This window comes from Streptomyces sp. NPDC057486 (genome assembly GCF_042802415.1).
In the GTDB taxonomy this organism is placed as follows: Bacteria; Actinomycetota; Actinomycetes; order Streptomycetales; family Streptomycetaceae; genus Streptomyces; species Streptomyces yanii.
Genome location: NZ_JBHVEE010000013.1, coordinates 42,399 through 100,069 on the forward strand (window position 1 = coordinate 42,399; position 57,671 = coordinate 100,069).

Sequence of the window (57,671 nt, forward strand, 5' to 3'; positions counted from 1 at the left end):
CGGACTGGTCCTGGCCTCCGGATCATCGACCGCGCAATGACCGGCCGCCGCCGTTGCGACCGCTGCGGCACCTCGCCGCGCTGTCCCCACGTCCGAATGCGCCCAGTATGAGGCCCCTCCGCCTTGCGATGCACCGCGTCTGACGGTTGTCGACGGCTGATCCGCCTTCCCACACCCCCCACCCAACTTCCGTTTCCCGCATTCGACTTTCGGCGCCCTACTGTCTTCCGCCACCCGTGCGGCACCCGTACGGTAGGGCGCGCGAGACGCTCGGCCGTACATCGGACAACGCATTCCGGTCAGCGGACCAGAGGGGGTCACGGGTGTCGGGGGAATCGGGTTCGGTGCTGTTGCGCGACGCCGTAGGGCTGCGCGAAGTTCTTTTCCAGAGCATTACGGCGATGGCGCCCGCCGCGGCCATCGCCGCATCCATCCCGTCGGGAGCCGCGTTCGCCGGCGGCAGTCTGCCGCTGTCCGTGCTGGTGGCGCTGGTTGCCTGTCTGTTCACCGCGTCGTGCGTCGCGGAGCTGGCCCGCCATCTGCCCGCGGCCGGTTCGGTCGCCACATACTCCGCGCAGGGCCTGCATCCGGCCGTCGGCTTCCTCGTCGGCTGGGGCTATGTCTTCGTCGAGGCGCTGGTGCCCGCGCTGCTGTTGCTGCAGCTCGGCTTCACGACGGCGGGCACGCTGCACCAGGAGTGGTCGTCCTACCCGGCGGACCTGTGGTGGCCGTGGTCGCTGCTGGGCGCAGTGATCATCGCACTCGCCGGCTACTTCGGGGTACGGGCGTCCGCCCGATTCGGCACCGTCCTCGGCATCTTCGAAGTGCTGGTGTTCGTCGCATTCGCGGTGCTGCTGATCGGGCAGGCCGGCTCGGACAACACGCTGTCGGTGTTCGGTACGTCGCACACCGCGGACGGCTTCGACGGAATCAGCGGCATCTTTGCCGGATCGGTCTACACCGTGCTGGCGTTCGCGGGCTTCGAGGCGGCGGCGCCGCTCGCCGAGGAGACGAAGAACCCGCGGCGCACCATGCGACGGGCGGTGCTCGGCGCCGCGCTGTCGATCGGGCTGGTGTACGTCCTCACCACGTACGCCATGTCCGTGTACTTCGGGCCCGACCGGTTCGCCGGGTTCGGCGCCTCGGGGGTGGCGTCATGGGAAGGCGTGGCGCGGGCCTCGTTCGGGCTGTTCTGGGTCCTTCTCTTCCTCGCCGTCGTCAACTCGACCGTGGCCAATGCCAATGCGTGCGCGAACGTGTCGACGCGCACCGCCTTCGCCCTCGGCCGAATCGGCGTGTTCCCGCACGCGTTCGCGCGGCTTCATCCGCGCCGTCGCTCGCCGGTCACCGGTGTGGCCGTGCAGTTCGTGATCGCGGTCGGCGCGGCGCTGGGGCTCGGCTTCGGCTATGACCCGGTGACCGCGTTCGTCCTCCTGGCGACCGTCATCGTCACCGTGATCACCGGCGTGTACATCGTCGTCAACCTGGCCTGCGCCGGGTACTTCCTGCGCCGGCGTCGCGAGGCGTTCAATCCCGTACTTCATCTTCTCTTCCCGGTACTGGGCATCGCGGCGTTCGTACCGGCGCTGCTGACGGCCGCCGGAATCCCGGCCTTCGACTTCGTCTCGGAGCTCAGCGCCCCCGTTTCGTACGCGGGGCCGGTCGTCGGTATCTGGATGCTCATCGGCGTCGTTGTACTGGTGGTGCTGGTGCGCAGACACCCGGAGCGGGTGGCCCAGACCGGACGGATCCACCTGGACGAGGCCCCGGAGGCCGTCGTCGACATCGGGACAGGAGCAGAACAGCGATGAGCGACCCGCGGATCCTGACCGTGCGCCCCAGGGAGGGCGAGTACGCATGGACCTTCGGCGGTGCGGCGCCGGTGGCCCGGATCGAGCCCGGCACCTTCCTCGACGTGTACACGGAGGACTGCTTCGTGGGCCGGGTGCGCTCCGAGAAGGACCTGGTCTCCGCGGTCTGCGAGTTCCCGTTCCTCAACCCGCAGACCGGTCCCTTCCATGTGGTCGGGGCGGAGCAGGGCGACACCGTCGCGGTGCACTTCGTGTCGATCGAACCGGCCAGGGACTGGGCGGCGTCCACGACCGTGCCGCTGTTCGGGGCCCTGACCTCCACCCATACGACAGCGTCGTTGCAGGCCCCGCTGCCGGAGGTGGTGTGGATGTGGCAGTTGGACCGGGCCCGCCGCACCTGCCTGTTCAACGCCCGGGACAGCGACATCCAGGTGGAGCTGCCGATGGATCCGATGCACGGCACCGTGGGGGTGGCTCCCGCCAATCTGGAGGTGCGATCCGCGCTGGTTCCCGACGCGCACGGCGGGAACATGGACACGCCCGAGATGCGGGCCGGGGTCACCTGCTATCTGGGCGTCAATGTCGAGGGCGCGCTGCTGAGTCTGGGCGACGGACACGCCCGCCAGGGCGAGGGCGAGACCTGCGGGGTCGCGGTGGAGTGCGCGATGAACACCGTGGTCCTGGTCGAGTTGCTCAAGGGAGTGGCGACGCCGTGGCCGCGAATCGAGTCGGACACCCATATCGTCTCGACCGGTTCCGCCCGCCCTCTCGAAGATGCCTTCCGCATCTCGCAGTTGGACCTGGTGCAGTGGCTGGCACGCGACTACGGGCTTTCCGAGCTCGACGCGTACCAACTGGTCAGCCAGGCCGGTGAAGCGCCGCTGGCGAACGTCTGCGACACCAACTACACCTGCGTGGCGAAGATTCGCAAGGACTGGCTACCCGCGGGCGATCCTCATCGTGGACTGCATCGGCACCTCCGCGAGACCGCCGCCCTGCTCCCCACCCCCTGACCCCGCACCCCGTACACCGTATCCCCCCTTCCCCCCCACAGGAGCGTTGATGCACCGCAGATGGATTCTCCAGGGCGCCGCGGCGACCGCCGCGGCGGCACTGCTGCCCGCTTCCACCCGCGCCGCGGCTTCAGCTGCAGCGGGCAGCACCGACTACCCGCTCGCGCACTGGACGCCCGCGTCCACGTCGAACTACACGGCATCCAACCGCCCTTCGGCCTATCCGGTGCAGTACGTGATCATCCATGTCACGCAGGAGACGTTCTCGGACACGGTCGGCATCTTCCAGAATCCGGCTAAGCAGGTCTCCGCGCACTATGTGGTGCGTTCGGGGGACGGGTACGTCGCGCAGTGCGTACGGGAGCAGAACATCGCCTGGCATGCGGGCAACTGGGACTACAACACCCGCAGCGTCGGCATCGAGCACGAGGGCTGGGTCGACCAGCCGTCGTACTTCACCAACGCCCTGTACGAGCAGTCGGCTCTGCTGACCGCATCGGTGTGCGACCGCTACGGCATCCCCAAGGACCGCGCACACATCCTCGGCCACGCCCAGGTCCCGGGCACCGATCACACCGACCCCGGCCCCAACTGGGACTGGGTGCGCTACATCCGCCTCGTCAACCTCTACAGCACCGGCTGACCCGCTGCGGGTCCGATGACTCCCGCACCGAGGTTGTCGCAGAGCCCGGCTGCGACGACGATGGGGATGCACGGAGTCCCCCGGACGGGAGAGTGAGTTGACGGACCCCTGGGTGGCGCTGACAGCCGACACCGACCCCGGCGAACGGCTCGGCGAAATGCGCCACGCACACGAGGTGTTCACCACCGCCGGACGGCTGGAACGACCGGTACGTTCCGTGGTCGGCGAGTCGTGGCGGCGCTCCGCGAGGGCCCGGGTCAGCCCGGACGGCGCGGCCCTGGTCGAGCTGGGCCCGGACGAACTCGGACCGTACCGGGAGGGACACCCCCTCGCCCGCGCCATGCCGGTGATCCGTGAGCTGATGGGTGCGTACGCGACGGACGGCGAACACCTTCTTGCGGTGTGCGACGCGCACGGCCGACTGCTCTGGGTCGAGGGGCACGCGACGACCCGCCGACGCGCCGACCGGATGAACTTCGTGGAGGGTGCCCGCTGGTCCGAGTCCGTGGCCGGGACGAATGCTCCGGGGACGGCGATCGCCGTGGACCGTCCGGTCCAGGTGTTCGCCGCCGAGCACTTCCTGCGTCCGGTCCAGCAGTGGACGTGCGCCGCGGCGCCGCTGCACGACCCGCACACGGGACGGGTGCTCGGCGCCGTCGACATCACCGGCGGCAATCGGCTCGCCCATCCGCACAGCCTGGCATTCGTCCAGGCAGTGGCACGCGCCGCCGAGTCCCAGCTCGCCCTGCTCGCGCCTGAACCAGCCGGGGAGTCCCTACAGTTGAGCGCGCTCGGCCGGGACGAAGCGCTGCTCGTCGCGGGCGGCCGCAAGATCCGGCTCAGCAGGCGGCACAGCGAGATCCTGGTGGCACTCGCACGTCACCCGGAGGGCCTCGGAGGCGACGAACTGCTGGTCGAGCTGTACGAGGACGAGACGGTGACCCCGGTGACGCTGCGGGCCGAACTCTCCCGGCTGCGCCGGCTGCTCGGCCCCGAACTGCTGCTTTCCCGCCCCTACCGGTTCGCCGCTCCGGTCGACGCCGACTTCGACGGCGTGGCGCGCAGACTGGCGTCCGGTGCGTTGGCGGCGGCGCTCAGCGCGTACGCGGGCCCGCTGCTGCCGGGCTCGCAGGCACCGTCCGTCGTCCGGCTGCGACGCCGTCTCGACGATCAGCTGCGGGCCTCGCTGATCGCGCGCGGCGACCCGGGGCTGCTGGCGGACTGGGCGTACAGTCCCTGGGGCGAGGACGACCTGCCCGTGTGGCAGGCGCTCGCCGCGGCGGCACCTCCCGGGCAGCGACCGGCGCTGCTGGCACGGGCCCGGACGCTCGACGCCGAACAGCGCTGACGCCTCTTCCGTCCGGCGCAACGAGGTTGCAACGTTCCCGTCCCTAGCCTCGCGCCGAGGGCCGCCCAACGGCGGGCGGCACCGGATCCGGGAGGCCACAGAGATGACCCGTTACGCTGCGCCGGGCACCGAGGACGCCATCGTCTCGTACGAGTCCCGCTACGACCACTGGATCGGCGGCGCGTACGTCCCGCCGGCCCTCGGCCAGTACTTCGAGAACCCGAGCCCCGTCAACGGGCGCCCGTTCACCGAGGTCGCCCGCGGCACCGCCCAGGACGTCGAACGCGCCCTGGACGCGGCCCACGCCGCCGCCCCCGCCTGGGGCGCCACCGCGGCCGGTGAGCGCGCCTCCGTCCTCAACCGGATCGCGGACCGGATGGAGGCGCACCTCGAGGAGCTGGCGGTCGCCGAGAGCTGGGACAACGGCAAGCCGGTACGGGAGACCCTGGCCGCCGACATCCCGCTCGCGATCGACCACTTCCGTTACTTCGCGGGCGCGTTGCGCGCCCAGGAGGGCTCGCTCAGCGAGATCGACGACGACACCGTCGCGTATCACTTCCACGAGCCGCTCGGCGTGGTCGCCCAGATCATCCCGTGGAACTTCCCGATCCTGATGGCGACGTGGAAACTCGCCCCGGCGCTCGCCGCGGGCAACGCGGTGGTCCTCAAGCCCGCGGAGCAGACACCGGCCTCGATCCATGTGTGGCTGAGCCTGGTCGCCGATCTGCTGCCGCCGGGTGTCGTCAACATCGTCAACGGCTTCGGCGCGGAGGCGGGCAAGCCCCTCGCCTCCAGCCCGCGCGTCGCGAAGATCGCCTTCACCGGCGAGACCACGACGGGGCGGCTGATCATGCAGTACGCCTCCGAGAACATCAAGCCGGTGACGCTGGAACTGGGCGGCAAGTCCCCGAACATCTTCTTCGACGACGTCTGGTCGGCCGACGACGACTTCCGTGACAAGGCTCTCGAAGGGTTCACCATGTTCGCCCTGAACCAGGGCGAGGTCTGCACCTGTCCGTCGCGGGCGCTGATCCAGCGGGGGCACTACAGCGAGTTCCTGGAGGCGGGCATCGCCCGCACCGAGAAGATCGTGACCGGCCACCCGCTGGACACGGACACGATGATCGGCGCTCAGGCCTCCAACGACCAGCTGCAGAAGATCCTTTCGTATCTGGACATCGGCCAGCAGGAGGGTGCGAAGGTTCTGTCGGGCGGACAGCGGATCGAGTACGACGGAGAACTGGCGGGCGGCTACTACGTCCAGCCGACGATCTTCGAGGGCGACAACCGGATGCGGGTCTTCCAGGAGGAGATCTTCGGCCCGGTCGTCGCCGTGACCTCCTTCTCGGACTTCGACGATGCCATCAGGACGGCGAACGACACGCTGTACGGGCTCGGGGCGGGCGTCTGGACTCGGGACATGAACACCGCGTACCGCGCGGGCCGGTCGATCCAGGCGGGCCGGGTCTGGACGAACTGCTACCACGCGTACCCTGCCCACGCCGCCTTCGGCGGCTACAAGCAGTCCGGTATCGGCAGGGAGAACCACAAGATGATGCTGGAGCACTACCAGCAGACCAAGAACCTCTTGGTGTCCTATTCGCCGAAGAAGTTGGGCTTCTTCTAGGGCGTGAGCCTGAAGTCCCGCCGTCCGCCCGAAGGGTGGGCCCGGCGGCGTCCGGTGCGTGCGATCGCAGGGCGGAGGGGCGTCCTCGTACCGGACGTACTCGGGCGGGCCCGACAACGCAGCGAGATGCCGTAGCTGTCGTCGTGCGCCCGCCAGGGATTACGGGACAGCCCTTAGACCCAGAAGAAGGGCGCCTGACCGGGCAAGATGCCCGTCAGGCGCCCTCCGCAGCGCACGGCCGAGTGGTAGGGCGAAAGCACGCGGTCGGGATCGACTTCGTCAGCGACTTCCGGTCCCGTCCAGCGAAGGCCGTTCAGCGGGTTCCGAGCGAAGCACCCGCGTTCGACAGCTACTCCGAGTACCTCGTTGCCCGCAGCCTTCTTTCGGTTCACGGTCTTCGCGGCAGCGGCCGTCCCGTCGACCCGCCGGCACACGCGTCGAGCCCTCGCCGCCGGCCCGTGGTGCCGCCCGGCTCACCCCCCGCGAGTTGCGCGGACAACGCGACGGGACACTGCTCGCGCGGCTCACCTCCGACGTGGAGGCCGTCGCGGGTCTGCCCGCGAACGTCGGCGCACCGCTCGCGGCGGCGGTCACCATCACGTGCCTGATCCAGATCCTGCTGCTGTGGGCGATGCCGCTCCCGGGCGTGGCCGAGCTGGTCGTCCGGGCGGCCGGGCTGGTCCGCGCCCGGCGGGCCCACTGCCGCGCGCGAGCCCATCTGCGCACCGCCGCCGAGGCCAGGGCCGCGCTCCGCACCGTACTGCTCGGCAGCCGGGCCGCCGGGTTGGCGTCCGCACCCAACGTGATGGACATTGATTTCATGGACATATGGGGCAAATGCGACGACATGCTTGTGCATCAGGACGAGCCCTACAATGCCGAAACGCCTCCTGGCGCTCTCGCTGCCCAGATCACCTCCCTGGACGCCTTCTACGGCCGCAACCACGCGCCGATCCCCCGCATCGACTCCGCGAGCTGGCGGCTACGGGTGGAAGGACTGGTCGATCGCCCCCTGGAGTTGTCGATGGACGATCTGCGCCACTTCACCGAGCGGACAGTGGTGGCGACGCTGCAGTGCGCAGGAAACCGCCGCGCCGATCTCATCGAGGTCCGAGACATACCCGGCCAGGTCCCCTGGGGTCCAGGAGCCATCTCCACTGCGAAATGGACCGGGGCGAGCCTGGCAGATGTACTGGCCGAGGCCGGAGCGCAGCCGGAAGCGGCCCACATCGCCTTCACCGGCGCCGATATGTCACAACAGGCCGCCCCACCCCAACCCTTCGGCGGCTCCATACCGGTGGCCAAGGCGACCTCCAGCGAGGTGCTTCTGGCCTGGGCCATGAACGATCAGGAACTACCCGCCGCGCACGGCGCTCCCCTGCGCGTGATCGTTCCGGGCTGGATCGGCGCCCGCAGCGTCAAATGGCTCCAACGCATCAGCGCGGAGGCCGAACCGACCGACAACTACTTCCAAGCCGAGTACAGCGTCCTGCCCCCCGAAGCCGACCCCGAGGCCGTTGGACCGGGCGACGGCATCACCCTCGGCCCGGTCGCGATCCACTGCGCCATCCTACGGCCCGGCAAGAACGACCACCTGCCCTCTGGACCGACCGAGGTCAGCGGGTTCGCCTTCGCCGGGGACGACCGAACCGTGGCACGCGTGGATGTCTCCGTCGACCACGGCAGCACCTGGACCCGCACGGATCTCGACCCCCCGGAGAATCCCTGGACCTGGCAGCACTGGCGCGCCGTGGTCACCCTGCCCCCCGGCGAGGCCGAGCTCATCGCACGCGCCTGGGACTCCACCGCGGCCGTGCAGGCCGAATCCCCGGCGACCGTCTGGAATCCCAGGGGATACGCCAACAACGCCGCGGCGCACCTGCACATCACATGCCGTCCCTGACCGAACGCTTTGGCAGAACCGCAGGGCCCCGTCGCCACTGCCTCATGTCAGAGTGCTACTGCTATCGATCTCCACGAACGCATCGCGCACTCGGCCGGATGAGCACTGGTCCCTCGCCGAGGAAAGCGAACGCAGCCAGACCTTCGCCGGCCCCGGCCGCCGCAAGCCGAGCGGTAACCGGCCGGGCTACCGCAAGGTCCGGGAAAGAATCCAGCGTTCGGCGCCGACGCTGACATCACCGCGTGGCGACACAGCCTCGGCCTACGAGAGAGAGCGCTCAGCGGGTGTGCATGTCCAAGGCGTCGATGATCTCGCGCCAGAGTTCGCGGGGGCGGTCGTGCCCCATTCCTGGAAGCAGCAAGAGCCTCGCTCCGGGGATCAGGTCGGCGGTGCGCTTCCCGCCACTGGGGTCGATCAGCGTGTCATCCAGACCGTGAATCACCAAGGTCGGTACTCGAAGCCTGCGGAGTGCGTCAGCGCGTGAGCCACCGAGGATCATTGCTCCGAGTTGCCGCCCGACTCCGGCCGGGTAGTAAGCGCGGTCGTAACTTTCGGCAGCCAGCTCACGAAGGAGTGCGGCGTTGCCGTAACGCTTGGAAGACCACACCAATTCGTTTTCCGCCGCTGCGATGTACCCCTCGCGATCGGACGGCTTCGGGCTGAAGAGCACTGCTTGGGCCTCGGCGCTCGGCCGGCCGTAGTCGGGCTCACCGGTCGAGGACATCATCGACGTCAGGGTCAGCACTCGCGCCGGCCGGCTGATAGCCATCGTCTGGGCGATCATGCCGCCCATCGAGGACCCGACCACGTGAGCTCGTTCAATTCCGAGCGCGGTGAGCAAACCGAGGCCGTCGTCGGCCATGTCCTGCAGTGTGTAGGGCACCATCGCGAGGGCGGACGAGATATCGCCCGAGCTCACAGCGTTGATGAACCGGCCCATGTCGACGGGGTGATCGTCGAACTTGGTGGACAGCCCGCAGTCGCGGTTGTCGTAGCGGATCACGTAGCGTCCACGTTCTGCGAGTGCGCGACAGAAGTTCTTGTGCCACGCGATCATCTGGGCATTGAAGCCCATCACGAGCAGGACGGCCGGATCGGAGGGATCACCGAAAGTCTCGTACTCGATGGACACTGCGGGCGAGGCTTCAACATTCGGCATGCTGGGAGTGTCCCAGCATCGCCCGTTTGAGCGCACCCGGATTAGCAGCGCTCGGCCTGCCCGTTCCGCAGCGGCCGGTGCAACGCGAGAGGCGCTCCGGTTGGAAACGCTGCCGTCACGAATAGCCGCCGCGCCCCCGGAGGATCCGGGCCACCGACTCCTCGGGATCCACCGTGGTCGCCCGCCTCGGATGGATCTCCAGCGTCTCGTACCGCACCCGGGCCACATGCGCGGCGTGCAGCGCCCGCAGCCCGCCGCTGACGGCGCGTCGGAAGCCGCGACACCCAGTCGCTCCGGAAAGCAGCCGACATCCACCTTCGACACACCCTGGGCGACGCTCCTCACGGGGCAGGCCTCGCCGGTCACAGTACTGGTCAGCACCGGTGACTTCCAGTCAACTTCGTTTGGTTCACCTGCCAATCGGTGCGCTCGGCACCCGCGCACGGGTGGCGCCGGCGCGGAAGATTCCTGTCAACCCATTACCAAGCGTTTACTGAGCAGATACCTTTCTCCTTGCCGGTGCCAGGGGGCGGAGCGATCCGGCCGTCCCTGCGTGCCCCGGAGTACCGCCGTATGTCGTTCGGCCAGTTTCGGCCATTAGGCCTACGTCTCATGGACCGCCGGAAGGAAGCGCTTTGAACGCTCGGAACCGCCGCACCACGGTAGCCGCCGTATCCGTCGCAGGGCTCATAGCGCCGCTGCTGCTGATCGGATCGGGCACCGCCTCCGCCCACAGCGACCCTGCCAAGGAGGCTGCCAAGCTCGCAAAGAAGCTCGTCAAGAAGAGCAACGCCGAGGATGCCTACGAGCATCTGAAGCAGTTCCAGCGGATCGCCGACAAGAACGGGAACACCCGGGTGGCCGGGTCGGAGGGGCACCGGAAGTCGGCCGAGTACGTCGAAGGCCTGTTGAGGAAGGCCGGGTACTCGGTGACCCGGAACGAGTTCGACTACCCGTTCACCGAGACACTGGCGCAGAGTCTGCGGGTGGTGTCGCCGCAGCAGCAGGACGTCCCGGTGATCGCCATGACATACTCCGCCAGCAGCCCGGTCGGCGGCATCACCGCCCCGGTCGCGGTGGTGCCGGTCAACGCCAGCACCGGGTGCGAGCCGGAGGACTACGCCCCCGGGACGTTCACCGGCAAGATCGCGCTGATCAAGCGCGGCGGCTGCACCTTTGCGCAGAAGCAGGAGACCGCCGCCGGTGCGGGCGCCGCCGGCGCGATCATCTACAACAACACCGAGGGCGCGCTCAACGGCACGCTGGGTGACCCGTCCGTCGCCAAGATACCGGCCGGCGGCGTCACGCAGGCGGACGGCGAGGCGCTCGCGGCCAAGGCCGCCGCCGGCGCAGTGACCGTCAACCTGGAGATCCGCACCTTCGCGGAGACCCGACACACCTACAACGTGATCGCCGAGACCAAGGGCGGCGACGCCGACAACGTGGTGATGTTCGGCGCCCACCTGGACTCGGTGGCGGCCGGCCCGGGCATCAATGACAACGGCTCCGGCTCCGCCGGCATTCTCGACGTGGCCCTGAACCTTGCCCACCAGAACGTCAAGAACAAGGTGCGCTTCGCCTGGTGGTCGGCTGAGGAGTTCGGCCTGCTGGGCTCGGAGGCGTACGTCAACAGCCTCTCGGCGGCGGACCGTGCGAAGGTCAAGCTGTACCTGAACTTCGACATGATCGCCTCGCCGAACTACGCCCAGTTCGTCTACGACGGCGACGACTCCGACCAGGTCGGTGCCGGCCCCGGCCCGGAGGGCTCGGCGCAACTGGAGAGGCAGATCACCGACTACCTGGACAGCCGGGGCACCCCGCACGAGGGCACCGACTTCACCGGCCGGTCGGACTACGGGCCGTTCATCGAGGTCGGCATCCCCTCGGGCGGCACCTTCACCGGCGCCGAGGGCATCAAGACGGCCGAGCAGGCAAAGGTGTACGGCGGTAAGGCCGGTGTCGCGTACGACGACTGCTACCACGCCGCTTGCGACACCCTGAAGAACATCAACATGAAGGCGTTCGACGTCAACGTCGACGTCATCGCCAACGCGGTGGGCCAGTACGCCTGGGACACCAGCCTTCTGAGCAAGCCGGTGGCGCCGCAGAACACCAAGGGTTCGGCGGGCAGCGGCGGTGGCCTGCACGAGGGCCACGACCACGAGGTCACCGAGTAACTCCCGTTACACACAGGAGGGGAGGGCCGGACTGTCCGGCCCTCCCCTTCGATGCTGCGGCGGAATGCGCGGTCGCTACGTGTTTCCTAAGGGCTGTCCCGTGATCCCTGGTGGATCACGGGACAGCCCTTAGGCCTGCGTCGCCTGTGTGTTCTCGACTCCCTTGAGGCAACCCTGGCTGACACCGGTCCCGTTCTGGCCCTCGAACAAGGTCAGCGTCCACCTCAACCGGGGCGGCAACCGGACAATCAACCACGCCGAGCAGATCACGACCGGCAAGACCGTCAAGAAGGCGCTTCGCCTGCTCAATCGCCGGATCTCGGACCGCGTCTTGCGCGCCTGCTCGCCGACGGGTCCGCACAGCGCTTTCAGGCCCAACCCGTCACAGAAGTCGTCGAGTTGGCTGCTTCGCATAGAAGCATCAAGGAGACCCGGTGACGGTGCACCCGTTCATTCACCACTGGCCGGCACATGTCGACCGTGTCGCGGTTCAGGCTGTGCCCAGTCCGTTTCTCCGCCAGGGAATGGACGGGATTCCTGTAGCGCCGGACAAGCTCCGAGGCCAGCTTGGCGTCGCGCTCATCCACTTGTTCCGATGCGCAAGGTCCACAAGGTCTTTCAACCCCATGCCCCGCAACGGCTTCGGCATTCATGTGCCGCTGGCGCGGGCCTCTACGGCATGCACGAGGGCGGCGAAACGCCGTGCCAGTTCGGGGGGCCTCGGACAGTCGGTCCAGGAGTTTGCGGGCCTCCCAGCGACCGGCCTCATTGGTGGAACGCCTCGGTCAGTGAGTCAGTCGGGACGTGTACGCCCGCGGATCACAGACGGTGACAGCCCGGTACGCCTCCGCCAGTTCGGGCACGCCGTGGACATCGGGCCCCGGCAATTGCTCGGCGATGGGCCGCAGCTCCCCCTCCACCTCACGGGCACGGAGCAGCCGATGGATGCCGTCCCCGGCGAGTGCAGCGAGAAGGACATATCACCCCACTTTTGGCATAATGGTGCCTGTACCACGAGGGATTCGCCACTTGGCGCCTGAAGGCCCACGGCATGGTCGACAACCCGGTCGAGCTGGGCCTGGACGAGCTGCGCGCACTCCCCCACCGCCAGCAGATCACCCAGCACCATTGCATCCAGGGCTGGTCCGGCATGACCAAGCGGGGCGGCGTGTCCATGGCCACGAACATGGACCTGGTCAAACCCAAGTCCAAGGCCCGCTGGGTGGGCTTCTACTCCCTACTGGGCGGCGGCCCCGACGGAGGCCTGTACATACGACGCCCACCCCACCGAGCAAATGCGCGACCACTTGACGATGCAGGCATGCGACATGAACGACGCCCCGTTGTCGTCCAGGCATGGCGCCCCACTACGACTGTGCAATGAGGTCCGGATCGGCTTCAAACAGGTCAAATGGCCGGCTGGCATCGAATGCGTAGCCCGTTTCTCCGAGGTCGGTGGGGCCACGAATTGCAGATGAAAGGCACCAGCGGACAGGACCAGGAGGAGCGATCACGGCCAGAAGCCATGTGCATGGCCGTTCGGACGCCCTGGCATTCTTCGGGGCAACGGGAGACCTGGCGTACAAGCAGGTTTTCCCGGCACTGGCAGCGCTGGTGGCTAAGCATCGGCTGGATGTGCCGCTGATCGGGGTGGCCAAGTCCGGATGGGACCGAGACCGACTCATCGAGCGGGCACGGGACAGTCTCGCCCACCACGGAGGTATCGACGCGGAGGCCGCGGAGCGGCTGTACGGGCTGCTGCGCTACGTGGACGGCGACTACAACGACCCTGGGACATTCAAGGCACTCCGTGCCGAACTAGGTGACGCCAGAGCTCCGCTGCATTATCTGGCGATTCCGCCGGCGCTGTTCGGCACAGTGATCAAGGCCCTGCACGAGTCCGGATGCGCCGACGGAGCCCGCGTGGTGGTGGAGAAGCCGTTCGGCCACGACTTGGCGTCGGCCCAGGAACTGAACACCACCTTGCACCGAGTGTTCCCCGAGTCCTCGATCTTCCGCATCGACCACTACCTGGGCAAGGAGGCGGTACTCGGCCTTCTGTACTTCCGGTTCGCCAACTCCTTCCTCGAGCCGATCTGGAACCGCGCCTGCGTGGACTCGGTGCAGATCACCATGGCCGAGGACTTCGGCGTGGCCGGCCGGGGCGCCTTCTACGACCAGACCGGGGCGATCCGAGACGTGGTGCAGAACCACATGCTCCAGGTGCTGTCCCTGGTGGCCATGGAGCCCCCTGCCGGATACGGACACGAGGACATCAGGGACGAGAAGGCAAAGGTGCTGCGCGCCATGCCCCCGCTGCGGCCGGACGATGTCATCCGCGGCCAGTTCGCCGGTTACTCCGATGAGCCCGGGGTGGCTGAGGACTCCGCCGTGGAGACGTTCGTGGCACTGCGGGCGCACGTCGACACCTGGCGGTGGGCCGGGGTGCCCTTCTTCATCCGGGCCGGCAAGCAGCTGCCGGTCACCGCGACCGAGGTCCTCACCCGGTTGCGCCGGCCTCCGAAGGCCATCGCGGGTCACGGCGAGGACGCCGGCGAAGCGAACTACGTGCGGTTCCGCTTGAGTCCGGACATCGCGATCTCGCTCGGCGCCAGGATCAAGGCGGCAGGGGAGACGATGACCGGCACGGACATCGAACTGGCCCTGCACGAGCAGCCTGGGCCGGCCGGGCTGGCACCCTACGAACGATTGCTCGGCGGCGCAATGGACGGCGATGCCTCGCTGTTTGCCCGCGAGGACGAGGTGGAGGCCGCGTGGGCGGTGGTCGACGCGGTGCTCGGCGACGTCACCCCGCTGCACGGCTACCAGCCCGTCACGTGGGGCCCGGAGCAGGCCGCGAACCTGACAGTCCACCATGCCGGCTGGCACGATCCCCCCTCCGGGCAGGCTGGGAAATGAACAGCGCCGGGAACTGGGACCTGGCCGCGCGTCAGCCGGAGCAGGACGCGGAAAAGCGGGCCGGGGCGCAGCATCGGCAGCGTGGCCGCCCTTGCGCGACACCGCTCGGACAGCCACCTTCCGCGTGACCACAGCCGGAGGAGCGTGAACCACCGATGACCGACCAAGCAAACCAGCTCGCCACGGACGATGCGGACCGGCGCAGCGTCGACACGATCCGCACCCTGTCCATGGATGCGGTGCAGGCAGCGGAGTCCGGGCATCCCGGCACCCCGATGGCGCTGGCCCCGGTGGCGTACTGCCTGTGGCAGCGGCACCTGCGGTTCGATCCAGCCGACCCCATCTGGCCGGGCCGGGACCGGTTCATCCTGTCCAACGGCCACGCCTCGATGCTGCTGTACTCACTGCTGCACCTGACCGGGGTGCAGGCGGTGAACCCGAAGTACGAGGCCACCGGCAAGCCCTCGGTGACGTTGGAGGACATCAAGGCGTTCCGACAGATCGACAGCCGCTGCCCGGGGCACCCGGAGTACCGGTGGACCTCGGGTGTCGAGACCACCACCGGGCCCCTGGGCCAGGGGGTGGCCACCAGCGTGGGCATGGCGTCCGCGGGCCACTGGCTGGCCGAGCGCTACAACAAGCCGGGCTTCGGGCTGTTCGACTACGACGTGTACGCGCTGATGGGCGACGGTTGCATGATGGAGGGAATCAGCAGCGAGGCGGCATCGCTGGCCGGGCACCTGCGCCTGGACAACCTGTGCTGGATCTACGACAACAACCACATCACGATCGAGGGATCCACCTCGCTGGCCTTCTCCGACGACGTCGCCGCCCGCTTCCAGAGCTACGGTTGGAACGTCACCCGGGTCGGCGACGCCAACGACCTGGACCTACTGTCCAAGGCCTTCGACGTGTTCAAGGCGACGTCGGGGCGGCCCACGCTGATCATCGTGGACACCCACATCGGCTACGGTGCCCCGCACAAGCACGACACCGCCGCGGCACACGGCGCGCCACTCGGCGAGGACGAGGTCCGGGCCGCGAAACGGTTCTACGGCTGGCCCGAAGATGCTCACTTCCTGGTGCCGGACGGGGTGTACGAGCACTTCCAGGAGGGCATCGGCCGCCGCGGCGCGGAACTGCGGGCGGAATGGTTCGCGATGTTCGAGCGCTACCGTGAGGCTCACCCGGATCTGGCCGACGAGGTATACCGGATGAGCCACCGTCAGCTGCCCGACGGCTGGGACTCCGGTCTGCCCACCTTCCCGCCCGACCCGAAGGGACTGGCCAGCCGGCAGTCTTCCGGCCAGGTGCTCAACGTCCTGGCCCGCAACGTCCCCTGGCTGCTCGGCGGAGCCGCCGACCTCTACCCCTCGACCAAGACCCGGCTCACCTTCGACGGCGCCGGGGACTTCGAGGCGGACAGCTACACCGGGCGGAATTTCCACTTCGGCATCCGCGAGCACGCCATGTGCGCCATCGCCAACGGCATGGCGCTGACCAAGGTGCGGCCGTTCGCCTCCGGGTTCCTCATCTTCACCGACTACGCCCGCGGCGCGATGCGGCTCACGGCACTGATGGAGGTCCCGGTCGTCTACATCTGGACCCATGACTCGATCAGCCTGGGCGAGGACGGTCCCACCCACCAGCCGATCGAGCAGATCGCCTCGCTACGGGCCATGCCCGGCATCCTGGTCATCCGCCCAGCCGACGCCAACGAGGTGGTTGAGGCGTGGCGGGTGATCATGCCGCTGCGTCACGATCCCGCCGTTCTCGTGCTGTCCCGCCAGCCGCTGCCGACCCTGGACCGCTCGCGCTACGCCGCCGCCTCCGGCCTGGCCCGCGGCGGCTACATACTGGCCGACCCCCCTGAGGCGGAACCCGAGGTGATCCTGATCGGCACCGGCTCGGAGGTCGCGCTGTGCGTCGCTGCCCATAAGGCGCTCACCGCGGAAGGCATTCCAGCTCGTGTGGTGTCGATGCCCTGCTGGGAGCTTTTCGAGAAACAGGACCAGGCCTACCGCGACGAGGTGCTGCCGCCGCGGATCCGCGCCCGGGTCGCGGTCGAGGAGGGCGCCGACTTCGGCTGGTCCCGGTATGTCGGCATCGACGGAGCCGTCCTCGGCATGGAGACCTTCGGCGCGTCGGCGCCGATCCAGAAGGTCCAGGCGAAGTTCGGCTTCGAGCCCGCCCATGTCGTCCAGGCAGCCCGGGATCAGCTGGCCCGCCGGCCGTGACCGGCACCGCCCCGGTCGTCCCGTGGAGAAAGGAAGATCCATGAAACAGACTCAGGCCCTGAACGAGGTGGGCCAGAGCCTCTGGCTGGACAACATCACCCGGGCGCTGCTCGACGAGGGCATCCTGGACCACTACATAGCCGAGTACTCGGTGACCGGGCTCACCTCGAATCCGACGATCTTCGACAGGGCGATCGAGGGCGGCCACGACCACGACACAGACATCGCCGACCGCAAGGCTGCCGGAGCCTCCGACGAGCAGGTGTTCTTCGAACTGGCCATGGCCGATCTGCGCCGGGCCGCCGACCTGTTCGCGCCTGTCCACGGCCGGACCGACGGGGTGGACGGCTGGGTGTCGCTGGAGGTGTCCCCACTGCTGGCGCACAACACCGGCAGCACGATCGACGAGGCCAGGGCTCTGCACCGCAAGGCTGCGCGGGACAACCTGTTCATCAAGATCCCGGGCACCGCCGAGGGCCTGCCGGCGATCGAGGAGTGCGTCTACTCCGGGGTGCCGGTCAACGTGACCCTGCTGTTCTCGGCGGAGCAGTACCAGGCAGCGGCCGGAGCCTACCTGCGCGGCGTGGAGCGCCGGATCGCCGACGGTCTGGACCCGGCCGTTGCCTCGGTCGCCTCGCTGTTCGTGTCCCGGTGGGACAAAGCGGTGGCTGAGCATGCCCCTGAGGAGCTGCGCGACCAACTGGGCATCGCTGTGGCCAGGCAGGCCTACCGCGCCTACCGGGAGCTGCTGGACTCCCCGCGCTGGCAACGCCTGGCCAACGAAGGGGCCAGGCCGCAGCGGCTGCTGTGGGCCTCCACCTCGGTCAAGGACCCCGAGGCCCCAGACGTGCTGTACGTGGGCGCGCTGGCCGCTCCGTTCACCATCAACACCATGCCGGACCGGACCCTGGAGGCCTTCGCCGATCACGGGAAGGTCGGCGAGCTGCTGCCTGCCGACGGCGGCGACTCCGAAGAGGTCATCGCGGCCTTCGCCGCGGCCGGAATCGATGCCGACTCGCTGGCAAGGGAGCTGCAGCGCGAGGGCGCGGACACCTTCGTTACCTCCTGGAGAGGCCTGCTGGACCGGATCGGGTCCAGGCACGAGCAGCTTTCCGGGGCGGGCTGACCAGGTCGCTGGCCGGTCCTGTCGAACTGGGTGTCCGGCTGCCTGTTCCGTAAGCGCCCCGTGCGGCTGATCAGCGACCCGCGCTGAGCGGACCAAGGAAAGCTCCAAGACCAGGCATGACACAAGAAACAAGAAGGTGACTCGAGATGCAGATCGGAATGGTCGGGCTGGGCCGGATGGGCGCCAACCTTGTCCGGCGGCTGAGGAACGGGGGTCACGACTGCGTGGTGTTCGACATCAACCCGGCAGCGATGAAGGAACTGCAAGGCGAGGGGGCCACCGGGGCATCGTCCCTGGAAGACCTGACTGCCAAGCTGACCAAGCCCCGGGCTGTCTGGGTCATGGTCCCGGCCGGCGAGATCACCGGCAAGACAGTCCGCGACCTGGCGGACCACATGGAACCCGACGACGTGGTCATCGACGGTGGCAACTCGTACTACCGGGACGACATCGCCAGGTCCGGGACGCTTTCGAAGTCAGGCATCCACTACGTCGACGTGGGCACCAGCGGCGGGGTGTGGGGACTGGAGCGCGGCTACTGCCTGATGATCGGCGGCCCGGACCAGATCGTGGACCGGCTCCGGCCGATCTTCGAGGCGATCGCCTCCGGCGTGGACGCGGCGCCGCGCACCCCCGGCCGGGAAGGCGCCCCTGCGCCGTCAGAACACGGCTACCTGCACTGCGGGCCGGCCGGCGCCGGACACTTCGTGAAGATGGTGCACAACGGGATCGAGTACGGGGTCATGGCCGCCTACGCCGAGGGCCTGAACATCCTGAAGAACGCCAACGCCGGCACCGCGAGCCGCCAGGCCGACGCAGAGACCGCCCCGCTCGAGCAGCCCGAGTACTACCGCTACGACATCGACCTCGCCGAAGTAGCGGAGGTGTGGCGCCGCGGCAGCGTCATCGGGTCCTGGCTGCTCGACCTCACCGCCGCTGCCCTGCTGCAGTCCCCGATCCTCGACGAGTTCTCCGGCCGGGTCTCGGACTCCGGCGAAGGCCGCTGGACCGCGGTCGCCGCAGTGGAGGAAGGGGTGCCCGCGCCCACCCTGGCCACCGCGCTGTTCTCCCGGTTCGGCTCCAGGGATCTGGACCACTTCGCCAACCAGGTTCTGTCGGCCATGCGCAAGGGCTTCGGGGGGCACGCGGAACGGCCGGCCGGATGAGCGGCCGCGATCGCCAGCACCTGGCCCTGCTGTTCGACATCGACGGCACTCTGATCATCACCGGCGGGGCAGGAGCTCGTTCCTGGCGCCTGGCCTTCGACGAGTTGTACGGCATCCCCGCCGACATCGGACAGTTCACCGACATCGGCATGACCGACCCCGACGTGGGCCGTAAGACCTTCGAGGCGGTACTGGGCCGCAAGCCCGAACGGCACGAGTTCGCCAGGCTCCTGGAACGTCGCCTGCACTACCTGCACCGGACCGTGACCGAGTCCGAGCACTACCGGGTGCTGCCCGGCGTCGAAGACCTGCTGCTCGGATTGGTTGACGAGGGCTACCTGCTCGGCCTGATCACGGGCAACCTCGAGGCTGCCGCGCACATCAAGCTGCACCGCGCCCGCCTGAACCGGTTCTTCTCCTTCGGCGGCTACGGTTCGGACTCCAACGACCGCGCCGAGATCACTCGCATCGCGCTGCACCGGGGCTCCCTGGTCTACGGCGAGCACCTGGGTCTGGACCGCTGCCTGGTCATCGGCGACACCCCGCACGACGTAGCGGGCGCGCATGCCGCAGGGGTCGCCTGCGTCGGAGTGGCCACCCACAAGTACAACTCCGCCCAGCTCGCCGAGGCCAAGGCCGATTGGGTCATCGAGTCCTTTGAGGACGGCCTGCCCCACGAGGCACTGGAATGAGCGTCCTGACAAGGAAGCACAGGTACTGCTGTCCCTCGGCCACTGCTCAGGCGGACCTGCTCGGCCGGCCGCGTCGGCAAGGAGAACGCCAGGCGCCTCCTGGACGGCCGACAACGGTGAGCCCAACCTTGCAACGACACCTGCAAAAAATGCCCGATTCAAGCATTTTGGGTATTTTATTTTGGAGTGGCTGGTGGCAGCGGGCCAGGAGCCCGGCCGCCGGGAGAGGAACAGCGCATGCACGGCAGCCGCCCGGAGGCGCACGATTTTCCCGCAGTGACGGCTCCCCGGGCCCATACGGTGCGGGATCTGGATACGGCGGTGGCGACCTGCCGGGCTTGCCCGCGGCTGGTGGACTGGCGGGAGGAGGTCGCCAGGGTCAAGCGCAGGGCTTTCATGGACTGGGACTATTGGGCGCGTCCGGTACCCGGCTTCGGACCGCCGGACGCACCGCTGGTGATCATTGGGCTGGCGCCGGCCGCGCACGGCGGCAACCGCACCGGGCGCATCTTCACCGGTGACCCCTCCGGCGACGCCCTCTATGCCGCCTTGTACGACCTCGGGCTGTCCTCCCAGCCGACCGCCACCCACCACGAAGACGGAATGGAACTGTACGGGGTACGGATCACCGTTCCGGTGCACTGCGCACCTCCCGCCAACCGTCCCACCACCACCGAACGCGATACCTGCCGGCCGTGGCTCGCCCACGAACTGGAACTACTGCGCCCGACCTTGCGGACGTTCGTAACCCTCGGCGCTTTTGCCTGGCAGGCGCTGCTGCCCGTACTGGCCGGCGCCGGATGGCGGCTGCCCCGGCCGCGCCCGGTCTTCGGGCACGGCGCCGAAGCGCTGGTCATCGATCCACTGGGCGAGCGGGAGGTGTGTCTGATCGGCGCCTACCACCCCAGCCAGCGCAACATGTCCACCCGCACCCTCACCCCCGCCATGCTCCGGGACGTACTGCGCCGGGGCGCCGAGGCCGCCGGGCTGTCGACCCGTATCTGAGCGCGGCACGCGGGACGATCCCGCACCGGTGCGCAGCCACTCGACACGCCTGCTCCACAGGGAAGCCGCACGTCGAGGCCGCTGCCACGCCAGCCGTACGGACGACTGGATGCGGCGCCGAGGCGTCCTTGGTGCGAGGGTGGAAGTGCGGTGTAAACCCGCGATCTGCTGGAGGTGTACCGCTGTGACAAGTGTGGATCGTCGCGACATCGGTCTGCTGCTTCTTCGTCTTGGGGTGAGCGGGCCGATGTTCGCCCATGGAACACAGAAGCTCTTCGGCTGGTTCGGGGGTTCCGGCATCAAGGGCGCCGCGAAGTTCATGGAGGAGCACGGCTACAAGCCTGGCAAGTTGAGCGCTCTCGCCGCCGGAATCGCCGAAGCGGGCGGGGGGACCCTGCTCGGCCTCGGTCTCGCCACGCCCGCAGGTGGTGCGGCAGCAGCGGCCGGCATGGCGGGTGCCGCCGCGGTGCATACGTCCCATGGTTTCTTCGGTTACGCCGGCGGCTACGAACTGAACACCATCTATGGCGTTGCCGCCGCCGGTGTCGCTTTGATCGGGCCGGGACGTCTCTCCCTGGACCACGCGTGCGAATATCGTCTGGACCGTCCGTGGATGGCCCCCGCGGCGCTCGCTGCCGCCGCTGTCCTTACGGCAGTCGTGGTGGGGGCGCGGCAGGCAGAGCTGCGCGAATCCCGGAACGCATCCGAGCAGAAGGCCTGAGAGGGTCCAACACCCACGCTCGGGCTGCCGGGACATCGCCGGCAGCGAACAGGCGGAACCTGCACCCTGCGGCTTTCGTGCTCTTGGCACGGGAGGCCGACATGAGCCGCGGCATGCGCGTGCGCAGTAATCGGGATCACACCCACAGCCCAGCTCCCGTGTGTCACGGACACGCGGGAGCCAGTGTCCTGGCGAAACTGCCTTCATGAATCGCGTAACCGACGAGGATCTGGTCCTCATCCCCGGCAACTCCCTGATCACCAAGACCCCGGCGGAAGGCCGCGCTCTGGCGCTCACCCTGGCCCGGCACACCATTCACAACATCCAGCCCGACCTGGATGTCCTCAAGAGCGGGCGGCTCAACTACTCCACCGCTCCGGACAGTCTCCTCCACGCGGCGCAGGTTGTGGCTCTCGAATTCCGGACCATCGCCGCAGCCAACAACTACTGGCGCGATTGACTCCCCCGACGCCCGGCACACCCGGTGCCGGGCGTCGAACCGGGTGCAGCAGGCGCTCAACCTGCCGGCAGATCGATGCGCGTCGACTGAACGAGCCGAGTCGGCCTGCCGCCCCACTGCTGTTCGCGCTCATTGCACGCCCGGAAGGCCGAAATGGTCGGGGTGCGACCAGCCAGTCCCGGCCAGGGCGTGGACGGTGCGTCAGCGCATCAATCGGAACTCCGGTCCTGCTCGGAGACAGCAGCGACGAGCGGTGGACGGTAGCACTGGCTCCGCATCGCCGGTTGAAAATACGGCTCTCCCGTGGCCTGTTGAAGACTGGGGAGATGAACTGTCGGAGATCGCCGGGGAGACGGGGGCCGGACCGCAGGACGGTCCACAACTACCCGCCGGCGCCGAGCCCGACGACCTCGCCGCACCGGCCTGCAAACACGCCAGGATGACGGACCACGGGCCATGTCGACTCCGTCCGACGCCTTCAGAAGGTAGTCCTGGAGCCCGCACGAGCAGCTTCTCAGAGGCGCTCGCTCCGGTCATGGCTGACACCGAGCTCCGGCCACTGGAGGGCGAGTCCGCCGAGCGGCCTCTCATCGTCCGAGCCTGCGCGTTGTCACCTCGCCTGAGCCTGCTCAGACAGCCGACGTCGGCTCGCTGTTTACGGATTGGAGGGATAAAAGGCAACAAAGCGGGCATACGGAGGTCATGCGGAAAGTTGGTCTTCCGGATGCCATACGCGCCTGTCTGTTCGATATGGATGGCGTGCTCACCAAGACTGCCATGGTGCACGACGCGGCCTGGAAGGAAACCTTCGACGACTTCCTGCGGCGCCGGGAGGGCCCCGGTTTCCGGCCTTTCGACGCGGTCGCCGACTACGACGAGTACGTCGACGGCCGCCCGCGCGCCGACGGCGTAAGGGCCTTCCTGGACTCGCGCAGGATCAAGCTGCTGGAAGGCTCGGACGACGACCCTCCGGAGCTGGACACGGTGCACGGTCTCGGCAACCGCAAGAATGCACTGCTGCTGGAAAAGATCCGCACCGAGGGGGTTGAGGCGTACCCGGGTTCCGTCCGCTACGTCGAAGCAGTGCGGGCGGCCGGGCTGTCCACCGCTGTAGTCTCCTCCAGCGCCAACGCCCATGATGTCCTGGCGTCGGCCGGGATCCAGGCGCTCCTCGACGTACGGATCGACGGCGTCATCGCCGCCGAGCGCAAGCTGCCCGGCAAACCGCACCCGGACACCTTCCTCGAAGCAGCACACGACCTCGGTGTCGAGCCCGGCGCGGCCGCGGTCTTCGAGGACGCCCTGGCCGGAATGGATGCCGGGCGGTCCGGCCACTTCGGATACGTCGTCGGAGTCGACCGGGCCGGTCAGGCCGACGCACTGCGCGAGCACGGCGCCGACATCGTCGTGGGGGACCTCGCCGAACTGCTGGAGGACCGAGTGTGATTACTCATTCCGCTTACGTGGTCGAACCCTGGTGTGTGCGAGAGACCGGGCTCGACTGGGATGTTCTGGCACAGAGCGAATCGGTCTTCACCTTGTCCAACGGGCACATCGGTTGGCGCGGCAACCTGGAGGAGGGCGAGCCGCATGGCCTGCCCGGCAGCTACCTCAACGGCGTCTACGAGCGGCATCCGCTGCCGTACGCGGAGGCGGGCTACGGCTATCCGGAGTCCGGCCAGACAGTCATCAATGTCACCAACGGCAAGTTGATCCGTCTGCTCGTCGACGACGAGCCGTTCGACCTGCGCTACGGAGCGCTGCGTTCTCACGAACGGGTGCTGGATCTGCGCAGCGGGCTGCTGCACCGGACCTGCGAATGGACCTCGCCGGCCGGCAAGACCGTACGGGTGCGCTCCACCCGCCTGGTTTCTTTCACCCAGCGGGCCATCGCTGCGATCGCCTACGAGGTGGAACCGCTGGACGACGAGGTAGAGCTCGTTATCCAGTCCGAACTCGTCGCCAACGAGCAACTGCCCACCCTGACCGGTGATCCGCGAGTTGCCGCCGCCCTGGAGTCCCCGCTGCAGTCAGAGGAGCACAGCGCCCATGACCTGCGGCTGCGCCTGGTGCACTGCACCGCCGACAGCGGCCTGCGGGTCGCCGCAGCCGCCGACCACATCGTGCGGGGCCCGGCGTCCACCCAGACCTCCGCCGAGAGTGTGGGCGACGTGGCCCGGCTCACCGTGATCACCGATCTCCAGCCCGGCGAGACGCTCTGTCTGGAGAAGTTCGTCTCCTACGGCTGGTCGGGCGCGCGCTCGCTGCCGGCCCTGCGGGACCAGGTGGAGGCGGCACTTGCGGGCGCTCGCAGCAGCGGGTGGCAGGGGCTGGTCCACCAGCAGCAGGCGTTCCTGGACGACTTCTGGGGACACGCCGATGTTGAGGTCGACGGTGACGCGGAGATCCAGCAGGCCGTCCGGTTCGCCCTCTACCACGTGCTACAGGCTGCTGCCAGAGCCGAGCAGCGGGCGATCCCGGCCAAGGGCCTGACCGGCTCCGGATACGACGGGCATGTCTTCTGGGACTCCGAGATCTTCGTCCTGCCGCTGCTCAGCTTTGTCTACCCGGGCTGCGTCGCCGATGCCCTGCGCTGGCGCCAGGACACCCTGCCGGCGGCTCGGGCCCGCGCCCGAGAGCTTGGTCTGAACGGCGCGGCCTTCCCTTGGCGGACCATCGACGGGGCTGAGTGTTCCGGATACTGGCCCGCCGGCGCCGCGGCCTTCCATATCAACGGTGACATCGCCCATGCCGTGCTGCGCTACGTCTCCCTCACCGATGATGTGGAGTTCGAGCGCGAGACCGGCGTGGAGTTGCTGGTGGAGACCGCCCGGTTGTGGCACTCGCTCGGCCATCACGACTCGAACGGCCGCTTCCATATCGACGGGGTCACCGGGCCCGACGAGTACAGTGCGGTCGCCGACGACAACGCCTACACCAACCTGATGGCCCAGGAGAACCTACGGGCCGCCGCCGATGCCGCCGAGCGCCACACCGAGCAGGCGGCGGCCCTCGGGGTCGATGAGGCGGAGACCGCCGCCTGGCGGGACGCGGCCAAGGCGATGACGGTGCCCTACAACGGCGCGTTGGGCATCCATGAGCAGTCAGCGGGGTTCACCAGCCGCCAGGTATGGGACTTCGCCGCCACTGGACCGGACGACTATCCGCTGATGCTGCACTCCGCGTACTTCGACCTGTACCGCAAGCAGGTGGTCAAGCAGGCGGACCTGGTGATGGCGATGTACCTGCACGGCGACGCCTTCACCCCGGAACACAAGGCTCGCAATTTCGCCTACTACGAGCCGCTCACCGTCCGTGACTCGTCCCTGTCCGCCTGCGTCCAGGCGGTGATCGCCGCCGAAGTAGGACATCTGCGTCTGGCCTACGACTACCTCGGGGAGGCGGCGCTGATGGATCTGGACGATCTGGAGAAGAACACCCGCGACGGCCTGCATATCGCTTCCCTGGCGGGCTCCTGGATCGCACTGGTCGCCGGCTTCGGCGGGCTGCGTTACCACGAGGAAACCGTACGTTTCGCTCCCCGGCTCCCCGAGAAGCTCAGTCGGCTGGCCTTCTCCGTCCATGTGCGGCAGCGGTGTATGCGCGTCGAGATCACCAATTCTCGGGCCACGTACACCCTGGTGGAGGGAGAACCGCTCCAGATCAGACACTGCGGGGAGCTGCTGACCATATCCCGCGGCACCCCGCAGTCACGGCCCGTCGAACCGCCGGCCGCCCTGCCGGAGCCCTCTCAACCGCCCGGACGCCGCCCCGGGCGTCCCTCACCTGCCCGACCCGACGTTGACCGCGGCGCTCTCGGCTCGTGAAGCCATGAGTACCTCGGCAAAAGTCGCGACAGCGCCCGCTTTGGCTACGTTGGCGGCTAAGAGGAGTTCGGGGCTGTCCCGCAATTTCCGGCGGCCGCGCGGCGTCGGCTACGGCGCCTCGCCGTGTTGTGGGAACGCCCGAATACTTCCGGTATGCAGGCGCCCCTCCGCCTTGCGATGCAGCGCATCCGACGCCTCGCGCCGATCCACCGGAGATCACGGAAGCCCTTGGCACGACAGGTCCGCAGGCCCCGGCCGGCTGCGGCCGTTCCCATGGAGTGATGCGTAGTCAAGGGCTGGAACAGAGGGTGAAGCGCATGACAGAACACTACGATGTCATCATCGTCGGCACCGGTGCCGGCGGCGGCACGCTCGCGCACACACTCGCTCCCTCAAACAAGCAAATTCTGCTGCTCGAACGCGGCGATTTCCTCCCCCGCGAGCTGGCCAACTGGGATCCCGGCTCGGTGTTCGTGGACGGGCGGTACATCTCCCCGGACACCTGGTACGACAGCGATTGCAGGCCGTTCCAGCCGCAGGTGCACTACTTCGTCGGCGGTGCCACCAAGCTGTACGGCGCGGCGCTGTACCGGCTTCGGCCAGAAGACTTCGGGGAGATTCAGCACGCGGACGGCGTGTCCCCGGCCTGGCCGGTCAGCTATCAGGAGTTCGAGCCCTGGTATACGAAGGCCGAGTGGCTGTACCAGGTCCACGGCGTGCACGGCGAGGACCCGGCCGAGGGCAACTGGTCGAAGCAGTACCCACGCCCCCCGGTCAGCCACGAGCCCCGGATCCAGGAGATCTCCAACACGCTGGCGGCGGCCGGCTATCACCCGTTCCATGCGCCCTGCGGCATCCTGCTTGACGAGGCCAACCGCCCTATGAGCACCTGCATCCGGTGCGCGACCTGCGACGGTTACCCGTGCCTTGTGCCGCCTTGGACGCCGTGTACGCGCTCAGTTCCGGCGGTGACAGCCGCACCACGTGCGACGAGATGTTGACGATGGAACCGCCCCCACGCACCCGCCGCCCGGCCTGCTGGTTGACCGCGAACGTACCCCGGACATTGACCCGGTGAACCGCGTCGAAGTCCGCCAGGTCAAGGTCCGCCAGCGCGGCGGACCGGTTGATCCCGGCCGTATGCACGACTACGTCGAGATACTCGAAGCGATCCTCGACGGCGTCGAAAAGAGCAGCTACCGCCTCCTCGTCGGCGACGTCCGCCGCGAATCCCTCACCTTGCCGCCCATGCGCCACGATCTCCCGCACAGTCGCGTCAGCCAGGTCCTTGCTGCCGAAGTACGCTACGGCGACGTCGAACCCTTCCGCTGCCAGCTTCGAGGCGATAACCCGGCCCATGCCGCCGGTCCCTCCAGTCACCAGGGCAGTCCGCGTGCGGCCACCTGCTGCATCTCCTGGAGTCATGAGTCCTCATCTCCCTGCCACCGCTTCGTTGCCCCGGGCCTGACCCCGGTCGACGATCACGGCGTTGTCACCGTCAGGGACGATGCAACGGCTGAGCCCCCCTGTCCTGCCGTCGGCTGCCATTTTTGCGGCACTTGAAGTTCGCGGTCATTTCGCGCGCTCTTTATGCTAGTTGGGTGAGGTTCGGTGTCGCCACCTGGCGTGGGGCACACCGTCAGATCGCGTAGTTGCAAGCACTCCCGACTCGGTGAGTTATGCACAGTGCGAGCCAGAGGGGCGCCCGGCAGTTGTGCTTGCGGGCGACCCTGCGGCACTACGAATCCGATGCCCGGGTGGCGCGCAGGTATGCATCCAAGCAGGGCTTGAAGACTCTGCGCCGGGTGCTGATCGAGGCGACCCAGCGGGCGCCGCCCAGGTGCCCTGACGAGGATCGCTCCATGCCGACGGCCGACCAGGCCAGGAGCACAACCGAAGGAATGACGACAGCCGGCGGGCCGGTCACACCGCACAGCCGACACGCGAGCACCTCATAACGCCGGAGCCACGCCGAGCCTGTCGCTCCTGTCCTCAGGCCCGCCAATGTCGGCTCGCCGGCCCGCAGGTCAGGACATCTACCGCACCGCGGTATCGGGCCCCGCCGGACGCAAGGCCGGGCACGTGTGACTGGGTCACGTATGGGAGGCAACATATGGCGGCTGTTGACCCCGACCGTGCGCCTCCGCAACGGGGCAGGTCCGGGCGGATCACGCCGAGCCTGTTCAGCATTGCGTTCGGGCTGGCCGGACTGGGCCAGGCCTGGCATGCGGCTGGGCCGATCCTCGGGACACCTGGGGCGGTACCGGACGCGCTGTACCTTCTGGCCGCCGGAGTGTGGCTGGTACTTGTTGTCGCATACGCGGTCCAGGGGCCCCGCAGGATGTTGGCTGACCTGCGCGACCCGGTGCAGTCATCGTTTCCGTCCCTGGCTGCGATCACCCCGATGATGCTGGGTGCCGCGCTGGCCACGGCCGCCTACACCGCCGGGCGCATCGTGGTGATGATCTTCCTCGCGATGACGATGGCGCTCGGCGGGTGGCTGACCGGCCAGTGGATCGCCGGTGACCTGGACACCGATGCGCTGCACCCGGGCTATTACCTGCCCGCCACAGCGGGCGGCTTCGTCGGTGCCGCCGCCGCCGCGCACGTCCACCTGCGCACCCTGGCCGAAGCGTCCTTCGGCATCGGGATCCTCAGTTGGCTGTTGGTCGGTTCCCTCCTGATGAACCGCCTGTTCGTCCGCCCCATGCTGCCGCAGTCGCTGGTGCCGACGCTGGCGATCGAGTCCACCCCGCCTGCCATAGCAGGGGTGGCGTACTTCGCGCTCACCGGCGTGACCATCGACTTCGCCGCCGCCGCACTCGGCGGGTTCGCGGCCCTCATGGCGCTCGCCCAACTCCGCCTCGTCCCGCTGTATGCCAGGCTCCGGTTCTCAACGGGCTTCTGGTCCTTCACCTTCGCCTACGCCGCCGGCGCCACCGACGCGCTGTTGTGGCTCACCGCCACCGAACCCCCCGGTGCCACCGTGTACGCCGTCGTGGTGATTGTCCTGATCACCGCCCTGATCGCCGGCATCGCGGCCCGGACCGTGGTCGCCGCCGTCCGCGGGCAGTTGCTTGCTCCGCCGCCCCCGGCTTGGGGGCCGCAGGCAACCGCTCGCGGGGGCGATAGGCGTTGCGGTGATTGACTCGCGACTCGCTCGTCGCCGACCTGCCCATATTCCGCGTTGCAGAGGGCGTACTCCGACAGCATCTCGACAGTCCGGCCACGCCAGTGCGGGCCCAGGGACCCGGCACCTGGTTTCCGGCGTGCTCGGCCGCTGGCCGCGGTCCGCGTGTCCTACTCCGAACGCATCAGCTGCACGAGAACTTCTGCCTCGCTGTGCTCGAGGTCCTTCGTCGCGGTCAGCAACGTCACAGGCCCGGTCCGGGCCTCGTCACGCAGGTGATGCAACGCCTCGGCCCGGTCCGGTTCTGTCAACTCGGTCTCGTAGCGGCGCTTGAACTCGGCGAACTTGGCGGGCTGATGGCCGTACCAACGGCGCAGCTCATTGGACGGAGCCACCGCCTTGAGCCACTCGTCCAGGTGGGCCTTTTCTTTGGACAGGCCGCGAGGCCATAGTCGGTCCACCAATACGCGTGTGCCGTCGGACGGTCCGGCCTGCTCATAGACGCGGCGCGCGTGTACATCTTGCATGGCACCGTCACCCCTTCTCGAGTCACGGACGTCCGCACCGCCCGCCGACTCGGCCTGCCGTGTCGTACGGTTCTCATACATTATTTCCTTAAGTCAATTGGATCGCTTCTCCAGTCGGCACGTCGGGCGCCACTATCGATCAGCATGCTGCTTCAACCAGGTCACCCCCATCAAGGCACTGGAGGGCGAAAGTGGAGGGCGGCGACGGCCGCGCCTTCGTGCGGGTCGCGACTTCCTTGGACAGGCGCCTGGCCAGCCGTAATCTTGAAACGAACGGGAATGGTGAAGCAATTCACTGTCGGCGACCACGTCAGATGGAGCTCCGAAGCCGGATACGTTGAAGCCGTTATCATCAAAAGACACACGTACGACATGGAGTGCAATGGCTACGTGCATCACCGCACTGAAAGCGATCCACAACATGGAATCAAGAGCGAAAAAAGCTAGCAACATCGCCATGCACGATGAAGATGCACTGACGAAACCCTAGCGAGAAATCCGGAGAGCAGCGTTGCCGGTGCACTCCCGACCCGCATTCGGGATGCCACACGGCCGGTTCGACAACCCGGGATGAGCGATTCAACAACTTGAGCGGGGCGACAGGATGACGAACCGTATCTGCACGGTGGGGCATTCGACACGTGAATTCGATGAAATTCTGACGATGTTGCAGAACAACAAGATCACCCACTTGGTCGACGTTCGCTCGTTCCCATCGTCGAGGAAATTTCCGCAATGGAACCGGACTGCGATAATCGACGCACTCCCTCCCGATATCGAGTATCGATGGATCTCACAATTGGGTGGCAGACGACACACCCCTAAGGGCGTGTCGAGCGTGAACGGCGCGTGGCGGGTGAAAGCATTCCGCGATTACGCCGACTACATGGACAGCGATGAATTCAAGGAGGGCCTGAACGAGTTGCTTGAGCTGGCTGAACACGGCCGGCCGGCGATCATGTGCAGTGAAGCGGTGCGATGGCGCTGCCATCGTCGATTGATCACTGACGCGTTGATCGTCGCGGGAGCGGAGGTTGTGGACGTCATGTCGACCACGACGGTGAAGCAGGCAACCCTGCACGAGTACGCGCATGTTCAGGACGGACGCCTCATCTACCCGCCTCGGGCCTGATGCCGACATGAACATCATCGAGGATGTCCGTGAAGCGGTCATCGCCATCCCAGCTGGTGCCGTCGCCTCCTACGACGACATCGGCAAGAGAATCGGTGCGGGCCCACGACAGGTGGGTCGGGCGATGAGCCTGCTCAACGACAGCGTGCCATGGTGGCGTGTCGTCTACGCCGACGGAAGACCCGCCTCGTGCCACGACGGACGGGCACCGGGGCTACTCAACGATGAGGGGACACCGATGTTGGGTGCGCGGGTGGACATGAAGCGTGCGCGGCACCGATGGGCGCGTTGACGATGCTTGCATCAAATCGACGTTTCCCTGGGCAGGCCGGTTCGGTGCTGTTGGTCGAATACGGTCCACAAGATCGGCCTTGACCGGGCCATATCCTCATGGTCCGGTCGCTCACGCCGACGTGCGACGGCAAGCCGTGGATCCGTCGTGGCCCGTCACCACAGGATGCGTCGGAGCAGCGGGCGCTCGGGGTTCCTGCTCACTCCATCGGTCACGGCTGGGTTCACACACTCGACGACGGCCCGCCCGGCATCATGCCGATCACCCCGGTTTGAGTACCGGCCGGTACGGGGACGCGTCGAGTGCCCATCCGCAGAAATGCGCACCGCACCCGCTTGCGCATCGGGCGATCGTCGACGGAACGTCAAGACAGCGGCGCGGCACGGGTCGATGGTGTCGGCCACGATCGGGAACGGAATGGCACGAGGCGGACCGGCGACCAGGAAGCCGAGACGGGGATGAAGGCGTGGCTGCGCTGTCCGCAAACCCGCGGCCGAGCACCGTAGTGAGGCGGCCTACCTCGGCGCGGAGCTGACCGATGACCTACGCAATGTGCCCAGACCCCCGCGCACCGTCTCCGCCCACCTGCACCAGCTCTTCCCAAGCTGGTTGTGACTCCCCTGCCGCACTGCGTGACGTACCTCTCGATTAGTTCCATTGCCACTTCGTGATCGCGCCTGTGGCGTCAGTCGTACGGCTGCCGTATCAGGAGGAGCCGTCCCGCCCGCCGCGCAGGCCTTCGCTGGTGGCGAAGTAGAAGACCGGGAGGAGAACGAACACCGCAATCGCCAGCAATGGTGCGATGAACACTCCAAGAAGCCCGGCGACGGTGTAGGCGAGGGCTCCAGCCCACGAGCGAAGCTGTCCGTGCCGTACGTACGTGTCCTCTACGTCAGGGTCCATCAGCTCGGGTCGCCGGGCGAGCTGGCCGTAGAAGGCCACCCAGCTCAGGCACATCGCTGCGGCAAGGCCGGCGTAGAGAGCAACGGCCACCCGCGCGTCGGAGTCCGCAAGGTCGGTCTGCAGTGCGTCCGCGACCACCCCTGTGGGGAAGGACAGCGCCGCCGTGGTGAGCAGGAGAAACAGGTTGGCAGCATGTAGTCCGCGGTCCATGGCCCTGATGCGGACGAAGGCCTGGTGGTGATTGAGCCAGATCACCGCAACATAGCCGAATGACGCCAGGTAGCCGAGGTAGGCAGGCCACTGAGCCAGCAAAGCCCGGCCAAGGCCGCCCGGTTCGTGCGGCGGACCAGCGAGGTTGAGGACCAGAAGCGTGACGGCAATGGCAAACACACCGTCACTGAAGGCTTCGGCCCGTGTGGTCTCGGAACGAGAGAACTTGCGAGGGTAGGTACGGGACAAGGTGGCTCCTGAAGTTCTTGACTCGTGTCCGATACGGGCGATTTCCGCGCCGCACCAGCTGCCGCTTGCAGCAGTGACAAATCACAAGTATCGGTGCCTTCTCCTTCACCACGTCCGCCGAGAGGCGTGCTGTGCGCTCCCGGACAAGAAGAGGGCGCTGGCGGAGAAGTCAGGCTCTCCGCCCGCTCGTGCCCCTCTCAGAGCGGGTCTGGTGCACGCCGCTCGCTCCTACTGCTGAAGCTCCGTGACGTCGGCAACCACACACCTGACGTTGTCGGGGCCGCCGGAGCCGTTGGCAAGGGCGATGAGTTCGCGGACCGCCTGCTCAGGCTCACCGATCTCTGAGAGCACCCGGCGGATCTCCCTGGTCGACACGACGGTGGACAGGCCGTCGGAGCAGAGCAGTTACCGGTCTCCCTGCTGTGCGTCGTGGAGGCGCATGTCGGGGATGGCGTCGGCTCCCTGGCCCAGAGCCCGTATCAGCAGCGACCGCTGGGGGTGTGTGCTCGGCTGGAATACCCCCATGAACTGCGCGTGCTGCGCCAACTGGTCGTCGATCAGGCGCCTCGGACCGCGGTCACGGATACCGACGCACCCGACCCGCCAACTCTGCGCACCGGCTCGGATAGCCGCTCACCGGGCAGGCACGCGGTCCTCGACGTCCTGCCACACCTCTCCCGCACCGGTCGGCAACGGGCCACTGGGGTGGTACGCGGTGACAACGGCACCCCTGAGCGGCGCGGGTCCGGTGGGCCGGCCCCGGTTCCGCGTTTAATGCGCCGGACGATCGAGACGCCGGGCTCGGAGGACGCTGACGGCTCGGGTCTCCGAGCCATGCTCGACATCGCTCGAAGGGAGATTGCAATGAGCAGCGCAACAACCTTGCCGACACCGTCCGGTCCCTATCTGGACGCAGGGCTGCTGCCCGCCGACTTCTACTCGCACGAGGAACTGCTGTCGGACGGGGAGCGGGAGAAGATCGAGTCCGTCCGCGAGTTTCTCCGCACGCAGGCCGGCCCGATCGTCGACGACTACTGGGCCCGGGCCGAATTCCCCTTCCAGTTGGTCGAGGGCTTCGGGAGGCTCGGTCTGGTGGGCTGGGCCGACCCCGCCTCCCCGGAGTCCAGGCCGAGCAACCTCTTCGCGGGCTTCATCGCGCTGGAGTTCGGGCACGCCGACGCGTCCTTGGCAACGTTCTTCGGTGTGCACACGGGTCTGGCCATCGGCTCCATCCTCACCTGCGGCTCCGAAGGCCATCTCGCGCTGGGGCTCACCCGTTGCGTAGGCGGCGGTATGCACCTTCTTGGCCGCCTCGATCGCGTCGTCGAGGCCCGCGTCGTCCAGTTCGCGGAGCCGGCCCTTGGTGAGGGCGACCGCGCCGGGCGGGAGTGCGGCGAGCCGGGCCGCCTCGGCCAGCGCTTCCGCCTTGACCTCGTCCTGTGCGACGAGTCGGGTGAGGAGACCGAGCCGCTCGGCCTCGGTGCCGTCGACGAGGCGGCCGCCGAGCGCGAACTCTGCGGTCTTCGCCCGGCCGAGGATGCCCCGCATGGCCCAGATCCCGGTGATACTGGGGATGCCCGACAGCACCTCCGGCTGCCCCATCCGGACGGCGGCGTGGCCGATGCGGAAGTCGGCGAGCAGGGCGAACTGGAAACCCGAGCCCGCTGCCACACCGTTGACGGCGGCGACGACCGGTTTGTCCAGGCCGCGTACGGCGCGGAAGAGGCGGCCGAAGTCGTCGATCCATGCCTCGGCGGCCGCGTGGTCGTCGGGATCGATCGCGGCGGTCTCGGCCAGGTCCTGACCGGCGCAGAACGCGCGCCCGGCGCCGGTGAGAACGACCGCGCGACAGCGCTCGTCGTCCCCCAGCGCGTCGAGCGCCGCGACCAGTCGGCTCCGCATCCCGCCGGTCCAGGCGTTGAGCTTGTCGGGACGGTTGAGAGTGACCTCGGCAACGTAGGCATCGGCGGCTGTGTCCGTCACCGGGTGGTGGGTGACGACGACGGTGCTGTTCTCGGTCATGACGGCATGCCTTTCTCGCGAGGGGCAGGGGAAGAAGGCGGTGGGGCCACCGGGGAGCCGGAGTTACGGGCGGATGTCCGCGAGCGGGCTTCCCGTGAGCAGTCATGCAAACAGGGAGGGATGTGATCCGGCCAACACCAATTGGGACTGGCGGTGATATCGGAGCGATATGGTCCGCTCATGGAGCTCCGTCACATGCGCTACTTCGCCGTCCTTGCCGAGGAACTGCATTTCGGCCGGGCGGCGGAACGTCTGCACATGGCCCAGCCGCCGCTGTCGCAGCGCATCCGCGACCTGGAGCGCGAACTCGGGGTGCGGCTGTTCGACCGGACGCGGCACCGCGTCCAGCTGACCGAGGCCGGGGCGCTGCTCCTGGAGCATGTGCGGCCGGTACTCGCGGGGGTGGACACCGCGCGGGAGGCGATGCGCAGAATTCGTCCCGGCGAGGCAGGTGTGCTGCGCGTCGGCGTACCGCCCGACACCGGTCCGACAGTGCTGCGGACCCTCACCGCCGGTTTCGCCGACCGGGTGCCCGATGTACTGATCGACCTCCATGAACTCACCACCGACGAACAACTGGCCCGGCTGCGCGAGGGTGAGCTGGATGCCGGGGTGGTACGGCACCCGTCGGACACGGTGGGCCTGGAATCGGGACCTGTGGCGCGGCGCGAACTGGGCGTCGTGCTGCGGGCGGACCATGCCGCGGCGGCCGGCGGCGGCACAGTCCGGCTGAGGGACCTCGACGGGGCACCACTGGTCATCTTCCCGCGCGCGATGGCGCCGCGCCTCTACGACCACATGCTCACCATCTGCCGGGACGAGGGTTTCCTGCCCGGATCGATCAGGCACGCGCGCAATCCCAACTTCGTGCACGGGCTGGTGCTCGCGGGGCGCGGCATCCACCTCAACGAGGCCCCGGCGACACCGCTCATCGACGGGCTTGTGTGGCGGCCGCTGGAGAGGGACACACTCGCGTGGCTGACCTCGGTGGTGTGGGTGCCGAGCCGGCACAACGAGGCGATCGCCTCGTTCGCCGAAGCAGTCTCGGAGAGCCTCGCCGAGGCCGGCCACCACATCGCGGACACGGCCTCGGGCGGATGACACACCGCGACGGCTGCCCGGCCGGCGTGGGCTGGGTGCGCCACCGCACACGTGGCGGCAGACCGGGCAGCGGGCGCCCCGTCGGCAGACACCCGATCGCGTCTCCCGCCGGATGCCGTCGCCGTCGCTTCTCTCTCGGGGGAGGAGCCGGGGTACGAGCGCGTCCGCCGCCCACCGCTCCCGGTGCCGAGCAGCGGGGCGCGTCGGCCGATTGAGGGGGCACGCGACGCCCCGTTCCCGTTCGGGTCCTCATCCGCAGGGGTTCGGGGACCCGTACGGATTTCGATGGTCAGGCATGAATAGCTTCATCATCTTCCATTCACCCGGGCGCGACTGCCAGCATCGGCGCACCGCCACCCCGTGAGGGAGAAATCCGATGAATCGTCCCCGTTCTCTGCGCTGTCTGGCAGCCCTGGCCGTGGTGGCTCTCGCGGCCACCGCATGTGGACGCTCCGACCAGGGCGACGCCCCGTCCGGCAGTTCCTCGCAGGCCGCCACCGGGCGGACCGCAGCCGAACTGCTCCCCGCGCAGTACCGGCAGAAGGGTGTGCTGCGGGTGGCCACCGCGGTGGGATATCCGCCGATGGAGATGTACGAGCCCGGGACCACCCGGCTGACAGGTGTCGACCCCGACCTGGCCAAGGCCATCGCCGAGCGGCTGAAGCTGAAGCTCGAACTCACCAACGCCGCCTTCGACGGGCTCATCCCCGGTCTGGGGTCCGGACGCTTCGACCTGGTCATGTCGTCCATGACAGACAGTGCCCAGCGGCGCCAGGCGGTCGATTTCGTCGACTACTTCCGTACCGGCGGCGTCATCATGACGAAGAACGGCAACCCGCAGGGCATCAAGTCCCTCACGGACCTGTGCGGAAAGACCGTCGTTCTCGCCAAGGGCAGCTCGAACCTCCAGATCGGCGAGGAGCAGAACGCCAAGTGCAAGCAGAAGATGCGGATCTCGCAGAGCGAGGACGCGCCGACCGGGCTGCTGCAACTGGACAGCGGCCGCGCGGTCGCGACCATCGTCGACTATCCCGTTGCCAGGACGTTCACAAAGAAGAGCAGCGCGTACGAGGTTCTGCCGACGCAGTACGGCACCGCCCCCTGGGGCATCGCGTCCGCGAAGAGCCAGGGCGGACTGCGTGACGCCGTCCGAAAGGCCCTGCAGGAGCTGATCGACAACGGCGGCTACCGGAAGATCCTCGACACCTGGGGAGTCGGCGACAGCGCGGTGCCCGAGGCCACCGTCAACGACGGGCAGTGAGTGCGGACATGACCGACCGGAAGATGCCGGGCGCCGCCCTCGGTGCGGCGCCGGCAGCCCCCACCACCGTTGTGGCACCGGAGGACGACCTCTCCCTCCAGGTGACCCGGCGCCCCCGTCCCGGACGCTGGCTGGCGGTCCTCGCCGCCGCGCTGTTCGCGGTGTGGCTCGCCTACACCGTCATCGTCAATCCCAACCTGCACTGGGACATCGTCGCCAAGTACCAGTTCGACGGCGTGATCCTCAAGGGACTCGGGGTGACCATTCAGCTCACGCTCGTCTCGATGGCTCTCGGCATCGTCATCGGGGTACTCCTCGCGGTGATGCAGCTCTCCGACAGTCCGGTTCTGCGTCTCACCGCCGGTGCCTACACCTGGTTCTTCCGGGGCACCCCGCTCCTGGTACAGCTCATCTTCTGGTTCAACCTGGCCCTGTTGTTCCCGGTGATCAGCATCGGTGTCCCGTTCGACGGCCCGAAACTCGTCAGCTGGCAGTCCAACCAGGTCATCACCGGCTTCGTGGCGGCCCTGCTCGGACTCTCCATCAACGAGGGGGCCTATATGGCCGAGATCGTTCGGGCGGGCATTCAGAGCGTGGACCCCGGCCAGCGCGAGGCGGGTGCGTCCATCGGCATGTCGAATCGTCAGATCCTGTCCCGCATCATCCTTCCGCAGGCCATGAGGGTCATCATCCCGCCGTTCGGCAACCAGTTCATCTCCATGCTCAAAACGACCTCGCTGGTCTCCGTCATCGCGGGCGCCGATCTGATGACCGTCTCCCAGCACCTCTACCTCGCCAATTTCGAGGTGGTGGCGCTGCTGCTGGTGGCTTCCCTCTGGTACCTGGTGCTCACCACGCTCGCCAGCATCGGCCAGCATGCCGTCGAACGCCGCTACAGCCCGGGCGCTCCCCCGCCGCTGCGGCGCAGGGTCCTGACGAATCTCGTACCCGGGCGTGACAGGAAGGAGGCGGCGGCATGAACGAGGTGATCCTCAGGGCCCGTGGGGTCCGTAAGCGATTCGGTGACACCGAGGTGTTGAGAGGCATCGACCTCGATGTCCGCAGCGGTGAGGTGCTGTGCGTCATAGGCCCGTCCGGGTCCGGGAAGTCGACGCTGCTGCGCTGCTTCAATCACCTTGAGCAGATCGACGCGGGGCGGGTGTGGATGGACGGTGAGCTGATCGGCTACGAGCAGCACGGCCCGTCCGGGCGCGTCCTGCGCGAGCGGCGCCCCCGTGACATCCGACGCCAGCGCGAGCGGATCGGCATGGTGTTCCAGCGGTTCCACCTGTTCCCGCACCGCACAGCGACGCAGAACGTGATGGAGGGGCCCCTCGCCGTCAAGGGTCTCTCCCGTGCGCAGGCCGAGAAGCAGGCCCGGGAGCTGCTGGACCAAGTCGGTCTTGCGGACCGGGCGGGCCACTACCCGGGGCAGCTGTCCGGTGGGCAGCAGCAGCGTGTGGCGATCGCCCGTGCACTGGCCATGGAGCCGGCACTCATGCTCTTCGACGAACCCACCTCCGCTCTCGATCCCGAACTCGTCGGTGAGGTGCTGGGCGTCATGCGCGACCTGGCCCGCAGCGGTATGACGATGGTCGTGGTCACCCACGAGATGGGCTTCGCCCGCGAGGTCGCCGACCGTGTCCTGTTCATGGATCAGGGTGCCGTCGTCGAAGCCGGGAGCCCGAAGCTTCTGTTCACCGACCCGCGGCACGAGCGCACGCGTGCCTTCCTGTCGACGGTGCTGTGATGAGCCGCCGTGTGGATCTGTTGCTGCGCGGCGGCACACTGGTCGACGGAACCGGCGCGCCCGCCAGGAACGCGGACATCGCGGTGGTGGACGGACGGGTCGCCGTGCTTCCCGCGGGCACCCCGGCCGCGGCGACCGAGACGCTGCATGTGACCGGCCAGGTCATCGCGCCCGGCTTCATCGATGTGCACACGCACTCCGACGCCCTCGCGGCGCCGTTCGGCGCCGACGGCACCGCGGAGCCGGTCGACGACCTTCGCCTCGCACCACTGCTCCAGGGCGTCACCACGGAGATCTGCGGAAACTGCGGGACGAGCCTGTTCCCCTCGCTGCCGGAACGGCTGCCTTCACTCACCGACCATCTCAGGGTGACGTTCGGGCTCGGAGGTGTCCGGCCCGCAGTGGACTTCGACTCATTCGCCGCCGGACAGGATCCTGCCCTGCGCCGCACCCACATCGCCTCGCTCGTCGGCCACGGCACGCTGCGCGCCGGGGTAATGGGATTCGAGGCCCGCCCGCCCCGGCCCGACGAGCTGGACACCATGTGTGCGCTGCTCGACCGGGCGCTCAGCCGGGGTGCGGCCGGCCTGTCCACCGGGCTGATCTACCCGCCCGGCATCTACGCCGACACCGAGGAGATCGTCGCGCTGGCCACAGTCGCCGCGCGTCACGGCAAGCCGTACGTCACCCATCTGCGCGACGAGATGTCACAGGTGGAGACCGCCCTGGAAGAAGCCCTGGAGATCGCGGTGCGCTCCGGCGCCCCGCTGCAGATCTCCCACCACAAAACCGCGGGCCGGTACGCCTGGGGCGCCACGCTGCGCACCCTGCCCCGGCTGGAACAGGCCCGATCCGAAGGGGTTGACGTGCTGTGCGACGTCTACCCGTACACCGCGGGCAGCACCGTCCTGCATGCCATGCTGCCACCATGGACGAGCGAGGGCGGTGTCGGCGCCCTGTTGGAACGACTGCGCCGAACCGATGCGCGCGACCGGATCCGGACGGACATCGCTCAGGGCGTCGAGGGGTGGGAGAACACCGTGGGCAACGGTGGCTGGGACCTCATCACCGTGGCCGCCGCGCAGGCGCACCCTGAGGCCGAGGGCCGCACCATCGCCGACCTCGCCGCCGGGAGCGGCGTCCACCCGGTCGACTACGCGTGCGACCTGCTGCTGGCCGAGCAGGGTGAGGTGACCATCATCAGTCACTCCATGCGCGAGGACGACGTGCGGCGGGTGCTCGCCAGCCCGCTGTCGATGATCGGCTCGGACGGCGTCCCCAAACCCGGTCGCCCGCACCCTCGTTGGGCGGGAAGTTTCGCCCGCGTACTCGGCCACTACGGTCGCGACCAGCAGCTGATCCCGCTGGAGGACGCAGTGCACAAGATGACCGGTCTGCCGGCCCGGCGGTTCGGGCTCACCGGCCGCGGTGTGGTCCGCGACGGCGCCCTCGCCGATCTGGTCGTCCTCGACCCGGCGTCGGTGCGTGACACCGCCACCTTCGACCGACCGCTGCTGGCGCCCGAAGGCATCGATACCGTCGTGGTGGCGGGACAGGTCGCGGTGAGGGGCGGTTGCCCGACCGCGGCGCGGGCGGGGGAAGTGGTGAGGATCCGATGAGTCTGGCCCAAGTGGCCGCGGCGGTGCGGCGTTCGGCCGCGCTACCGCTCACCCTGGCCGTCGCCGCCGTCGACATCGACGGCGGCGAGACGGCGGGGGCCGACGAGTGCACCGTGCTGCCGGTCGCGTCCGCCTCGAAGCTGCTGCTGCTCGCCGAGGTCTCGCGCCGGCTGGACACGGGGGAACTGGTCGCCGACCGGCCCGTCGAGGTCCTCGACGAGGACATGGCGGCCGGGAGCGGGGTGCTGCGCCGGATGAGCAGGCGCGGCTGGACCGTCGAGGATCTGGCCTGGCTGACCGCTTCGGTCAGCGACAACACCGCCACCAACGCGCTGCTCCGCCTGGTGGGGCGCGAGTCCACGGCCCGGCTGGCGGAGGAACTCGGGCTCGACCGCCTCACGCTGCACGACAAGGTCCGTGACATCCGGGGCCCTGATGTGCCGCCCGTCTTCGCCACGGGCACCGCACGGGGCCTGGCACGGCTGGTGACTCATGCGATGCGCGGCACGATGATCTCCCCGGCAGCCTCCGCACGGCTCCTGCAATGGATGCGCGCCAACACCGACCACGGCCTGGTCCCCGCCCTGGTGGACCACGACCCGTACGCCCCCGGCTTCCCGAATCCCCTGCCCGACGGGCTTCTGGTGGCGAACAAGACCGGCACCGACACCGGGGTCCGCGCCGATGCCGGAGTCATCGTCGGTGCGCGCCGGTTGGCGTACGCGGTGGTGGCACACTGGGACCCGGTGCTGGGCCCCGGCACGGAGCGGGCCGCAGTGCATGCCGTCCGGGACGTCGGCCGCACCCTCGCGGCGTGTGCCCGACGCCGCGCGGGCGAATGAGCGCGGTACGCCCCACCGGTCAGGCCCACTGCATATCCAGCAGCGACCGGATCTCCTCGGCGGCCGACCGCAGCTCCGCGAGGAAGATCCGCAGCAGCGGGTTGCGGTTGGTGGGCCGGGTAGCGACCCCGATCCGCCGGTGCAGTCGGGGATGGTCCAGGCGGCAGACGTGCACACCCGTGGTGTCGCCGAGCCCGAGGGCCGGGACCAGCGCTATACCCATGCCCGCGCGGGCCAGGTTGATCGTGACCTGGTAGTGATCGCTGCGGCAGCGGACCCGCGGCCGGAACCCCTCGGCCGCACACGCGCGTTCCAGGACCGGTTCGCCGGTGTGGCCGCCGCGCGTACCGATCCAGCTCTCCCCCTCCAGAGCGGCGAGCCGGACCGCGGTGCGCCGACCGAGGCGGTGCCGCAAAGGGAGGACCACCAGCTGCGGCTCGTCGAAGAACATCTCCACGTCGACGGCCGCCTGCCGGCACCACGGGTCCAGCGGATGTTCGAAGACGACCGCCGCATCCAGCAGGCCCGCCTCCAGATCGGGCACCAGCTCGTGCGGCTGCCCCAGGATCAGCTCCAACTCGATCTGGGGCCGCTCGGCGGCGAAGACCGACAGCGCCCGAGGAAGCAGCTCCAGGCCCGATGAGGCGAAGAAGCCCAGCCGCAGTACCCCGGCGTCGCCTTCGGAGTGCGCCCGCAGATCGTCCTGTGCGATGGCCATCAGGTCGGCGACGGCCTGTGCGTGCTCGGCCAGTCGCACACCGGCCGCCGTCAGCCGCAGGCTCTGCGGCTGACGTTCCACCAACGCCACCGCGAGCTCCTGCTCCAGCCGGGCGAGTTGATGAGAGACGGCGGACGGGCTCAGATGCAGCGCCTGGGCCGCGGCCACGATCGTGCCCGTGCGGGCTATTTCCAGCAGGACGAGCAGTCGAGCACTGTTCAGCATCGGGTCAGGTTAGGCCGTGCCGACGCACCGCGCCGCCCCGGCACCCGACCCCACCGTTGCCGGCGGCGCAACGGGCTCGGCGGGTTCGTCCACGTCCAGGCGCAGCAGGTCCTCCTCGGTCTCCCGGCGCACCACGGTGCGGGCGCGGCCATCGGACACGAAGACGACAGCGGAACGCGGCAACTTGTTGTAGTTGGACGCCATGGCATATCCGTATGCGCCCGTGACCGGCGTGGCCAGGAGATCACCCACCGCGAGCTCGGCCGGCAGGGCGGCGTCCTCCACGATCACATCGCCGCTCTCGCAGTGTTTGCCGACCAGCCGTGCCCGCAGCGGTCGCGGTGCGCGGGGGCGGCGCGGCAGGAACACCTCGTAGCGGCTGCCGTACAGGGCGGGGCGCAGGTTGTCGCTCATGCCGCCGTCGACGCTGACGTATGTCCGCACGCCTTCGATGCGCTTGATGGTGCCCACCCGGTAGAGGGTCAGCCCCGCGCGGGCGGCGATGGACCGGCCGGGCTCCACTGTCACGTCGCCGCCCCAGCCCGCATCGAGCACCGCGGTGCGCACCCCGGCCGCCCAGTCGGCGAACGAGGGGACCGTCTGCCCCGCCTCGTAGGCGGCACCGAGGCCGCCACCGACGGTGAGCCGGTGTACCCGTGCCTCCGCGGCGAACCGAGCAACGGCCGCGGCTCCTGCCGCGAGCTCCGACGTGTCCAGCACCTGGGAGCCCACATGCGCGTGGACGCCCTCCAGGATCATCGCCGGGGAACCGGCGGCCCGCCGCACTGCGGCTGCGGCGGTTCCGCCGACGAGACCGAAGCCGAACTTCGAGTCGTTGCCACCGGTACGGATCGCCTCGTGTGCGCCTGCGGCGACACCGGGCGCCACCCGCAACTGGACCCGAGTGGGCGGCAGTTGTTCCTCGGCGTGCAGACGCTCGATGCGGTCCATCTCGTCGAAGCTGTCGACCACCACGTGCCGCACCCCGGCCGACATCGCCGTGCGCAGCTCCGCCTCGTCCTTGTTGTTGCCATGCAGCACGATCCGCCCGGCCGGAACATCCGCGTGCAGCGCCACCCGCAGCTCGCCGCCGGAGGCCACATCGAGCAACAGCCCCTCCTCGTGGACCAGTCGGGCCATGGCCGTGCACAGGAATGCCTTGGAGGCGTAGGCGACGTTGCCCTGGCCGAAGGCAGCGACCGCCTCCCGGCAGCGTCGGCGCAGGTGCTCCTCGTCGTACACGAAGAGCGGTGTTCCGAACCGCTGCGCCAGTTCGGTGAGCAGGACGCCTCCGACGGCGAGCCCTTCAGGGCGGATCTCGGAAGTGACGGGCAGCAGACCCGTTTCGATGGCTGACGACATGGTTCCTCCCCCGCAGGCCGGTTCTCCGCCATCCTGGGGCCTGCAGGAGGGGTCACAAAAGCGCATTCTTCTGTGGCTGAGCCTCATGAATTTCGACGGTCGGGTCGCGTCGAGGGCCGTGGGAAGGGCCTCGTACCGGGCCGGCGAACTTCCGTCACAGGGGTGTGATCAGTCCTCCGTCGATGACGAAGTCCGATCCGGTGACCTTGCCCGAACGGCCGCTCGCCGGATCCCGGACTGGCGGACGACCGGAGGGAAGTTCGGACGACGTGGCCGGACCGGCCGGCGTGGCCGAGACGTCCGCACCCGTGCCGTCCACCGCCGGTCCGGCCGCTGCTCCCACCGGGGGCGGACCGGTGTCCGGAGTCGTACCCCCGCACCGGAGTGGATGATTCAAGGGGCACGGAAGCGAGCAGGCGAGACCCATGGACTCCACTTTGCGAACCATCACGCCGTTGTCCCCACGATCCTTCCGCCCGCGCGGGCGCGGACCGGCCGGGAGGGGGCGCGGGCTCCGCCGGTACGCCCTCGTCCCGGTGGCGGTCGCCTCCCTCGCCGTGGGCGCCACCGGCTGCGACAACGGCGCCTCCCCCTCGGCCGAACCCGCGGGATCGAGCAGGTCCGCCGCCGGCAGCACCGCCCCGGATGCGCCCATCGCCCCCGGCGAGCCCGCTCCCACCAGGGCCGCCACCCCGATCGCCTCGGCTGCCACGTCCGCCCCGGCCACCGGCAGCGGTCCGGGGCGGTGCACGGCCGAGGAGCTGACCATGAGCCTGAGGCAGGGCGACGCGGGCGCGGGCCAGATCCACTACCGGCTCACGCTGGTGAACAAGTCCTCGGACTCCTGCACCCTGACCGGCTTTCCCGGCGTCTCCCTGATCAGGCGCGACGGCAGCATGATCGGCACACCCGCCGGCCGCGAGGGCGCCGCCGGCCGGGCCACCGTCATCGCGGCCGGCGGCTCAGCCGAAGTCACCCTGCACACGCTCAACCGCGGGATCAACGGCTCGGAGTGCTGGGACCGGCCCGACCTTCTCCGGGTCTACCCTCCCGGTTCCCGAGAGGCCCTGACCCTGCGCACCACCCAACCCCTCATCTGTGGCGGCCTCTTCAGGACGACAGCGGTGAGCGGCTGACGGAATGGCGACCGGCCGGGGTGGCCCTCATGGGGACGGGCCCCGCTCTTCCCGCATGCCCCGGCGGCCGAGGCCCACCCCGCCCCACAGGTACGTCGGCGCGGGGTGGGCCTAGGCTGCCGACCGAACCCCGTTCCTGCCTGCGATGGAGACGGCTGCGATCGAGCAGGCCTGTACCCCCCGCGACGCGGACTTGCGCTCCACGGACTTGGACGGGGTCGATCTCGACGGCCGAGTTCCGGAGGACGTTCCCAGGTCCGCGATCCAGCCGTCGAATCGCCCTCGCTCACCTTCGCAGCAGACTTCTCCCACCCCACGAGGGAATACGGCCGATGGCGGCGGGGAGAGCGAAGGCGTGTACCTCTCCCGCGTCGACGAGGTCACGCCGATGACGGGGAATCGCTCGCCGATGGCACTTCGGTCTCGGGACGACGAAGAACACTGGTGATGTAGTCCGCAACGGCCGCCTCCAGACCGATGTCCAGCTGCGCGCGCTCGGACAGGTACCACCGGTGTTCCAACAGTTCGTGGTAGAGCTCGGCCGGGTCCATCGAGCTCCGGAGTTCCTGCGGAACAGCACGCACAGTAGGTCTGAACACCTCGCGGACCCAGCGATGGGCGAGCACCTCCGCACGGGCGCCGAGCGGGTCGCCCGGCGCGTAGTCCTCCTGTGTCGCCATCCAGCTCTCAAGATCGTTGAGGAGTCGTCGGGCCTGGTTCTCCTCGGCGTCGAGCCCGGTGAGGCGCAGCAGTTGGCGTTGATGATGGCCTGCGTCGACGACCTTGGGGACGAACGTGATCGTGTCGCCGTTCGGGGAGTTGGCGATCTGCATCTCGGCGACGTCGAAGCCGAGGTCGTTGAGCCGACGCATGCGGCGTTCGATGTAGTGATACTTGCCGGCGGGATAGACCGAAGTACGAGTCAGCTCACTCCACAGCTCCTCGTACCGCTGGCAGATCTCGGCGCCGAAAGCGATCGGATCCACCGAGGGATGCAGCGCACCCGCGGCCTCCAGGTCCAGCATCTCTCCGCTGATGTTCACCCGGGCCAGATCGATGTCGTATTCACGCTGCCCTGTGCTGAGTCGGCTGTGCACCTCGCCGGTCTCCGCATCCACAAGGTAGGCGGCATAGGCGCCGGCGTCCCGGCGGAAGAGCGTGTTGGACAGAGAGCAGTCGCCCCAGGCGAAGCCCGCCAGGTGCAGCCGGACCAGCAGTACGGCGAGTGCGTCCATGAGCCGGTGCACCGTGGTCGGGCGCATGGTCGTCTCGAACATCGAGCGGTAGGGCAGGGACCCGTTGAGATGACGAGTAATCAGCACCGGCTCCAGCGGCCCCCCGTCGGTGCCGGTGCGCCCGGTGACCACCGCGAGTGGGTCCACCGCGGGTATCCCGAGTTTGGCCAGGGTGCGCAACAGCTCGTACTCGCGTACCGCCGGCCGTTCGGCCAGCTCCTTGACGGCCACCACGTCGGCCCCCGCCCGTGCGTAGCGCACGACGTGGCGGGAGATGCCCCGCGGCAGCGTCACCAGATGCTTCTCCGCCCACTCTTCGAGCGGTAGGTGCCAGGGCAGTTCGAGAAGGAACGCGGGGTGTTCGGGGTTGGTGGCGTTGAACTGCAAAGCCATCGGTCGCCTCGCTGGTTCGGTGACGGGACCACCAGTGTGACGTAGCCAGTGCTGCGACCGGACAGGTTCACCGGCTCGCACTGGTCGCGCGCCCCGTGGCCAAGGGGAGGGAAGCGCACGCACACTGGTCGTGAGCGGTCACTGCACCCCGTGCGGCCGGAACTGGATGCTGATGCGCCCTCCCACGGCCCGGGCGGTCTTGGGGATGGCGTGCTCCCAGGTCCGCTGACAGGAACCGCCCATCACGATCAGGTCGCCGTGTCCGAGCGACCGCCGGACGACATCGCCGCCGCGGCACGGGCGCAGCAGCAGGTCGCGGGGTGCTCCCACGGACAGGATGGCGACCATCGTGTCCTCACGTGCGCCCCTGCCGATGCGGTCGCCGTGCCAGGCCACGCTGTCGCGCCCGTCGCGGTAGTGGCACAGGCCGGCCGTTGTGAAGGGTTCGCCGAGCTCGGCGGCGTAGTGCGTGGAGAGCGCCCGCCGCGCCTCGTCGAGGATGAGGTGCGGCAGCGGTTCGCCGGCACGGTAGAAGGCGAGCAGACGCGGGACGTCCACGACCCGCTCGTACATCTGCCGTCGCTCGGCCTTCCAGGGAACGTCCGCGGCCAGCTGTTCGAACAGGGCGTCGGCGCCACTCAGCCAGCCCGGCAGGAGGTCGATCCAGGCGCCGTCGTCGAGCTCGGTTCTGCGGAGCCCGTCCAGTGGGCGCAGAGACGCGTCGTCGCCCTGATCGAACAGGGAGCCCTGGAGCTGGTGCGGTGCCATACCTGCAGCCTACTCGCATTCGAACATGTGCACTATTAGGAAAGGGTCCGCACCTCCGCCTTCCATGGGCGCCCGGGCGTCCACAGGCGGGCGCTGCGGTACGGGCCGGACGCCCTGCGGGATCGCCGCGGCAGGCACCGGGCATCCCACACACCGGGAACAGTGGATGAATGCGCAGCGCACGCCCCTTGACCCCCCTGCCCCTTGACACCGATTACCGACACGTAGCGCATAAATCGTCTAAATTGGGGCACATGGGGTTGCGGCTTTCTGCGGTCGTGCCGGATGTACGGGGCCGCGTCGACACGGCTGCACGTGCACTGAGACAGCGTGACCCGGTCCGGCCGGGCCACGGGGACGGATACCCATGACCGACGGCCATCAGGGTCCCGAGGACCACGGTCCGGACCCCCTCGGAGACTTCCTCTCGCACTTTCTCGGCACCGGACAGGGTGGGGAGCCGCCCGACCCTCGGCGCATCGACTTGAGCCGTCTGTTGAGCGGTCCCGCACGGCAGCTCGTCACCGTTGCAGCGTCCTATGCCGCCCAGCACGGGAGTACCGACCTCGACACGGAGCACCTCTTGCGGGCCGCGCTCACCACCGAGCCGACTCGCCGCATGGTCACGCGAGCGGGCGCCGATCCCGACGCGCTCGCCGCCGAGATCGACCGGCAGGCCGGGGAAGGGCCGCGAAGCGAATTCATCGCCGTCACGCCGGCGGTCAAGCGCGCTCTGCTCGACGCCCATGAGATCGCGCGCTCCACCGGCGCCTCCTACATCGGCCCGGAACACGTGCTGGTGGCACTCGCAGCCAACCGCGACTCCGCAGCGGGGCAGATGCTCAACGCCGCGCACTTCTCGCTGCCCGCCGGTGCCCGGGACGGCCTGGGGCCCGTGCCCGGAAGCGCCGGCCAGCGCACCGGCCCCGGCGAGCGGAGCACCCCCAACCTGGACAAGTTCGGCCGCGACCTCACCGACCTGGCCCGGGAGGGCCGTATTGACCCGGTCATCGGCCGTGACGTGGAAATCGAGCAGACCGTTGAGGTCCTCGCCCGCCGAGGCAAGAACAATCCCGTCATGATCGGCGAAGCCGGAGTGGGCAAGACCGCCGTCGTCGAGGGACTGGCCCAGCGCATCGCGGACGGCGACGTGCCGGACATCCTGCTCGATCGGCGTGTCGTCCAGCTCGACCTCTCCGGAGTCGTCGCCGGTACCCGCTTCCGTGGGGACTTCGAGGAACGCCTCACCGGCCTCATCGACGAAATCCGCGCCCATTCGGGCGAGCTGATCGTCTTCATCGACGAACTGCACACCGTCGTCGGGGCGGGCGGCGGCTCCGAGGGCGGCTCGATGGACGCGAGCAATATGCTCAAGCCCGCGCTCGCCCGCGGCGAACTCCATGTCGTGGGAGCCAGCACGCTCGAGGAGTACCGTCGCTACATCGAGAAGGACGCAGCGCTTGCCCGCCGGTTCCAGCCGGTTCTGGTGCCCGAGCCCAGCCCGACGGACGCCGTCGAGATCCTGCGTGGTCTCCAGGACCGCTACGAAGCCCATCACCAGGTCCGCTACACCGACGAGGCACTGCTCGCCGCCGTCGAGCTGTCCGACCGCTACCTCACCGACCGCTATCTCCCCGACAAGGCGATCGACCTCATGGACCAGGCCGGCGCCCGGGTCCGGCTGCGCGCCTCCACCCGCGGCACCGACATCCGCGCCCTGGAACGCGAGGTCGAGCAACTCACACGGGACAAGGACCAGGCCGTCGCCGCCGAGCAGTACGAGCGGGCGACCGAGCTGCGCGACCGGCTCGCCGACCTCGAACAGCGGATCGGCAAGGCAGACCACGCGCCGCAGCCGCGCAGCCATGTCGCGGAGGTCACCGTCGAAGACATCGCCGACATCGTGTCCCGCCAGACCGGAATTCCCGTCAGCAGCCTCACCCAGGAGGAGCGGGACCGGCTGCTGAACCTGGAGCAACATCTGCACCAGCGCGTCATCGGCCAGGACGAAGCGGTGACCGCCGTCGCCGACGCCGTCCTGCGCTCGCGGGCCGGCCTGTCCGACCCCGGCCGCCCGATCGGGAGCTTCCTCTTCCTCGGCCCCACCGGCGTCGGCAAGACCGAACTCGCCCGCGCGCTCGCGGAGGCACTCTTCGGGAGCGAGGACCGGATGATCCGCCTCGACATGAGCGAGTACCAGGAACGGCACACCGTCAGCCGCCTGGTCGGCGCTCCCCCCGGCTACGTCGGCCACGAGGAGGCCGGGCAATTCACCGAAGCGGTACGCAGGAACCCCTACTCGCTGCTGCTCCTGGACGAGGTCGAGAAGGCGCACCCCGACGTCTTCAACATCCTGCTGCAGGTGCTCGACGACGGGCGGCTCACCGACTCCCAGGGCCGCACCATCGACTTCAAGAACACCGTCATCGTCATGACCAGCAACCTCGGTTCGCAGGCCATCACCGGTCGCGGCAGCGCGATGGGCTTCGGCGCCGGCTCCACGGACGCCGACGAGCAGGCCCGCCGCGAGCGGGTGATGCGCCCACTGCGCGAACACTTCCGGCCGGAGTTCCTCAACCGCATCGACGAGATCGTGATCTTCCGCCAACTCGCCGACCAGCAGCTACGGCAGATCACCAACATGCTGCTGGACGACTCCAGGCGTCGGCTCCGCGCCCAGGACGTCACCGTCGAGGTCACCCTGGACGCCGTCGAATGGCTCGCCCAACGCGGCTACCAGCCCGAGTACGGCGCCCGCCCGTTGCGCCGCACGATCCAGCGCGAGGTCGACAACCGACTCTCCCGCATGCTGCTCGACGGCAGCCTGCAGCCCCACAGCCGCCTCCGGATCGATGTGGCCGACGGCGAGCTGACCATCCGCAAGGAGGAAGAACCACAGCGCCCCGCGAGCTGACCCCGAGCGGTGTCCCGTTCAGCTCATCCTGACCCGCCACCTCACGACACGTGCGCCGTCGGTACAGCGCTGCCCCACGCGCAACGGCCGCAGTCGCCTGCGTAGATGGCGAGTTGGCCGTGTCGGACTCACCGATGAGGCGGGACGGCGGAGAAGATCGCGAGTGTGCTGAGGAGATCGGCCGAGGTGAACCGGCGTGCCGGGGAGTGGCCGGGCATCCGGCCCTGTTCCGCACCGGCTCGTCCTGATCGATGATGACGTACCGGGCTGCCGTCCTCGGTACGCCACCGGCTGTCCCAGGAAGGGGTTTCCTATGCGGGAAACAACGCCAGCGCAGTCCCCGCTGGACGACCGCTCCGTCCACGGCTCGGACGAAGAGGCCGATGTGATCGTGGTGGGGGCGGGGCCTGCGGGCTCGTCCGCGGCCTTCCACCTCGCCAAGGCAGGCGTCGACGTCCTGCTTCTGGAGAAGGCCCACTTTCCCCGGGAAAAGGTGTGCGGAGACGGCTTGACCCCGCGAGCGGTGCACCAACTCATCCGGATGGGCATCGACATCAAGGCTCCGGGGTGGACGCGTTCACGCGGTATGCGATGGGTGGCCGGTGAGCATCAGGTGCACATCGACTGGCCTGCCCTGGGGCGCTACCCGGACTTCGGCCTCTCGCGCAGCCGGCATGACTTCGACGACATCCTGGCCCGCCATGCCGTTGCTGCCGGAGCACGGTTGCGCAACGGAGTGAAGGTGACCCAGCCCGTGACCGACCGCGCCGGCCGCATCACCGGCGTCACCGCCACGGCCGGAGCGAAGGAGCCGGTGGTCTTCCACGCACCGATCGTCATCGCCGCCGACGGCGCCTCCGCCCGCCTCGCCCTCGCCATGGGCCTGCAGCGGGACAGGAGCAGGCAGATCGCGACAGCCGCCCGCCGCTACTACCGCAGCCCAGAACGGTCTCAGGAGGAGTACCTGGAGTTGTGGGCAGATCTCCGCTTCCCGGGGAGCGATCACTACCTGCCGGGATACGGTTGGATCTTTCCCATGGGAGACGGCCGCGTCAACGTCGGGCTCGGTGCGCTGCCCCACCGGCGGCACGGAAGCGCGGACCTGCGGACCGCGTTGGACCAATGGCTGGCCCGTACTCCTCACGCCTGGGGGCTGCATGAGGAGAACGCCGAGGGCCCCGTCCGTAGCGCGGCGCTGCCCCTGGGGTTCAACCGTCACCCCCTCTACACCCGGGGGCTCCTCCTGGTCGGCGACTCCGGAGGCATGATCAGCCCCTGGAACGGGGAAGGCATCGGCCAGGCCATGGAGGCCGGCGAAGTCGCAGCCGAGAGCGCCGCGCTCGCCCTCGCCCTTCCCCAGGGCCCCCGGCGGGAGCGAGTGCTGCGCAGCTACCCTGTCGAGATGAACCGCCGCTGGGGGCGCTACTACCGTCTCGGCAACGCGGCCGCCGACATCGTCTTCAGCCGTTCGGGCTTCCAACCGATCCTCAATCGGTACGTCATGGGATCGCCGTTTCTGCTCAACACCCTGGCCCGGATGCTCACCAACCTCACGGACAAGCCCTCGCACGACGTGATCGACCATGTACTCAACACCGTTGTCCGCCTGGTCCCGGCACCGCCTGTGCGCGGGCGCTGAACGGCCCGCCGACGGTGCCTCTCCCGGCGTGGTCGTCCCGGCCCCACGCCGCCACGCCGGAGGAAGCCCGGTTCATGGAGCCGACCGCGGGCCCGACGGCCACCGGTCGAAGTCCGCCCGACGACGTGCGAGGTGCGAGCTGTCCGACGGTTGCCGCCGCCTTACGGGAGAGCACGCCCACCCGGTGCGCGGACTCCTTCGGCGTACGCACGAAGGAGTCCGGGCCAACCGCGATCACGCCGAAGGTGGCGTGGTGCGCCCCACTCGTCCTTCTCGAGGGATCTCCAGCAATGCGGTGGCATCGTGGCCGCCCTGCCGCGGTGGTCGTGGCCGGTGACGCCGAGGACAGTTCTGGCCGGCTCCGCGTAGAGGACGCAGCACCCATCCCCCTGTGCCCGACCGAGCAGCACAGGAACCGGGGAGGCTTCCGGTCCAGCGGCTGCCCCTCGGCACCGTGGACCGTGGCCTCACGTGAATCCGAACGGCGTAGGCCTTCCGTCGAGGATCCGGATACCTGATCATCTAATTCCATGCGCATGTCAAACATTTCCCGAAGACTCCGCCATCGGGCCCTGCTCTGCGCCGTCGCCGCAAGCCTGGCCCTGACAGCCACCTCAGGAGCGCAGGCCGGGGCCGACTCCCCTGCGCCCGGCCTGTCGGAAACCCTCGACCGCATTCTCGGCGACACCCGGCTGGACGGCGCCCAGGTCGGAGTCGTCGTCAGCGACGCGCGGACCGGACAGACGCTCTATCAACGCAACGGCGACGGTCGCCTGGTACCGGCATCCAGCACCAAGCTTCTGACGTCGGCCGCGGCCATGGCGACGCTCGGCCCCGACTACCGGTTCAGCACCGATGTGTTCGCGGACGGCTCCCGCCACGGGACCGTGCTCCAGGGCGACCTGTACCTTCGCGGCACCGGCGACCCCACGATGCTGGCCGAGGACTACGACCGGCTGGCAGCCGCGGTCGCCGCGGCGGGGATCCGCCGGGTCACCGGCCGGCTGGTCGCCGACGACACCCGGTTCGACAGCAGCCGGCTCGGCACGTCCTGGGCGGCCGACGACGAGTCCGCCTACTACTCGTCGCAGATCTCTCCGCTGACGGTGGCCCCGGACACCGACTACGACGCGGGCACCGTCTCTCTCACGGTGACCCCGGGTGCCGCGCCGGGCGAGGCGCCCGCGGTGAAAGTCACCCCGCCCAACGACTACGTCCGCATCGACAACGGCGCCACCACGGTCGCCTCCGGCGAGAGCCGCGCCATCACCGTCGATCGCCTGCACGGCAGCAACACCATCGTGGTCAGCGGCAGGATCCCCGTCGAGAGCGCACCCACAACTTCGTGGATCAGCGTCTGGGAGCCCACAGGCTATGCGGCCGCCGTCTTCGCGGACGCGCTCGCCGCACACGGAGTGAAGGTGGCCGGGGGGCCGGTGCTGGGAAAGGCCGTCCCGCAGGGTGCCAAGACGCTGGCCTCCCATCCGTCGATGCCGCTGAAGGATCTGCTGACGCCGTTTCTGAAGCTGTCCAACAACAACCATGCAGAGGTGCTGGTCAAGACCATCGGTTACGAGGAAAAGGGCAGCGGCACCTGGTCGGCCGGGCTGTCGGCGAGCGCCGACTACCTGCGTAACCTCGGACTGGATCCTACTGCCCTGCGTCAGGTGGACGGCTCGGGCCTGTCGAGGATGGACATGGTGTCCACCGAGCAGTTCACCGAGCTGCTGGTCGCCGCACGCCAACAACCATGGTTCCAGGACTGGTACGACGCTCTGCCGGTCGCCTGCGTGTCCGACCGGATGACCGGCGGGACGCTGCGCTCCCGCATGTGCGGGACCGCGGCCGCGGGCAACCTGCACAGCAAGACCGGCTCACTGACCGGCGTGTCGGGGCTCTCCGGCTATGTGACAGACGCCGACGGCCGGGAGCTCGTCTTCAGCTTCGTCAGCAACAACTACGTCGCGAGCTCGGTCAAGAGCATCGAGGACGCGGTCGGAGCGGCGCTCGCCGCCTACAGCGTCAAGGGCGCAGAGCAGCCGCACGGTACGGCCCGGTCCGACCGGCGCACGACCGATGCGCCGGCTGCAAGGGATGAGCAGTCCGGGCGCACCGGCCTCGAGTGCTCCTGGATGAAGCCTGTGAGCTGCTGAGCGACGATCGGGGATCCAGGACAGCGCACGGAACCGCAAGGCAGTGATCCAGCCGGAGGTCGACCGGATCGGTGAGGGGCGGGGACCGACCCCGCCCCTCATGCCACTCGGGCAGGTCCCGGAGAAGCGGCATCAGCGTCGTCAGAGGCCGCGTTGCATGTGTGGATCCAGAATCCGATGACGCTCGCGGGGGCTGCCACCCGTATGAACCGGCCCGGCAGAGGCCCCGTCCTGAGCATGTGGTCAGGATGACCCGTCGCTCCACGCCCTCGCGTGCTCGGTGAGCTCAGGCGTTGGGGCGCTTGCCGTGATTGGCCTTCTTCTTCTTGCGGGCGCGTCGCTTGTTCCCTCGCTTGGCCATAGTCCACTTCTCCCAGATTCGGTGCATTTCGGGCGATCGTCAGTCTAGGTTCGGCCGGATGCGTCTGCATCAGGAGCGTGGCCAGGACGTCGGAATCCCGCCTCCTCAGGGCACCCACTTGTACTTGTCCCCGCCGACCCATCTCACGACCGCGGGATCGTCGAAGTCGATCTCGGGCACTCCCGCTCGACGCGCCAGCCTGATCACATCCACCATGTCGTGGGCAGGTCCGGCCAACACTCCGTTGACCTCCACCATGCGGTACGGCGGATCGCCCGGCACGACACCGAGGACGACGACGGGGGCGGGGTGGAACGCCTCTCCGGCATCGTTGGTCATGCCTACAGCGTGTGGCAGGAGCGCGCCGCGCACATGTTCAGCGGACCGATCGTCCCCGGTGATGCCCCTGTCCCACCTATCGGCTCGCGGGCCTCATGCGCCGGGGTCATCCATGTCGTCCGGCAGCAGGCGACCGGTTACCAGACCCCCGCTCGGCCGCCCGCCGACAGGGAACGGCGCCCGATGATGCACTTCGACTTTCGGGTCGGCGGTCTCGATGCCGCGGCGACCCAGCCGGCCACGCGCCCGAACAATACCGGCATCGCACGTCACTGATAGTAATCGAAATGTGACAGGCGTGGCGGCTGCTTCGAGCAGCCACGCCTCTCGTGTGGTGTTGCAGCGTCAGTTCTCCTTGAATCCCACGTAGTTCTCCGCGAGGGAGGCCGAAGCGGCCTCGGAGCGGGCGACATAGCGCAGATGCGAGAGGCGAAGCGCACGGTCGAAGTCGGAGTCGGCGGGGTCACTGTGCAGCAGGGTCGTCATCGTGTACGAGAAGTGCTCGGCCCGCCAGACGCGGCGCAGCGCGTTCTCCGAGTACGCGTCGAGCAGCGACTCGTCCCGGTGGGCGTGGTAGCGGGTCAGGGCCTGGGCGAGCAGGGTGACGTCGGCGACGGCGAGGTTGAGGCCCTTGGCCCCGGTGGGCGGGACGATGTGGGCCGCGTCACCGGCCAGGAAGAGGCGGCCGTGGCGCATGGGCTCGGCGACGAAGCTGCGCATCGGGGTGATGCTCTTCTCGGTGATCGGGCCCCGCCGCAGCGTCCAGTCGCCGTCGACGGCGAAGCGGGTCTCCAGCTCGTCCCAGATGCGCTCGTCCGGCCAGTTGTCGGTGCTGTCGTCCGGGGCGACCTGGAGGTAGAGCCGACTGACCTCGGGCGAGCGCATGCTGTGCAGGGCGAAGCCGCGCTCGTGGTGGGCATAGATCAGTTCCTCGCACGAGGGAGGAACGTCGGCGAGGATGCCGAGCCAGGAGAAGGGGTACGTCCGTTCCGTCACGGTCAGCAGGTCGTCCGGCACGGAGCGGCGGCCGATGCCGTGGAAGCCGTCGCAGGCGACGACGATCTCGCAGTCCAGGGTGTGCTCGGCGCCTTCGTGACGGTAGCGGATGCTCGGGCGGTCGGTCTCGATACCGTCGACGGACAGCGCCTCCGCCTCGAACAGGACGGTTCCGCCGTCCTGTTGACGCCGGGCGATGAGATCCTTCACCACTTCGGTCTGCGCGTAGACCATGACCGACCGGCCGCCGGTGAGGGACGGGAAGTCGATGCGGTGGGTGCGCCGGTCGAAGCGCAGTTCGATGCCGTGGTGCTCCAGGCCCTGGCGGTCCATCCGCTCGCCGGCCCCGGATTCGCGCAGCACGTCGACGGTGTCCTGTTCGAGGATGCCTGCGCGCTGCCGGCGTTCGACGTAGTCGCGGCTGCGCAGTTCGAGGACGACGTTGTCGATGCCCTGCTGGTGGAGCAGGTGGGAGAGCAGGAGTCCGGCGGGGCCGGCTCCGATGATGCCGACGGTGGTGCGGGGCATGAGGGTCTCCGTGGGAGGTCAGAGGTGAAGGGCGTCGTCGGGAAGCGGCCGCGGCCCGGGGCGCGGCGACGGAACGCCCGCGGGGCTGCCGGTCACAGGGGCTTCCCCGTCTTCACCGGCGCGGCAGTCCGGTGCAGGACCTCGTCGACGGTCACGCCGGGGGCGGTCTCGACGAGTCGCAGTCCCTCGTCAGTGATGTCGAGGACGGCCAGGTCGGTGATGACGCGGTGGACGCAGTTCCGGCCGGTGAGCGGCAGCGTGCAGGTGTCGACGATCTTTGGGGTGCCGTCCTTGGCGGTGTGCTCCATGAGAACGATCACCCGGCGGGCGCCGTGGACGAGGTCCATCGCCCCGCCCATGCCCTTGACCATCCTGCCGGGGATCGCCCAATTGGCGAGGTCACCGCGGGCGGAGACCTGCATGGCGCCCAGGATCGCGGTGTCGATGTGACCGCTGCGGATCATGCCGAAGGAGAGCGCGGAGTCGAAGAAGGCGGCGCCCGGTACGACGGTCACCGTCTCCTTGCCCGCGTTGATCAGGTCGGGGTCGACCTCGTCCTCGTACGGGTACGGGCCGACGCCGAGGAGTCCGTTCTCCGAGTGGAGGACGACGTCGACGCCCTCGGGGAGGAAGCCCGGCACGCGAGTGGGCAGTCCGATCCCGAGGTTGACGTACGAGCCGTCGGTGAGCTCCCGGGCGGCTCGGGCCGCCATCTCGTCCCTGGTCCAGCTCATCGGGTGCGCACCGTCCTTCGCTCGATGCCCTTGTCGGCAGCCTGTTCGGGGGTCAGTTCCAGTACCCGCTGCACGAATACACCGGGGAGGTGGACCTGGTCGGGGTCCAGTTCGCCGGGCTCCACGAGCTCCTCGACCTCGGCGACGGTGATCCGCCCGGCCATAGCGGCGAGCGGGTTGAAGTTGCGGGCCGCGCGGGCGAAGACGAGGTTGCCGTGGCGGTCGCCCCGGGCGGCGCGCACCAGGGCGAAGTCGGTGGTGATGCCGTGTTCGAGGACATACGCCCTGCCGTCGTACTCGCGTGTCTCCTTGGGCGGGGAGGCGACCGCCACGCCGCCGTCCGGCGCGTACCGCCAGGGCAGTCCGCCCTCGGCGGCCTGGGTGCCGACGCCCGCCGGGGTGAAGAACGCGGGGATGCCGGCGCCGCCGGCCCGCAGCCGCTCGGCCAGGGTGCCCTGCGGGGTGAGTTCCAGCTCCAGTTCGCCGCCCAGGTAGCGGCGGGCGAACTCCTTGTTGTCGCCGATGTAGGAGCCGGTGACCCGGCTGATCCGTCCGGCCGCGAGCAGGATGCCCAGGCCACCGCCGTCGACGCCGCAGTTGTTGGAGACGACGCTCAGCCGGCCGGAGCCGTGGGCGTGCAGGGCGCGGATCAGGACGTCCGGTACCCCGCTCAGTCCGAAACCTCCGACGGCGAGCGATGCCCCCTCTCCGATGTCCGCCACCGCTTCGGCAGCCGTCGCTATGACTTTGTCCATACAACGACCCTTTTCACTCGGGTTCACCGCAAGGCTGTTCGCCTGGTGAACTTTCGTTCATACTTGACGCGGGCTGAGTGTCCACCCACGCTTCGGGCTGTGTCAACGGCAGCGGGTACGGTTTCCGCACGGTGATCAGCCCGCGACGCCCCGAGGAGGTCAGACGATGTCCCAGCTCACCGAGGTGACGACGGCGCCCGAGGCGACGGTGGCACCCGAGGCCGCGATGGCGCCGGACGAACTGGTCGGACCGCTGGAGCGCGGACTGGCTGTGCTCCGCGCCGTGGCCGCGGGACCGGGGACACGCCATCGCCCCGGAGATCTCGTCCGCACCACCGGGCTCGCCCGATCGACGGTCGACCGGGTCGCCACCACGCTTGTCCGCCTGGGGTTCCTGCGGACCGAGGACCGCGATCTGCTCCTGGCCCCGCGCTCGGCGGAGCTGGGCAACGCCTATCTGGCCGGCTGCGCCCTCCTCGAAGCCCTCCACCCACACGCCGTCACACTCGCCGACGAGCTCGACGAGTCGGTTTCGTTGGCCGT

General features: G+C 68.8%; 46 protein-coding genes and 3 pseudogenes (1 of these 49 only partly in view). 34 read left to right on the forward strand and 15 right to left on the reverse strand.

Annotated elements, in window-relative coordinates:
• The first annotated feature begins 323 nt into the window (after positions 1-323).
• From ACFU6I_RS09320 to ACFU6I_RS09345, 6 genes are all read left to right on the forward strand, one after another.
• Positions 324-1,811 carry an APC family permease gene (locus ACFU6I_RS09320; RefSeq protein WP_384363337.1) on the forward strand — a complete coding sequence of 496 codons (1,488 nt, stop codon included), beginning with the start codon at positions 324-326 and terminating at the stop codon, positions 1,809-1,811.
• Positions 1,808-2,824, forward strand: a complete 1,017-nt coding sequence (locus tag ACFU6I_RS09325; protein WP_384363339.1) for an acetamidase/formamidase family protein — start codon at positions 1,808-1,810, stop codon at positions 2,822-2,824. The genes ACFU6I_RS09320 and ACFU6I_RS09325 overlap by 4 nt, the downstream gene beginning before the upstream one ends.
• A gap of 49 nt (positions 2,825-2,873) precedes the next feature.
• Positions 2,874-3,467, forward strand: a complete 594-nt coding sequence (locus tag ACFU6I_RS09330) for an N-acetylmuramoyl-L-alanine amidase (RefSeq protein WP_384363341.1) — start codon at positions 2,874-2,876, stop codon at positions 3,465-3,467.
• Positions 3,468-3,564: 97 nt separating this feature from the next.
• Positions 3,565-4,815 (forward strand): GAF domain-containing protein, encoded by a 1,251-nt coding sequence (locus ACFU6I_RS09335; RefSeq protein ID WP_384363343.1) that lies wholly within the window; start codon positions 3,565-3,567, stop codon positions 4,813-4,815.
• 103 nt (positions 4,816-4,918) lie between these two features.
• Positions 4,919-6,442 carry an aldehyde dehydrogenase family protein gene (locus tag ACFU6I_RS09340; RefSeq protein ID WP_384363345.1) on the forward strand — a complete coding sequence of 508 codons (1,524 nt, stop codon included), beginning with the start codon at positions 4,919-4,921 and terminating at the stop codon, positions 6,440-6,442.
• Between the two features lie 487 nt (positions 6,443-6,929).
• The gene (locus tag ACFU6I_RS09345) at positions 6,930-8,345 is read left to right on the forward strand and encodes a sulfite oxidase (protein ID WP_384363347.1); all 1,416 of its coding nucleotides are present in this window, start codon (positions 6,930-6,932) and stop codon (positions 8,343-8,345) included.
• 277 nt (positions 8,346-8,622) lie between these two features.
• Here the strand turns inward: ACFU6I_RS09345 and ACFU6I_RS09350 are convergent, their stop codons facing one another.
• Positions 8,623-9,504: an alpha/beta fold hydrolase gene (locus ACFU6I_RS09350; protein WP_384363349.1), complete on the reverse strand. Its 882-nt coding sequence runs from the start codon at positions 9,502-9,504 to the stop codon at positions 8,623-8,625.
• A gap of 635 nt (positions 9,505-10,139) precedes the next feature.
• Between ACFU6I_RS09350 and ACFU6I_RS09355 the strand changes: the two genes are divergently transcribed.
• The 13 genes from ACFU6I_RS09355 (at position 10,140) to ACFU6I_RS09415 (ending at position 25,834) form a co-directional block, all read left to right on the forward strand.
• The gene (locus ACFU6I_RS09355) at positions 10,140-11,681 is read left to right on the forward strand and encodes a M28 family metallopeptidase (RefSeq protein ID WP_384363351.1); all 1,542 of its coding nucleotides are present in this window, start codon (positions 10,140-10,142) and stop codon (positions 11,679-11,681) included.
• A gap of 1,051 nt (positions 11,682-12,732) precedes the next feature.
• The gene (locus ACFU6I_RS09360) at positions 12,733-13,065 is read left to right on the forward strand and encodes a hypothetical protein (protein ID WP_384363353.1); all 333 of its coding nucleotides are present in this window, start codon (positions 12,733-12,735) and stop codon (positions 13,063-13,065) included.
• Complete coding sequence (locus tag ACFU6I_RS09365; RefSeq protein ID WP_384363355.1) at positions 13,010-13,159, forward strand: molybdopterin-dependent oxidoreductase; 150 nt, start codon at positions 13,010-13,012, stop codon at positions 13,157-13,159. The genes ACFU6I_RS09360 and ACFU6I_RS09365 overlap by 56 nt, the downstream gene beginning before the upstream one ends.
• 49 nt (positions 13,160-13,208) lie before the next feature.
• Complete coding sequence (zwf, locus tag ACFU6I_RS09370) at positions 13,209-14,600, forward strand: glucose-6-phosphate dehydrogenase (RefSeq protein ID WP_384363357.1); 1,392 nt, start codon at positions 13,209-13,211, stop codon at positions 14,598-14,600.
• Between the two features lie 155 nt (positions 14,601-14,755).
• Positions 14,756-16,837: a transketolase gene (gene tkt, locus ACFU6I_RS09375; RefSeq protein ID WP_384363359.1), complete on the forward strand. Its 2,082-nt coding sequence runs from the start codon at positions 14,756-14,758 to the stop codon at positions 16,835-16,837.
• 40 nt (positions 16,838-16,877) lie between these two features.
• On the forward strand, positions 16,878-17,963 hold the full coding sequence (gene tal / locus ACFU6I_RS09380) for a transaldolase (protein WP_384363361.1): 1,086 nt from the start codon (positions 16,878-16,880) through the stop codon (positions 17,961-17,963).
• 146 nt (positions 17,964-18,109) lie between these two features.
• Positions 18,110-19,129, forward strand: a complete 1,020-nt coding sequence (gene gnd, locus ACFU6I_RS09385) for a phosphogluconate dehydrogenase (NAD(+)-dependent, decarboxylating) (protein WP_384363363.1) — start codon at positions 18,110-18,112, stop codon at positions 19,127-19,129.
• Complete coding sequence (locus ACFU6I_RS09390; RefSeq protein ID WP_384363365.1) at positions 19,126-19,821, forward strand: HAD family hydrolase; 696 nt, start codon at positions 19,126-19,128, stop codon at positions 19,819-19,821. The genes gnd and ACFU6I_RS09390 overlap by 4 nt, the downstream gene beginning before the upstream one ends.
• A gap of 237 nt (positions 19,822-20,058) precedes the next feature.
• Positions 20,059-20,826, forward strand: a complete 768-nt coding sequence (locus tag ACFU6I_RS09395) for a uracil-DNA glycosylase (protein WP_384363367.1) — start codon at positions 20,059-20,061, stop codon at positions 20,824-20,826.
• Positions 20,827-21,010: 184 nt separating this feature from the next.
• Complete coding sequence (locus tag ACFU6I_RS09400; RefSeq protein ID WP_384363369.1) at positions 21,011-21,547, forward strand: DoxX family protein; 537 nt, start codon at positions 21,011-21,013, stop codon at positions 21,545-21,547.
• A 205-nt stretch (positions 21,548-21,752) separates the two neighbouring features.
• Positions 21,753-22,007 carry a hexameric tyrosine-coordinated heme protein gene (locus tag ACFU6I_RS09405; RefSeq protein ID WP_384363371.1) on the forward strand — a complete coding sequence of 85 codons (255 nt, stop codon included), beginning with the start codon at positions 21,753-21,755 and terminating at the stop codon, positions 22,005-22,007.
• Positions 22,008-22,709: 702 nt separating this feature from the next.
• On the forward strand, positions 22,710-23,453 hold the full coding sequence (locus tag ACFU6I_RS09410; RefSeq protein ID WP_384363373.1) for a beta-phosphoglucomutase family hydrolase: 744 nt from the start codon (positions 22,710-22,712) through the stop codon (positions 23,451-23,453).
• Positions 23,450-25,834, forward strand: coding sequence for a glycoside hydrolase family 65 protein (locus ACFU6I_RS09415; RefSeq protein ID WP_384363375.1), 2,385 nt, complete (start codon positions 23,450-23,452; stop codon positions 25,832-25,834). The genes ACFU6I_RS09410 and ACFU6I_RS09415 overlap by 4 nt, the downstream gene beginning before the upstream one ends.
• Before the next feature lie 879 nt (positions 25,835-26,713).
• Here the strand turns inward: ACFU6I_RS09415 and ACFU6I_RS09420 are convergent.
• A complete protein-coding gene (locus tag ACFU6I_RS09420) occupies positions 26,714-27,259 on the reverse strand; it encodes an SDR family NAD(P)-dependent oxidoreductase (protein ID WP_384363377.1) in 546 nt (181 codons plus the stop codon).
• 688 nt (positions 27,260-27,947) lie between these two features.
• On the opposite strand from ACFU6I_RS09420, the gene ACFU6I_RS09425 reads away from it, so the two are divergent.
• Entirely contained in the window at positions 27,948-28,982 is a 1,035-nt protein-coding gene (locus ACFU6I_RS09425) for a TDT family transporter (RefSeq protein WP_384363379.1), read from the forward strand.
• 152 nt (positions 28,983-29,134) lie between these two features.
• On the opposite strand, the gene ACFU6I_RS09430 is transcribed toward ACFU6I_RS09425, so the two are convergent.
• Complete coding sequence (locus tag ACFU6I_RS09430; protein ID WP_384363381.1) at positions 29,135-29,491, reverse strand: DUF488 domain-containing protein; 357 nt, start codon at positions 29,489-29,491, stop codon at positions 29,135-29,137.
• 604 nt (positions 29,492-30,095) lie between these two features.
• Between ACFU6I_RS09430 and ACFU6I_RS09435 the strand changes: the two genes are divergently transcribed.
• A complete protein-coding gene (locus ACFU6I_RS09435; RefSeq protein ID WP_384363383.1) occupies positions 30,096-30,623 on the forward strand; it encodes a DUF488 family protein in 528 nt (175 codons plus the stop codon).
• A gap of 7 nt (positions 30,624-30,630) precedes the next feature.
• Entirely contained in the window at positions 30,631-30,915 is a 285-nt protein-coding gene (locus tag ACFU6I_RS09440; protein ID WP_384363385.1) for an MGMT family protein, read from the forward strand.
• 705 nt (positions 30,916-31,620) lie between these two features.
• Here ACFU6I_RS09440 and ACFU6I_RS09445 read toward each other — a convergent pair.
• Positions 31,621-32,277 (reverse strand): TMEM175 family protein, encoded by a 657-nt coding sequence (locus tag ACFU6I_RS09445; RefSeq protein WP_384363387.1) that lies wholly within the window; start codon positions 32,275-32,277, stop codon positions 31,621-31,623.
• A gap of 228 nt (positions 32,278-32,505) precedes the next feature.
• Positions 32,506-32,781, reverse strand: a pseudogene (locus ACFU6I_RS09450) (PP2C family protein-serine/threonine phosphatase); the annotation flags it as partial.
• Positions 32,782-33,141: 360 nt separating this feature from the next.
• On the opposite strand from ACFU6I_RS09450, the pseudogene ACFU6I_RS09455 reads away from it, so the two are divergent.
• A pseudogene (locus ACFU6I_RS09455) lies at positions 33,142-33,468 on the forward strand (acyl-CoA dehydrogenase family protein); the annotation flags it as partial.
• Between the two features lie 96 nt (positions 33,469-33,564).
• Here the strand turns inward: ACFU6I_RS09455 and ACFU6I_RS09460 are convergent.
• Positions 33,565-34,299 (reverse strand): annotated as a pseudogene (locus ACFU6I_RS09460) (enoyl-CoA hydratase/isomerase family protein); the annotation flags it as partial.
• 180 nt (positions 34,300-34,479) lie between these two features.
• Here ACFU6I_RS09460 and ACFU6I_RS09465 point away from each other — a divergent pair.
• The 6 genes from ACFU6I_RS09465 (at position 34,480) to ACFU6I_RS09490 (ending at position 40,872) form a co-directional block, all read left to right on the forward strand.
• Positions 34,480-35,400 carry a LysR family transcriptional regulator gene (locus tag ACFU6I_RS09465; RefSeq protein ID WP_384363389.1) on the forward strand — a complete coding sequence of 307 codons (921 nt, stop codon included), beginning with the start codon at positions 34,480-34,482 and terminating at the stop codon, positions 35,398-35,400.
• A gap of 376 nt (positions 35,401-35,776) precedes the next feature.
• A complete protein-coding gene (locus ACFU6I_RS09470) occupies positions 35,777-36,661 on the forward strand; it encodes an ABC transporter substrate-binding protein (protein ID WP_384363391.1) in 885 nt (294 codons plus the stop codon).
• Positions 36,662-36,669: 8 nt separating this feature from the next.
• On the forward strand, positions 36,670-37,641 hold the full coding sequence (locus tag ACFU6I_RS09475) for an amino acid ABC transporter permease (protein ID WP_384363393.1): 972 nt from the start codon (positions 36,670-36,672) through the stop codon (positions 37,639-37,641).
• Positions 37,638-38,411 carry an amino acid ABC transporter ATP-binding protein gene (locus tag ACFU6I_RS09480; RefSeq protein ID WP_384363395.1) on the forward strand — a complete coding sequence of 258 codons (774 nt, stop codon included), beginning with the start codon at positions 37,638-37,640 and terminating at the stop codon, positions 38,409-38,411. The genes ACFU6I_RS09475 and ACFU6I_RS09480 overlap by 4 nt, the downstream gene beginning before the upstream one ends.
• Entirely contained in the window at positions 38,411-40,030 is a 1,620-nt protein-coding gene (locus ACFU6I_RS09485) for an amidohydrolase family protein (protein ID WP_384363397.1), read from the forward strand. The genes ACFU6I_RS09480 and ACFU6I_RS09485 overlap by 1 nt, the downstream gene beginning before the upstream one ends.
• Positions 40,027-40,872, forward strand: coding sequence for a serine hydrolase (locus ACFU6I_RS09490; RefSeq protein ID WP_384363399.1), 846 nt, complete (start codon positions 40,027-40,029; stop codon positions 40,870-40,872). The genes ACFU6I_RS09485 and ACFU6I_RS09490 overlap by 4 nt, the downstream gene beginning before the upstream one ends.
• Before the next feature lie 19 nt (positions 40,873-40,891).
• On the opposite strand, the gene ACFU6I_RS09495 is transcribed toward ACFU6I_RS09490, so the two are convergent.
• On the reverse strand, positions 40,892-41,815 hold the full coding sequence (locus tag ACFU6I_RS09495; protein ID WP_384363401.1) for a LysR family transcriptional regulator: 924 nt from the start codon (positions 41,813-41,815) through the stop codon (positions 40,892-40,894).
• A gap of 9 nt (positions 41,816-41,824) precedes the next feature.
• Positions 41,825-43,177, reverse strand: a complete 1,353-nt coding sequence (lysA, locus tag ACFU6I_RS09500; protein WP_384363403.1) for a diaminopimelate decarboxylase — start codon at positions 43,175-43,177, stop codon at positions 41,825-41,827.
• A 455-nt stretch (positions 43,178-43,632) separates the two neighbouring features.
• Here lysA and ACFU6I_RS09505 point away from each other — a divergent pair, with 455 nt between their 5' ends.
• Positions 43,633-44,313: a DUF4232 domain-containing protein gene (locus ACFU6I_RS09505; protein ID WP_384363405.1), complete on the forward strand. Its 681-nt coding sequence runs from the start codon at positions 43,633-43,635 to the stop codon at positions 44,311-44,313.
• Positions 44,314-44,693: 380 nt separating this feature from the next.
• On the opposite strand, the gene ACFU6I_RS09510 is transcribed toward ACFU6I_RS09505, so the two are convergent.
• The gene (locus ACFU6I_RS09510; RefSeq protein WP_384363407.1) at positions 44,694-45,941 is read right to left on the reverse strand and encodes a DUF4032 domain-containing protein; all 1,248 of its coding nucleotides are present in this window, start codon (positions 45,939-45,941) and stop codon (positions 44,694-44,696) included.
• A 138-nt stretch (positions 45,942-46,079) separates the two neighbouring features.
• Complete coding sequence (locus ACFU6I_RS09515) at positions 46,080-46,709, reverse strand: alpha-ketoglutarate-dependent dioxygenase AlkB (RefSeq protein ID WP_384363409.1); 630 nt, start codon at positions 46,707-46,709, stop codon at positions 46,080-46,082.
• A 367-nt stretch (positions 46,710-47,076) separates the two neighbouring features.
• Between ACFU6I_RS09515 and ACFU6I_RS09520 the strand changes: the two genes are divergently transcribed.
• From ACFU6I_RS09520 to dacB, 3 genes are all read left to right on the forward strand, one after another.
• Positions 47,077-49,623 (forward strand): ATP-dependent Clp protease ATP-binding subunit, encoded by a 2,547-nt coding sequence (locus ACFU6I_RS09520; RefSeq protein ID WP_384363411.1) that lies wholly within the window; start codon positions 47,077-47,079, stop codon positions 49,621-49,623.
• Positions 49,624-49,936: 313 nt separating this feature from the next.
• Complete coding sequence (locus ACFU6I_RS09525) at positions 49,937-51,262, forward strand: geranylgeranyl reductase family protein (protein ID WP_384363413.1); 1,326 nt, start codon at positions 49,937-49,939, stop codon at positions 51,260-51,262.
• 536 nt (positions 51,263-51,798) lie between these two features.
• The gene (dacB, locus tag ACFU6I_RS09530) at positions 51,799-53,415 is read left to right on the forward strand and encodes a D-alanyl-D-alanine carboxypeptidase/D-alanyl-D-alanine-endopeptidase (protein WP_384363415.1); all 1,617 of its coding nucleotides are present in this window, start codon (positions 51,799-51,801) and stop codon (positions 53,413-53,415) included.
• A 286-nt stretch (positions 53,416-53,701) separates the two neighbouring features.
• On the opposite strand, the gene ACFU6I_RS09535 is transcribed toward dacB, so the two are convergent.
• The 5 genes from ACFU6I_RS09535 to ACFU6I_RS09555 all read right to left on the reverse strand — a co-directional run bounded on the left by ACFU6I_RS09535 (position 53,702) and on the right by ACFU6I_RS09555 (position 57,128).
• A complete protein-coding gene (locus ACFU6I_RS09535) occupies positions 53,702-53,776 on the reverse strand; it encodes a 50S ribosomal protein bL37 (protein ID WP_100661309.1) in 75 nt (24 codons plus the stop codon).
• Positions 53,777-53,881: 105 nt separating this feature from the next.
• The gene (locus ACFU6I_RS09540; protein ID WP_384363417.1) at positions 53,882-54,115 is read right to left on the reverse strand and encodes a hypothetical protein; all 234 of its coding nucleotides are present in this window, start codon (positions 54,113-54,115) and stop codon (positions 53,882-53,884) included.
• Positions 54,116-54,460: 345 nt separating this feature from the next.
• Complete coding sequence (locus tag ACFU6I_RS09545) at positions 54,461-55,639, reverse strand: 4-hydroxybenzoate 3-monooxygenase (RefSeq protein ID WP_384363419.1); 1,179 nt, start codon at positions 55,637-55,639, stop codon at positions 54,461-54,463.
• A gap of 92 nt (positions 55,640-55,731) precedes the next feature.
• On the reverse strand, positions 55,732-56,373 hold the full coding sequence (locus ACFU6I_RS09550) for a CoA transferase subunit B (protein ID WP_384363421.1): 642 nt from the start codon (positions 56,371-56,373) through the stop codon (positions 55,732-55,734).
• Positions 56,370-57,128 (reverse strand): CoA transferase subunit A, encoded by a 759-nt coding sequence (locus ACFU6I_RS09555; protein WP_345520250.1) that lies wholly within the window; start codon positions 57,126-57,128, stop codon positions 56,370-56,372. Before ACFU6I_RS09555 ends, ACFU6I_RS09550 begins: the two co-directional genes overlap by 4 nt.
• A 166-nt stretch (positions 57,129-57,294) precedes the next feature.
• Here ACFU6I_RS09555 and ACFU6I_RS09560 point away from each other — a divergent pair, with 166 nt between their 5' ends.
• Positions 57,295-57,671, forward strand: partial view of an IclR family transcriptional regulator C-terminal domain-containing protein gene (locus ACFU6I_RS09560; protein WP_384363423.1) — the beginning only. 1,345 nt of this gene lie beyond the right edge of the window; only the first 377 of its 1,722 coding nucleotides appear in the window; its start codon is at positions 57,295-57,297; its stop codon lies off the right edge, out of view.

What these genes read in the sequence shown, in the direction of transcription:
- ACFU6I_RS09340 (WP_384363345.1), top strand. Translation starts at nt 4,919, where the DNA reads ATGACCCGTTACGCTGCGCCGGGCACCGAGGACGCCATCGTCTCGTAC.
- ACFU6I_RS09325 (WP_384363339.1), top strand. Translation starts at nt 1,808, where the DNA reads ATGAGCGACCCGCGGATCCTGACCGTGCGCCCCAGGGAGGGCGAGTAC.
- ACFU6I_RS09470 (WP_384363391.1), top strand. Translation starts at nt 35,777, where the DNA reads ATGAATCGTCCCCGTTCTCTGCGCTGTCTGGCAGCCCTGGCCGTGGTG.
- ACFU6I_RS09420 (WP_384363377.1), bottom strand. Translation starts at nt 27,259, where the DNA reads ATGACTCCAGGAGATGCAGCAGGTGGCCGCACGCGGACTGCCCTGGTG.
- ACFU6I_RS09350 (WP_384363349.1), bottom strand. Translation starts at nt 9,504, where the DNA reads ATGCCGAATGTTGAAGCCTCGCCCGCAGTGTCCATCGAGTACGAGACT.
- ACFU6I_RS09495 (WP_384363401.1), bottom strand. Translation starts at nt 41,815, where the DNA reads ATGCTGAACAGTGCTCGACTGCTCGTCCTGCTGGAAATAGCCCGCACG.
- ACFU6I_RS09515 (WP_384363409.1), bottom strand. Translation starts at nt 46,709, where the DNA reads ATGGCACCGCACCAGCTCCAGGGCTCCCTGTTCGATCAGGGCGACGAC.
- ACFU6I_RS09550 (WP_384363421.1), bottom strand. Translation starts at nt 56,373, where the DNA reads ATGAGCTGGACCAGGGACGAGATGGCGGCCCGAGCCGCCCGGGAGCTC.
- ACFU6I_RS09475 (WP_384363393.1), top strand. Translation starts at nt 36,670, where the DNA reads ATGACCGACCGGAAGATGCCGGGCGCCGCCCTCGGTGCGGCGCCGGCA.
- gnd (WP_384363363.1), top strand. Translation starts at nt 18,110, where the DNA reads ATGCAGATCGGAATGGTCGGGCTGGGCCGGATGGGCGCCAACCTTGTC.
- ACFU6I_RS09430 (WP_384363381.1), bottom strand. Translation starts at nt 29,491, where the DNA reads ATGCAAGATGTACACGCGCGCCGCGTCTATGAGCAGGCCGGACCGTCC.
- ACFU6I_RS09405 (WP_384363371.1), top strand. Translation starts at nt 21,753, where the DNA reads ATGAATCGCGTAACCGACGAGGATCTGGTCCTCATCCCCGGCAACTCC.
- ACFU6I_RS09545 (WP_384363419.1), bottom strand. Translation starts at nt 55,639, where the DNA reads ATGCCCCGCACCACCGTCGGCATCATCGGAGCCGGCCCCGCCGGACTC.
- ACFU6I_RS09465 (WP_384363389.1), top strand. Translation starts at nt 34,480, where the DNA reads ATGGAGCTCCGTCACATGCGCTACTTCGCCGTCCTTGCCGAGGAACTG.
- ACFU6I_RS09410 (WP_384363373.1), top strand. Translation starts at nt 22,710, where the DNA reads ATGCGGAAAGTTGGTCTTCCGGATGCCATACGCGCCTGTCTGTTCGAT.
- ACFU6I_RS09510 (WP_384363407.1), bottom strand. Translation starts at nt 45,941, where the DNA reads ATGGCTTTGCAGTTCAACGCCACCAACCCCGAACACCCCGCGTTCCTT.
- ACFU6I_RS09525 (WP_384363413.1), top strand. Translation starts at nt 49,937, where the DNA reads ATGCGGGAAACAACGCCAGCGCAGTCCCCGCTGGACGACCGCTCCGTC.
- ACFU6I_RS09365 (WP_384363355.1), top strand. Translation starts at nt 13,010, where the DNA reads ATGAACGACGCCCCGTTGTCGTCCAGGCATGGCGCCCCACTACGACTG.
- ACFU6I_RS09520 (WP_384363411.1), top strand. Translation starts at nt 47,077, where the DNA reads ATGACCGACGGCCATCAGGGTCCCGAGGACCACGGTCCGGACCCCCTC.
- ACFU6I_RS09330 (WP_384363341.1), top strand. Translation starts at nt 2,874, where the DNA reads ATGCACCGCAGATGGATTCTCCAGGGCGCCGCGGCGACCGCCGCGGCG.
- ACFU6I_RS09490 (WP_384363399.1), top strand. Translation starts at nt 40,027, where the DNA reads ATGAGTCTGGCCCAAGTGGCCGCGGCGGTGCGGCGTTCGGCCGCGCTA.
- ACFU6I_RS09540 (WP_384363417.1), bottom strand. Translation starts at nt 54,115, where the DNA reads ATGACCAACGATGCCGGAGAGGCGTTCCACCCCGCCCCCGTCGTCGTC.
- ACFU6I_RS09425 (WP_384363379.1), top strand. Translation starts at nt 27,948, where the DNA reads ATGGCGGCTGTTGACCCCGACCGTGCGCCTCCGCAACGGGGCAGGTCC.
- lysA (WP_384363403.1), bottom strand. Translation starts at nt 43,177, where the DNA reads ATGTCGTCAGCCATCGAAACGGGTCTGCTGCCCGTCACTTCCGAGATC.
- ACFU6I_RS09480 (WP_384363395.1), top strand. Translation starts at nt 37,638, where the DNA reads ATGAACGAGGTGATCCTCAGGGCCCGTGGGGTCCGTAAGCGATTCGGT.
- ACFU6I_RS09440 (WP_384363385.1), top strand. Translation starts at nt 30,631, where the DNA reads ATGAACATCATCGAGGATGTCCGTGAAGCGGTCATCGCCATCCCAGCT.
- dacB (WP_384363415.1), top strand. Translation starts at nt 51,799, where the DNA reads ATGTCAAACATTTCCCGAAGACTCCGCCATCGGGCCCTGCTCTGCGCC.
- ACFU6I_RS09395 (WP_384363367.1), top strand. Translation starts at nt 20,059, where the DNA reads ATGCACGGCAGCCGCCCGGAGGCGCACGATTTTCCCGCAGTGACGGCT.
- ACFU6I_RS09555 (WP_345520250.1), bottom strand. Translation starts at nt 57,128, where the DNA reads ATGGACAAAGTCATAGCGACGGCTGCCGAAGCGGTGGCGGACATCGGA.
- ACFU6I_RS09360 (WP_384363353.1), top strand. Translation starts at nt 12,733, where the DNA reads ATGGTCGACAACCCGGTCGAGCTGGGCCTGGACGAGCTGCGCGCACTC.
- ACFU6I_RS09390 (WP_384363365.1), top strand. Translation starts at nt 19,126, where the DNA reads ATGAGCGGCCGCGATCGCCAGCACCTGGCCCTGCTGTTCGACATCGAC.
- ACFU6I_RS09435 (WP_384363383.1), top strand. Translation starts at nt 30,096, where the DNA reads ATGACGAACCGTATCTGCACGGTGGGGCATTCGACACGTGAATTCGAT.
- tkt (WP_384363359.1), top strand. Translation starts at nt 14,756, where the DNA reads ATGACCGACCAAGCAAACCAGCTCGCCACGGACGATGCGGACCGGCGC.
- ACFU6I_RS09485 (WP_384363397.1), top strand. Translation starts at nt 38,411, where the DNA reads ATGAGCCGCCGTGTGGATCTGTTGCTGCGCGGCGGCACACTGGTCGAC.
- tal (WP_384363361.1), top strand. Translation starts at nt 16,878, where the DNA reads ATGAAACAGACTCAGGCCCTGAACGAGGTGGGCCAGAGCCTCTGGCTG.